34 protein-coding genes and 1 tRNA gene are annotated in these 41,948 nt (G+C 70.7%); 12 read left to right on the top strand and 23 right to left on the bottom strand.

The genetic code is table 11. The annotated features are described in order from the left end of the window. Positions 1-393: 393 nt before the first annotated feature. The 8 genes from dxs to CEK68_RS17820 form a co-directional block, all read right to left on the bottom strand. Positions 394-2,307: a 1-deoxy-D-xylulose-5-phosphate synthase gene (dxs, locus tag CEK68_RS17855; RefSeq protein ID WP_152240185.1), complete on the bottom strand. Its 1,914-nt coding sequence runs from the start codon at positions 2,305-2,307 to the stop codon at positions 394-396. Positions 2,308-2,457: 150 nt separating this feature from the next. After that, a complete protein-coding gene (locus tag CEK68_RS17850; protein WP_026143548.1) occupies positions 2,458-3,117 on the bottom strand; it encodes an HNH endonuclease in 660 nt (219 codons plus the stop codon). A gap of 112 nt (positions 3,118-3,229) precedes the next feature. Further along, entirely contained in the window at positions 3,230-5,014 is a 1,785-nt protein-coding gene (locus tag CEK68_RS17845) for an acyl-CoA dehydrogenase C-terminal domain-containing protein (protein ID WP_152240184.1), read from the bottom strand. A 103-nt stretch (positions 5,015-5,117) separates the two neighbouring features. Beyond that, positions 5,118-5,765 carry a response regulator transcription factor gene (locus CEK68_RS17840; RefSeq protein ID WP_017911263.1) on the bottom strand — a complete coding sequence of 216 codons (648 nt, stop codon included), beginning with the start codon at positions 5,763-5,765 and terminating at the stop codon, positions 5,118-5,120. An 88-nt stretch (positions 5,766-5,853) separates the two neighbouring features. Continuing rightward, complete coding sequence (locus CEK68_RS17835) at positions 5,854-6,573, bottom strand: sensor histidine kinase (RefSeq protein WP_017915806.1); 720 nt, start codon at positions 6,571-6,573, stop codon at positions 5,854-5,856. After that, on the bottom strand, positions 6,570-9,806 hold the full coding sequence (locus tag CEK68_RS17830; RefSeq protein ID WP_152240183.1) for a serine/threonine-protein kinase: 3,237 nt from the start codon (positions 9,804-9,806) through the stop codon (positions 6,570-6,572). The genes CEK68_RS17835 and CEK68_RS17830 overlap by 4 nt, the downstream gene beginning before the upstream one ends. Then, positions 9,803-10,654 carry an FHA domain-containing protein gene (locus CEK68_RS17825; RefSeq protein WP_152240182.1) on the bottom strand — a complete coding sequence of 284 codons (852 nt, stop codon included), beginning with the start codon at positions 10,652-10,654 and terminating at the stop codon, positions 9,803-9,805. Before CEK68_RS17825 ends, CEK68_RS17830 begins: the two co-directional genes overlap by 4 nt. 46 nt (positions 10,655-10,700) lie before the next feature. After that, entirely contained in the window at positions 10,701-11,537 is an 837-nt protein-coding gene (locus CEK68_RS17820; RefSeq protein ID WP_152240181.1) for a DUF6689 family protein, read from the bottom strand. Between the two features lie 234 nt (positions 11,538-11,771). On the opposite strand from CEK68_RS17820, the gene CEK68_RS17815 reads away from it, so the two are divergent. Further along, positions 11,772-13,175, top strand: a complete 1,404-nt coding sequence (locus CEK68_RS17815; protein ID WP_017912698.1) for a S8 family serine peptidase — start codon at positions 11,772-11,774, stop codon at positions 13,173-13,175. 631 nt (positions 13,176-13,806) lie between these two features. Further along, on the top strand, positions 13,807-16,287 hold the full coding sequence (locus CEK68_RS17810) for a S8 family serine peptidase (protein WP_152240180.1): 2,481 nt from the start codon (positions 13,807-13,809) through the stop codon (positions 16,285-16,287). A gap of 302 nt (positions 16,288-16,589) precedes the next feature. Here the strand turns inward: CEK68_RS17810 and CEK68_RS17805 are convergent, their stop codons facing one another. The 5 genes from CEK68_RS17805 to CEK68_RS17785 all read right to left on the bottom strand — a co-directional run bounded on the left by CEK68_RS17805 (position 16,590) and on the right by CEK68_RS17785 (position 21,206). Beyond that, on the bottom strand, positions 16,590-17,588 hold the full coding sequence (locus tag CEK68_RS17805) for an HlyD family secretion protein (RefSeq protein WP_017916032.1): 999 nt from the start codon (positions 17,586-17,588) through the stop codon (positions 16,590-16,592). An 8-nt stretch (positions 17,589-17,596) separates the two neighbouring features. Then, positions 17,597-17,803 (bottom strand): DUF1656 domain-containing protein, encoded by a 207-nt coding sequence (locus CEK68_RS17800; RefSeq protein ID WP_017909051.1) that lies wholly within the window; start codon positions 17,801-17,803, stop codon positions 17,597-17,599. Further along, positions 17,787-19,955, bottom strand: a complete 2,169-nt coding sequence (locus CEK68_RS17795) for an FUSC family protein (protein WP_152240179.1) — start codon at positions 19,953-19,955, stop codon at positions 17,787-17,789. The genes CEK68_RS17800 and CEK68_RS17795 overlap by 17 nt, the downstream gene beginning before the upstream one ends. Then, positions 19,952-20,449 (bottom strand): MarR family transcriptional regulator, encoded by a 498-nt coding sequence (locus CEK68_RS17790; RefSeq protein WP_017909053.1) that lies wholly within the window; start codon positions 20,447-20,449, stop codon positions 19,952-19,954. The genes CEK68_RS17795 and CEK68_RS17790 overlap by 4 nt, the downstream gene beginning before the upstream one ends. A 280-nt stretch (positions 20,450-20,729) precedes the next feature. After that, positions 20,730-21,206 carry an LEA type 2 family protein gene (locus CEK68_RS17785; protein ID WP_152240178.1) on the bottom strand — a complete coding sequence of 159 codons (477 nt, stop codon included), beginning with the start codon at positions 21,204-21,206 and terminating at the stop codon, positions 20,730-20,732. 682 nt (positions 21,207-21,888) lie between these two features. Here CEK68_RS17785 and CEK68_RS17780 point away from each other — a divergent pair. Then, a tRNA-Phe gene (locus CEK68_RS17780) sits at positions 21,889-21,964 on the top strand. Between the two features lie 5 nt (positions 21,965-21,969). Here the strand turns inward: CEK68_RS17780 and CEK68_RS21420 are convergent. Further along, on the bottom strand, positions 21,970-22,092 hold the full coding sequence (locus CEK68_RS21420) for a hypothetical protein (RefSeq protein ID WP_255424787.1): 123 nt from the start codon (positions 22,090-22,092) through the stop codon (positions 21,970-21,972). Between the two features lie 239 nt (positions 22,093-22,331). On the opposite strand from CEK68_RS21420, the gene CEK68_RS17775 reads away from it, so the two are divergent. Continuing rightward, complete coding sequence (locus CEK68_RS17775; RefSeq protein WP_017916036.1) at positions 22,332-22,577, top strand: hypothetical protein; 246 nt, start codon at positions 22,332-22,334, stop codon at positions 22,575-22,577. Between the two features lie 95 nt (positions 22,578-22,672). Then, positions 22,673-23,218, top strand: a complete 546-nt coding sequence (locus CEK68_RS17770; RefSeq protein ID WP_017909057.1) for a lipocalin family protein — start codon at positions 22,673-22,675, stop codon at positions 23,216-23,218. 266 nt (positions 23,219-23,484) lie between these two features. Here the strand turns inward: CEK68_RS17770 and CEK68_RS17765 are convergent, their stop codons facing one another. From CEK68_RS17765 to queG, 3 genes are read right to left on the bottom strand one after another with little or no spacing between them, the layout of a single operon-like run. Next, positions 23,485-23,871: a hypothetical protein gene (locus CEK68_RS17765; protein WP_152240177.1), complete on the bottom strand. Its 387-nt coding sequence runs from the start codon at positions 23,869-23,871 to the stop codon at positions 23,485-23,487. A gap of 28 nt (positions 23,872-23,899) precedes the next feature. After that, on the bottom strand, positions 23,900-25,240 hold the full coding sequence (gene xseA, locus CEK68_RS17760) for an exodeoxyribonuclease VII large subunit (RefSeq protein ID WP_152240176.1): 1,341 nt from the start codon (positions 25,238-25,240) through the stop codon (positions 23,900-23,902). Between the two features lie 26 nt (positions 25,241-25,266). Then, on the bottom strand, positions 25,267-26,373 hold the full coding sequence (queG, locus tag CEK68_RS17755; RefSeq protein WP_152240175.1) for a tRNA epoxyqueuosine(34) reductase QueG: 1,107 nt from the start codon (positions 26,371-26,373) through the stop codon (positions 25,267-25,269). A 23-nt stretch (positions 26,374-26,396) separates the two neighbouring features. On the opposite strand from queG, the gene CEK68_RS17750 reads away from it, so the two are divergent. The 6 genes from CEK68_RS17750 to CEK68_RS17725 all read left to right on the top strand — a co-directional run bounded on the left by CEK68_RS17750 (position 26,397) and on the right by CEK68_RS17725 (position 33,968). Then, a complete protein-coding gene (locus CEK68_RS17750; protein ID WP_152240174.1) occupies positions 26,397-27,884 on the top strand; it encodes an NAD(P)H-hydrate dehydratase in 1,488 nt (495 codons plus the stop codon). Then, on the top strand, positions 27,881-28,363 hold the full coding sequence (gene tsaE, locus CEK68_RS17745; RefSeq protein WP_152181908.1) for a tRNA (adenosine(37)-N6)-threonylcarbamoyltransferase complex ATPase subunit type 1 TsaE: 483 nt from the start codon (positions 27,881-27,883) through the stop codon (positions 28,361-28,363). Before CEK68_RS17750 ends, tsaE begins: the two co-directional genes overlap by 4 nt. A gap of 80 nt (positions 28,364-28,443) precedes the next feature. Next, positions 28,444-30,030 carry an N-acetylmuramoyl-L-alanine amidase gene (locus tag CEK68_RS17740; protein ID WP_152240173.1) on the top strand — a complete coding sequence of 529 codons (1,587 nt, stop codon included), beginning with the start codon at positions 28,444-28,446 and terminating at the stop codon, positions 30,028-30,030. Between the two features lie 134 nt (positions 30,031-30,164). Further along, positions 30,165-32,045, top strand: a complete 1,881-nt coding sequence (mutL, locus tag CEK68_RS17735; RefSeq protein ID WP_152240172.1) for a DNA mismatch repair endonuclease MutL — start codon at positions 30,165-30,167, stop codon at positions 32,043-32,045. Then, positions 32,045-32,974 (top strand): DUF1684 domain-containing protein, encoded by a 930-nt coding sequence (locus CEK68_RS17730; RefSeq protein ID WP_152240171.1) that lies wholly within the window; start codon positions 32,045-32,047, stop codon positions 32,972-32,974. The genes mutL and CEK68_RS17730 overlap by 1 nt, the downstream gene beginning before the upstream one ends. A 13-nt stretch (positions 32,975-32,987) precedes the next feature. Further along, positions 32,988-33,968, top strand: coding sequence for a TraB/GumN family protein (locus tag CEK68_RS17725; protein WP_017911579.1), 981 nt, complete (start codon positions 32,988-32,990; stop codon positions 33,966-33,968). Positions 33,969-34,290: 322 nt separating this feature from the next. On the opposite strand, the gene phaR is transcribed toward CEK68_RS17725, so the two are convergent. The 3 genes from phaR to gluQRS form a co-directional block, all read right to left on the bottom strand. Beyond that, positions 34,291-34,803, bottom strand: coding sequence for a polyhydroxyalkanoate synthesis repressor PhaR (phaR, locus tag CEK68_RS17720; protein WP_010342976.1), 513 nt, complete (start codon positions 34,801-34,803; stop codon positions 34,291-34,293). Between the two features lie 207 nt (positions 34,804-35,010). Continuing rightward, positions 35,011-35,751: a beta-ketoacyl-ACP reductase gene (locus CEK68_RS17715; RefSeq protein ID WP_017909333.1), complete on the bottom strand. Its 741-nt coding sequence runs from the start codon at positions 35,749-35,751 to the stop codon at positions 35,011-35,013. 62 nt (positions 35,752-35,813) lie between these two features. After that, entirely contained in the window at positions 35,814-36,740 is a 927-nt protein-coding gene (gene gluQRS / locus CEK68_RS17710; RefSeq protein WP_152240170.1) for a tRNA glutamyl-Q(34) synthetase GluQRS, read from the bottom strand. A gap of 103 nt (positions 36,741-36,843) precedes the next feature. On the opposite strand from gluQRS, the gene htpX reads away from it, so the two are divergent. Further along, positions 36,844-37,728 carry a protease HtpX gene (gene htpX, locus CEK68_RS17705; protein WP_017909331.1) on the top strand — a complete coding sequence of 295 codons (885 nt, stop codon included), beginning with the start codon at positions 36,844-36,846 and terminating at the stop codon, positions 37,726-37,728. 95 nt (positions 37,729-37,823) lie between these two features. Here the strand turns inward: htpX and CEK68_RS17700 are convergent, their stop codons facing one another. The 3 genes from CEK68_RS17700 to CEK68_RS17690 form a co-directional block, all read right to left on the bottom strand. Continuing rightward, entirely contained in the window at positions 37,824-39,896 is a 2,073-nt protein-coding gene (locus tag CEK68_RS17700) for an EAL domain-containing protein (RefSeq protein ID WP_152240169.1), read from the bottom strand. A 195-nt stretch (positions 39,897-40,091) separates the two neighbouring features. Beyond that, positions 40,092-41,288 carry an NAD(P)/FAD-dependent oxidoreductase gene (locus CEK68_RS17695; protein WP_017909329.1) on the bottom strand — a complete coding sequence of 399 codons (1,197 nt, stop codon included), beginning with the start codon at positions 41,286-41,288 and terminating at the stop codon, positions 40,092-40,094. Next, positions 41,285-41,830, bottom strand: coding sequence for a YaeQ family protein (locus CEK68_RS17690; protein ID WP_017909328.1), 546 nt, complete (start codon positions 41,828-41,830; stop codon positions 41,285-41,287). Before CEK68_RS17690 ends, CEK68_RS17695 begins: the two co-directional genes overlap by 4 nt. Between the last annotated feature and the right edge of the window lie 118 nt (positions 41,831-41,948).

Here is a 41,948-nt window from a genome sequence, read left to right as displayed (position 1 = left end):
GCGTGTCATCATTCCCGAGTATGCGGGGTGGGGTCGGGCGGGCGCGCGGCCGGCGTTGCGTGGCGCAGCGCCTGACTGGCCGTCAGGTCAAGCCGCGCGGCGCCGGCCGCGCGCCTGCCAGGCCCAACCCGAAGGGCCGCGATTGCGCGCGCCCATGGCCGCGTCATCGCTCGGGCGTGGACGGACGTCCACTTCCTCGCTCTTCCTTGCCACAGGCGCGCGCAATCGCGGCGCGGCATGCTCGGGGATTGATGACACGCCCTAGGTCACGCGCTGGAGACGCCGGCGCAATCGGAAGCGGCATGCGGCACATCGAGAACCGTGCGCAATGCCGCAAGCAGGCACGGCATGCGCCAACCGCCGTGCCGTTGCTCTGCTCGCAATCGCGACGGGTCAGCCCGCCGCAGTGCGCGGTGCGCTGGCGTTGGTGCCCAGCTGCGGCCAGCGCTTCAACACCGCGGCACGGATGCCGGCGGCGTCGATGCCGGCTTCGGCCAGCAATTGCTCGCGGCTGGCGTGGTGCTGGAACGCGTCGGGCAGGCCCAGGTGCAGCACCGGGCGCAGCACGCCTTCGGCGTTGAGCAGCTCGGCCACGCCGGAACCGGCACCGCCGGCCACCACGTTGTCCTCGATGGTCACGAAGCCTTCGTGGCTCTGCGCCAGCTCCAGCAGCAGGGCGCGGTCCAGCGGCTTGACAAAGCGCATGTTGACCACGCTCAGGCCGAGCTCGCGGCCGACCTGTTCGGCCGCCGCCAGGGTCGCGCCGAACGCCAGCAGCGCCACCGTGTGGCCCTGCGCGCGCACTTGCGCCTTGCCGATCGGCAGGGGTTCCAGCGTGGTCCCGGGGGCGATCCCGGGGCCGGTGCCGCGCGGGTAGCGCACGGCGGCCGGGCCGGCATGGCGCAGGCCGGTGCTGAGCAGTTGCCGGCACTCGGCTTCGTCGGCCGGCGCCATCACCACCAGGTGCGGCACGCAGCGCAGGAAACTCAGGTCCAGGTTGCCGGCATGGGTGGCGCCGTCCGGGCCGACCACGCCGCCGCGGTCGATCGCGAACAGTACGTCGAGCTGCTGCACCGCCACGTCGTGCACCAACTGGTCGTAGCCGCGCTGCAGGAAGGTGGAATAGATCGCCACCACGGGCTTGGCGCCGTGCACGGCCATGCCCGCGGCCAGGGTCACCGCGTGCTGCTCGGCGATGGCCACGTCGAAATAGCGCTGCGGGTATTCCTTGCTGAAGCGCACCAGGCCCGAGCCTTCGCGCATCGCCGGGGTGATCGCCAGCAGCGCCGGATCGGCCGCGGCCATGTCGCAGATCCAGTCGCCGAACACGTCGGTGTAGGTCGGCGCCTTGGCGCCCGGCTTGGCCACCAGGCCCTTGCTCGGATCGAACGGGCCCACGGCGTGGTAGCCGATCTGGTCGCCCTCGGCCAGCTCGTAGCCCTTGCCCTTGGTGGTGATGACGTGCAGCAGCTGCGGACCCTTGAGGGTCTTGAGCGTCTTCAGCGCGCCGAGCAGCGCCGGCAGGTCGTGGCCGTCGATCGGGCCGGTGTAGTGGAAGCCCATTTCCTCGAACAGCGTGGACGGCACGAACATGCCCTTCCAGTGCTCTTCCCAGCGCCGCACGAAGCGCGCGGTGGGGTTGCTCTTCTTGTCGCCGAGGATCTTCTTGCCGCCCTCGCGGATGGCGTTGAGGGTCTTGCTGCCGCTCATCCGCCCCAGCATCTTGGTGACCCCGCCGACCGCCTCGGAGATCGACATGCGGTTGTCGTTGAGGATCACCAGCAGGTTCGGTTCCGGATCCATGCCGCCGGCGTGGTTCAGCGCCTCGTAGGCCATGCCCGCGGTCATCGCGCCGTCGCCGATCACCGCCACCACCTTGCGCTCGTCGCCCATGCGCTGCAGCGCCACCGCCATGCCCAGCGCGGCCGAGATCGAGGTGGAGGAATGGCCGACGCCGAAGGTGTCGTACTCGCTTTCCTCGCGCTTGGGGAACGGCGCCACGCCATCGGCCTGCTTGACCGTGTGGATGCGGTCGCGGCGTCCGGTGAGGATCTTGTGCGGATAGGTCTGGTGGCCGACGTCCCACACCAGTTGGTCGACCGGTGTGTCGTAGAGGTAGTGCAGGGCGACGGTGAGTTCGATCACGCCCAGCCCGGCGCCGAAATGGCCGCCGCTCTTGCCGACGCACTCGATCAGAAAGGCGCGCAGTTCCTCGGCGATGGCCGGCAGCTCCGATTCATCGAAGCGACGCAGTTCGGCGGGGACCTGGATGCGCGAGAGGCGCGGATAGCGGGTGGGGTCGATCATCGGAATGGAGGTTCAGCGGACCTGTCATTTTCCTCTCCATTCCGGGCACGCGCAATCAACCCGTTCAGTCGCGGGCGCGTGGATGGTCGGTTTCGGCCGGGGTGCGGCAATCCGTCGCAGCGGGCGTGAGGGCGGCGTGAGGCCGCGCAGCTACAACGAGAGCTTGGAACGCTTCGGCAACTGCGCCTTCAGGAACGACATCTGGTCGGCCAGGATGTTGCGGTTGGACAGGATCAGATGCTCGATCCAGCTCGGCCGGTACGGCACTGCCAGCAGCGGCATCGACGCCTGCTGCGGGGTGCGGTTGCCCTTGCGCGAATTGCAGTGGAAGCACGCGGTGACCACGTTCTCCCAGATGTCACGGCCGCCCTTGGACACCGGCAGCACATGATCGCGGGTCAGTTGCGGGCGGCTGAACTGCTGGCCGCAGTACAGGCACAGTTGCGCGTCGCGGGCGAACAGCGCGGTATTGGTCAGGGTCGGGGTGGGGTCGAGCGCACGCGCATGCGCGTGGCCGCGCGCGGCGATGATCGGATGCAGCTCCAGCACGCTGCGCTCGCCGCTGGCGCGACAGATACCGCCGTGGATATGCAGGCACGGCTCGCCGAGAGTCCAGGCGACCGCGCCGCGTGCGTACAGGCAGGCGGCGTCCTGCCAGTTGATCCAGTCCAGCACGCGGCCATGCGCGTCCAGCGACAGCAGCCGGACCGAAGGCAGGTGGGAAGGGGACGCCGCAGGCGACGGGACCGCGGCCGAGGCGCCGCAGGCCCCGGTATCGATCAGACCAAGCGTTGTTGTGTCTGTCTCCATCGGGAAGACAGCTTATACCCGATTGGTGACGGTTTGTGTATCGGTCGCGGCGGGCCGTGCGGCCCCGGCACGGCGTGCATGCCGGGGCTGCGTTCGGACCTGGATGTGCGACTCAGAACTGCGCGTCGGCCAGCGTCATCAGCGGCGCGGCGCCGCTGTCGATGGCCGCGGCGTGGGTCAGCGTGCGCGGCAGCAGGCGGGCGTAGTAGAAGCGCGCGGTCTCGCGCTTGGACTGCTTGAACGCCTCGCCGTGCGCCGAGGCCTCGGCCGCGGCGACGCTGCGCGCCCACCAGTAGGCCAGCACCACGTAGCCGGAATAGAACACGTAGTCGTAGCTGGCCGCGCCCAGTTCCTCGGGATTGCCGGCGGCGCGCTGCAGGATGCGCTTGGTCAGCGCCGCCCACTCGGCGGCCTTCTCGCGCAGCGGCGCGACGAATTCGGCCACCGCCGGGTTGTCGGCGTGCTCGGTCAGGAAGGCCTCGATCTGCGCCAGGAACAGCTTCAGCCCCGCGCCCTGGCTGGACGCGGTCTTGCGCCCGATCAGGTCCAGCGCCTGGATGCCGGTGGTGCCTTCGTACAGGGTGGTGATGCGTGCGTCGCGCGCCAACTGCTCCATGCCGTGTTCGTGGATGTAGCCGTGGCCGCCGAAGCACTGCAGGGCGTGATAGGTGTTCTCCACCGCCCACTCGGTCTGGCAGGCCTTGGAGATCGGGGTGAGGAAGCTGACCAGCACGTCGGCCTGCTCGCGCTCGGCCGGGTCCTGCGCGCTGTGCGCGATGTCGATCAGGGTGGCGGCATGCAGCGCCAGCAGGCGGCTGCCTTCGGTCAGCGCCTTCACCGTCAGCAGCATGCGGCGCACGTCCGGGTGCACCAGGATCGGGTCGGCCGGCTTCTCCGGCAGCTTGGCGCCGCTCAGCGAACGCGACTGCAGGCGCTCGCGGGCGTAATGCAGCGCGTTCTGGTAGGCGCGTTCGGACAGGCCGATGCCCTGCAGGCCGACGCCGAGGCGCGCGGTGTTCATCATGGTGAACATGGCCTGCAGGCCCTTGTGCGGCTGCCCGACCAGGTAGCCCTCGGCGCCGTCGAAGTTCATCACGCAGGTGGCCGAGCCGTGGATGCCCATCTTGTGCTCCAGCGAGCCGCAGCGCAGCGCGTTGCGCTCGCCGACGCTGCCGTCGCGGGCGACCTTGAACTTCGGCACCACCAGCAGGGAGATGCCCTTGGCGCCGGCCGGCGCGTCCGGCAGCCGCGCCAGCACCAGGTGCACGATGTTGTCGGTGAAGTCGTGCTCGCCGGCGGTGATGAAGATCTTGGTGCCGCTGACCGACCAGCTGCCGTCGGCGTTGGGTTCGGCGCGGGTCTTGAGCAGGCCCAGGTCGGTGCCGCAGTGCGGTTCGGTCAGGCACATGGTGCCGGTCCAGCGGCCATCCACCAGCGGTTTCAGGAACACCTCCTGCTGCCAGGCCTCGCCGTGCTGCTTGAGCGCCTCGACCGCGCCGTGCGACAGCAGCGGGAAGTTGCCCCAGGCCAGGTTGGCGGCGTTGACCATTTCGTTGAGCGGCACGCCGAGGGTGTGCGGCAGGCCCTGGCCGCCGAACTCGGCGGCAGCGGTCAGCCCGGTCCAGCCGCCCTCGGCGAACTGCCGGTAGGCCTCGCGGAAGCCTGGCGCGGTGGTCACCGCGCCGGTGGCCTTGTCGAGGGTGCAGCCGTGCTCGTCGCCGACCCGGTTCAGCGGCGCCAGCACGGTGCCGGTGAAGCGCGCCGCTTCCTCCAGCACCGCGTCGATCAGTTCGGCATTGGCGTCGGCGTGGCCGAGGCGGGCGAACAATGCCTCCACCTGCAGCACGTCGTGCAGCGCGAAGCGGAGATCGGTCAACGGGGCTTGATAGGTGCTCATGCGATCGCTCGTGACGAGGGCCGCGGCGCGGCCGAGGTGCCCAGGATACTATGGCGTATGGAGTATGCGCAGCCGCGCCGAGCCCGCCGGTGCGCGGCGCCGTTCAGTCGAGCAGGCCGTGGCGGACCGCGTAGCGCACCAGTTCGGCGGTATTGCGCATGCCCAGCTTGTTGAGCACGCGGAAGCGGTGGTTCTCGGCGGTCTTGACGCTGATCTGCAGCACCCGCGCGATCTCCTTGGTGGTGCGGCCCTCCACGATCAGGTGGAACACCTCGCGTTCGCGCGCGGTCAGGCTGCGGTAGGGATCGGGCGGCAGCGCCTGCGGCTGCTGCATCTGCGCCACCAGTGCCTGCGCGGCCTGCGGCGAGAAGTGGCCGCGGCCGGCGTGCAGGTTGCGTACCGCGGCGATCAGGTCGGCGCTGGCGCTGTCCTTGAGCAGATAGCCGGAGGCGCCGGCGCGCACCGCGTGCAGCACGTATTCGTGTTCCTCGTGCATGGTCAGCACCAGGATCCGCGCCAGCGGCACGGTCTCGCACAGCCGCCGGACCACGTCGATGCCGTTGAGCCGCGGCATCGAGATGTCCACGATCGCCACATCCGGGCTGGTCGCCTCGGCCTTGGCCAGCGCCTCGATGCCGTCGGCGGCCTGCGCCACCACCTGGATGCCGTCGATCGCGTCGAGCACGGCGACCAGGCTTTCGCGCACCAGGGTGTGGTCGTCGGCGATGAGGACCCGGATCGGCGCGCTCATGCCGGTGCGCTCCAAGCGCGCCGACAGGCGGGATGTCGCGGCGTGTGCAGCGTCGCGCGGGTGTCGGGGCGGGGCAGGGCGATCACGTTCAATCGGCCTCCAGCGGGACCCGGATCTGCACGCAGCAGCCCTCGCCCGGGGACGATTGCAGGCGCAGGCTGCCGCCGCTCAGGCGCAGGCGTTCGCGCAGGCCGCTCAGGCCGCTGCCGCCGGCCACCAGCGCCTGCTGCGGGTCGCAGCCGCGGCCGTCGTCGAGCACCTGCAGATGCGCCCAGCCGTCGCGGGCCACCAGCCGCAACAGCACCGACTGCGCAGCCGAGTGCTTCAGCGCATTGGTCAGCGCTTCCTGCGCGCTGCGGAACAGCAGGGTCTGCAGCGCTTCGTCCAGCGTCGGCAGCGGGCCGATCTCGACGCTGACCGGGGTGGCGCCGGCGGCGGACTGGCTGCGGCCGAGCCAGCCCAGCGCGGCTTCCAGTCCCAGGTCGTCGAGGATCGGCGGGCGCAGCAAGCGCGACATCTGCCGGGTGTCTTCCAGTGCCTGCGTACACAACTGGATGGCGTCCTCGAGCGGCGCGCGCAACGCGGCGTCGGCCGCGCCGAGCGCCGCGCCCAGTTGCGCCAGCCGGTGCTTGAGCACGGTGAGGTTCTGGCCGACGCCGTCGTGCAGCTCGCGCGCCAGGCGCCGGCGTTCGTCCTCCTGCACCTTGACCACGGCGCGGCCGAGGCGGCGGAATTCGCGTTCGTTGGCTTCCAGCCGCTGCAGCAGCAGGCGGTAGCGTTCGGCGGCGGTCGTGGCGGCGTCGTTCATGGCGTGGTCTGTGCGCGCGCGACAGCGGAACCGTCGGTGGCCTGCGCCGCGGCGCGGCGGGCGCGTTGCGCGGCGGCGTGGTCGCCGAGCGCGTCCAGGCGCTGCGCGGCCTGCGTGTGCAGGGTGGCGGCGAACAACGGGCTGCCGCGCAGCAGCAGGGCCTGCGCCTGCGCATAGCGCGCCGCGACCTGGTCGGCCGCGCCGTAGCGCAGCGCCTGCTGCAGATAGCGCAGGCGCAGCCCGGCATTGCCCAGGCGGGCGACGTCGCCCTCCAGCGCGGCGAGCGCGGGTTCGTCGTGCGCCGCGTGTACCTGGACCTGCAGTTGCAACAGGCGGGTGCCGCTGGCGCGTGCCAGCGCCTCGGCCTGGCGCAGCGCGGAGGCGGCCGCGGCGTCATCGCCGTCGCGTTCGGCCAGTTGCGCCTGCAGCAGCGCCGCACTCGCGCGCTGTTCGCTGGACACTGAGGCGGGCGCTTGCCGCTGCACCTGCTGCAGCGCCAGCCGCGCCTGCGCCGGGTCGTCCAGCGCCATCCACACCTGCGCGCGCAGCAAGGCGATGTCGGTCTGCCCGCGCTGGTCGCGGCTCTGCTGGAACAGCCGCTGCGCCTGGTCCAGTTCGGTCAGCGCCACCGCGCGCTGGCCTTGCCAGAACGCCAGTTCGGCCAGGTTGCGCCGGCTCACCGCCACTTCCTCGAGCATCTGGTGGCGCTCGGCCTCGCGCAACGCTTGGCTCAGCAGGGTCTGCGCATGGGTCCAGTGGCCGCGAGCGGTGGCCAGCAGGCCGAGATTCTGCGCGGTGCGCACGCGGCCGGTGGCGTCGTTGAGGTCCGCATAGGCGCGCGCGGCCTGTTCCCAGAACGCCTGCGCGCTGTCCAGGTCGCCCAACTGGAAATGCGCGAAGCCGATGTTGTTGAGCGTCTCGGCGACGCCGTGCGCATCGCCGATCGCGCGCCAGGCGGTCAGCGCGCCGCGGAACGCCTGCAGCGCCTGCGGGTAGTCGCCGCGCTCCTCGGCCAGCAGGCCGAGTTCGTTGGCGGCGGCGGCCTGGCCGTCGCGGTCGCCGAGTTCGACGTACAGCGCCTGCGCCTGCTGCAGCTTTTGTTCGGCCTCGGCGAAGGCGCCGCCGATGCTCAGCGTGCCGGCCAGGTTGCGCAGGCTGGTGGCGACGCCACGGCGATTGCCGACCTGCCGGCGCAGCTCCACCGCGCGCAGGTACTGCGCCTGCGCCTGCTGCGCCAGGCCGAGCCGGCCGTAGCCCACGCCCAGTGCGTTCACCGTCTCCGCTTCGCCATACAGGTCGCGGCCGCGGCGGAACAGCAGTTGCGCGCGCAGCAGGTCCTCGTCCACCGCGGTGGCGGCGTTGCCGCTGAGGATCGCCAGCTTGCCCAGCGCCAACCACAGCCGCGGGTCGTCGGGGTCGCGCTGCGCCAGCGCGCGCAGGCGATCGCGTGCCGCGTCCAGGTGGCCGGCCTGTGCCTGGATGCGCGCGACCTGCAACTGCACCTCGCTGTCGTCGGGCCGGGCCGTGGCCAACGCCTGCCAGGCGCTGTCGGCAGCGGCGAGATCGTCTTCGGCTTCCAGGCGCAGCGCCGTCAGCAGGGCCAGGGTGCGCGGCCGCGCCAGCGCCGCGGGCGCGCGCGCATCCAGCGCCTCGCGCGCCTTCTGTTCTTCGCCGATGGCTTGCGCCGCGACCACCTCGGCCAGGCGCAACGGCGCGGACTGCGGCGCCTGCGCGCTGGCCTCGGCGAACTGCTGCAGTGCCTGCGCGCTGTCGTCGTGCTGCTGCGCTGCCAGGCCGCGCGCATACGCCTGCAGTGCGGCGGGTGCGGGCAGGTCGTCGGGCAGGGTGGCGCCTTCGCCGAGCAGCGCCCTGGACGCGATCGGCAACCAGGCGGCGTAGGCCGCGGCCGGATCGGCGGCGGTCGGTCCGTCGATGCGTTGCGGCGCGCCGCTGGCCGGGTGCAGCAGCGCCTGCAGGCGCCAGCCGGCGCCTTGGTGTTGCAGGCTCGGCTGCAGCACGCGCTGCGCCGAAGCGAGCCGGCGCAGCGCCGCCACGTCCAGCGGCGCCTGGCCGGTGGGGTCGTACTGGCGCAACGCCTGCCGGGTGCGCGCGTCATCGACCACGGTCAGCGTTTCGCCGAGGCTGCCGCGCAGCCAACTGCCGAGCGCCAGGCGTTGCTCGGCGCTGCCCGGGTCGCCGGCCAGCGGCAGGACCAGCAGGCGCGGCAGCGGTTGCGCGGCGACCACCGGCGGCGGGGCGCTGGCGCGTTGCGCCTGCCACCGCCAGGCACCGACGCCAAGCAGGGCAACACCGGCGAGCGTCGCGGCCAGGCCCAGGCCGAGCCGGCGCCAGCGCCGGCGATCGCGCGGCAGTTGCCGACGCTCGATCGCCACGATCACCTCGCCGGCGTGCTGCAGGCGGTCGCGCGGCTGCGGGCGCAGCAGCCGCTGCAGCAACCGCACCAGCCAGCCCGGCACGTCCGCGCGCAGCCGGTCCACCGGCGGTGGCTCGCGCAGCATGCGCTGGGCCAGGGTCTCGGACAGGGTGCCGCCGGCGAACGGCACCTGCCCGGCGAGCATTTCGTAGAGGATCAGGCCCAGCGCGTAGAGGTCGCTGCGCGGGTCGAGCGCGTCGCCGCGCGCCTGTTCCGGCGACAGGTAGGCGGGCGTGCCGATGACGTTGCCCAGGGTCGCGCCGAGACCGCTGCTGGCCATCGAGCAGGCCACGCCGAAGTCGCTGATCAGCGCATCGCCGCCACGCTGCAGCAGGATGTTGGCCGGCTTGAGGTCGCGGTGCACGACGCCGCGTGCATGTGCCGCCTGCAGGCCGCGGGCGATGTCGCCGGCGATGCGCAGGGCGGTGTCGACGTCCAGCCGTTCCTCGCGCTGCAGCCGCGCCTCCAGCGACTCGCCGTCCACGTAGTCCATGCTGATCAGCCAGCGCCCGGCGTGTTCGGCCAGGTCGTGGATGCGCACCACGTGCGGGCTGGACACCTGCCGCGCCAGCAGCAGTTCCTGGCGGAAGCGGGCGAAGGCCTGCGGCCGTTGCGCCAGTTCCGGGCGCAGCAGTTTGACCGCGACGTCGATGCCCAACGCCTGGTCGTGGGCCAGGTACACCAGGCCCATGCCGCCGATGCCGAGCAAACGCTCGATGCGGAAGCGACCGGCCAGCACGTCGCCCGGGGTCAGGCTCTCCTGCGCGTAAAGGCCGGTGGCGGTGGCCGCATCGCTCATGCCGGCCCAGGCCCCTGTTCCGCACCGGTGTCGCGCAGCGCCTGGCGTGCGGCGATCCACAGCGCGGCGCGCTCGCAGAAGGCCTCGAGCAACTGCATGTCCAGCGCGCCGATGGCGCTGCCGGCGCGGCGGCTGTCGGCATAGATCGCGCCGAGCACGCGGGTGCCGTCGCGCAGCGGCAGGCACAGCAGGGTGCGCAGGCCGGCGGCGCAGACCGAGGCGCGCTCGGCCAGCCACGGCACGCCACCGACGTCGTGGGCCACGGTGGCCTGGCCGTCGCGCAGGGCGCGGTGCAGGGCGCCCTCGCTGCCGGGGAGGCTGTGCTGCAGCGGCAGCGGCCCGATCCCGCGGCTGGCCGCGACGCGCTGGCCGTGCGCCTCGGCCAGGACCAGCAGGCCGCGTTCGGCCTGGGCCAGTTCGACCACCGCGTCCAGGCTGGCGCCGAGCAGATCGTCGAGTCCGCCGATCTGGGCGAGCCCTTGGGTAAGGGCGGTGGCGCGATCGCAGCGGGCGCGCTGGCGGCGCTCGGCCAGTTCCGCATCGGCCGGGCTGAGCGGGGCGAACTCGGCGTAGATGTCGCCGAAGCGCAGCCAGGTCGCGGTCTCCAGCACGATCGGCGCGGCCACGCGCACGCCATCGCGGAAGCTGCCGTTCTTGCTGCCCAGGTCGTGCAACTGCCAGTGGCCGTCGGCCAGCGGCTGCAGTTGCGCGTGCCAGCGCGACACCGAAGGGTGTTCCAGCGCCAGCGCGTTGTCGGCCGCGCGGCCGATCGCCAGGGTCTGCCCGGCGGCGAGCAGCAGCGTCGGTGCCGGCGCGTCAGGCAGGTAGGCAGTCAGGCGCGCGGGCATCGCGGCGTGTCCTCCGTCGCGGTGGGTGCGACCGGTCCCGCAGCGCTCAAGGCGCGTAGAGACGTTGGTAGTCGATGGAGAAGCGCAGCGTCGCGGCGCCGGCCAGCAGTTCGCCGGCGGGGTTGCCTGCGCTCATGCCGGCGTTCCAGGTTTGCGCGATGCCATGGCCGGCGCGCGACGACACCTGCTCGCGGAACCCGTCCAGCGCGACCGTGGCGGCGGTGTAATCGGCATTGGCCAGGGCGCTCTGTACGCTGTTCAGCATGGCGGCCAGCGGCGCCGCCTCGTTGGCGGGCAACTGCGCCACCAGCGCCTGCAGCCGGTTCAGCTTGGCGGCCAGCACGTTGGCGGTCGGGCGCAGGTCGTGGAGCACGATGAACTGCGAGAAGCCGCCGGTGGTGCCGCGGGCGCGGACGCTGCCCGGAGCGATCTCATCGGTGATGTCGCGGAAATCGCCGCCCTCCGGGGCCTTGAACAGGCGCAGGGTGCTGTCGGCGGTATAGGCCAGCGCATGCGTGTGCAGCTCCACATGCACGACGCGCCGGAACGTCAGGCCGCCGCTCGGTGGCGGTGTCACCGTGATCAGCAGCGGCAACTGCGACGGCACCTGGCCGGTTTGCGTGCTGGGCAGCCGCGGCAGCAAGGCCGTGACCTGGGCCGGGGTCAGCAGTTCTGCGCTCAGACCGAGGTTGGCCGGGCTGAGACCGCTGGCGTTGTCGAACTCCAGCGTCAGTTCCGCGAGCGGGTGCGGGCCGGCGCCGATGGCCGCCGTCGCCACATTGCCGCTCACGTCCACCTGCACCGGCAGCGGTTGCGCGGCGAGCCCGCCGCACGCCGCGACGGCGCAGAACAGCAGGCAAACCCTTGCGAACATCGTGTGCATCTGAAACCCCCTGTTGCATGTGCCGGCACTGCGCACCGCGCCTGCGTTCCGCCCGGCACCGCGGCGCGCGGCAGCGGCCTTCGTCCCGATCATACCGATCCGTACGGGCGATGCACGCGGCCCTGGGTGTTTCCACCCACGTGCAGTAGGGGCGATCCCGGATAGGCGCCACCGCGCGGCCGCGTCAGGCTGCAGTCACCCGCCCGTCCCGGGCCCACCAACCGGAGATTCCAGATGCCCATCCGTCGTCCCGCACTCGCCATCGGCATTTGCGCCGTGCTCGCCAGCGGCGTCTTCGCTGGCGGCAAGGCCGAAGCCGCCGCGCATCTGGACAGCCTGCTGGAGTCCAAGCTGGCCAGCACGCCGCTGACCGACGAGTTGCAGATCGTCATCACCTACAAGCAGTCCAAGCCGGTCTCGGCGGCGCAGCTGACCGTGTTGCACGACCTGGGCATCACCCGCGGCGTCAGCATGCAGACCCTGCCGATCGCCGGTGCGCTGGCCACGCCGGAGGAGATCCTGGCGCTGGCCGAGCGCGACGACGTCGCTTCGATCTACTACAACGCCCCGCTGCGCTACTTCAACCAGGACGCGCGCCAGGCCACCGGGGTCGACCGCGCGCAGAGCAATCCGGGCGACTTCGGCCGCACCGTGCCGTACACCGGCCGCGGCGTCGGCGTGCTGATCAACGACTCGGGCATCGATGCCACCCACCGCGATCTGGCCTATGGCGACCGCGTGGTGCAGAACGTGCTGGCCAACACCAATCTGCACAATCTGAACTCGATGCTGCCGGTCACCTACCTGGAGGGCGTGCCGAACACCGACGCCGGTTCCGGCCATGGCACCCACTGCGCCGGCACGGTCGGCGGCAGCGGCGCGCAGTCCGGCGGCAAGTACCGCGGCGTGGCGACCGGCGCCAGCCTGGTCGGCTACGGTTCCAGCGGTGTGCTGCTGGTGCTGGATGCGGTGGGCGGCCTGGACTACGCGGCCTCGCACCAGAACAGCTTCAAGGATCCGATCCGCGTCGTCAGCAACTCCTGGGGCACCTCCGGCAAGTTCGACCCGGCCGACCCGGTCAACGTCGCCACCTACGAGCTGTACAAGCGCGGCATCGTCAGCGTGTTCGCCGCCGGCAACGACGGTCCCAAGGAAGACACCCACAATCCGTACGCGCAGGCGCCGTGGGTGATCTCGGTCGCCGCCGGCAACGTCGACGGCACGCTGGCCGACTTCTCCTCGCGCGGCAAGGCCGGCGAGCGCGATACCTTCACCACCGCCGACGGCAAGAGCTGGACCCACATCAACCAGCCCAGCATCACCGCGCCGGGCGTGGACATCATCTCCACCCGCGCCTCCACCGGCCTGTTGCCGCCGCTGGCCGCGCAGAAGGACGAAAAGCTGATCGCGCCGGCACAGCTGCCGTTCTACACCACCATGAGCGGCACCTCGATGGCCACGCCGCATGTGGCGGGTGTGGTGGCGCTGGTGCTGGAGGCCAATCCGAACCTGACCCCGGACCAGGTCAAGGACCTGATCGAGCGCACCGCCACACCGATGGCGGGACGCGCGTCCTGGGAAGTCGGCGCCGGTTATCTCAACGCTTACTCGGCGTTGCGCGAAGCCAGCAAGAAGTGACCGGATCGGGCGGACGCCAGCGTCCGCCCGATCCGCTGCAAGCGCAGTCGATCGCCGTGTCGTTGCTTGCGATGCAGTCCGGAGGCCGCCGTTCTTCGACCAAATGAAGCGCCGTCCGATCGACTGCTGTCGTTGACGTTTTCGCGGTTGCCTTCGATCACGCTGTCGCCGTTCGGCGGCGTGGTCGGCAGCCACCGCGATCCCCCGTGCTGGACGTGCGGGGTTCCACCGCTCCCCGGAATGGCGTCCGGGAATCGGAATGGGCCCCGCACGTCCCGCATTCCTTTCGGCCGCACCGCGCGCCGATGCGCCGGATCGGGCACGCCGCTCCCGCCCCCTGTTTTTGCCGCATGTCGGCGCCCTCTGCCTGCAATGCACTCTGTTGCCGTTCCAGCCGCGGTGTTCGCTGGGTCGGGTGGCATGCCCCGGCGTGTGGCTCGCCGTGCAGTGCCGACTGCCGCGAGCGGCGACAGGGGAGCGCACCCTCCAATCCCGTGGTAGTTGCATGCGCCGCGGCTGAGTGTTTCCACCCGGCCGGCCTGGGTGCGATACCGGATTGGCCGCGCATCGGCGCGCCCGGCACGCTGCGGTGGCCGCCCGCTACGGGCTTCGACGATCCGGAGATTCCGCAATGTCCATTCGCCGTCCCGTTCTTGCCGTCGGTATCTGCGCCGTCCTCGCCGGCGGTGTGTTCGCCGGCGGCGACGCCCTGGCCGCCGCCCATCTCGACCAAGTACTGGAAGCCAAGCTCGCTGCTGCGCCGGCCGGCGACGCACTGCAGATCGTGATCACCTACGATCAGTCCGGGCCGGTCTCGGCCTCGCAACTCACCGCGCTGCATGCGCTGGGCATCACCCGTGGGATCACCATGCGCACGCTGCCGATCGCCGGCGCGCTGGCCACGCCTGCCGAGATCCGCGCGCTGGCGCAGCGCGACGACGTCGCCTCGATCTACTACAACGCACCGCTGCGCTATTTCAACAAGGAAGCCCGCGAGCTGACCGGCGTGGACCGCGCGCAGGGCAATCCCGGCGATTTCGGCCGCGCGCTGCCCTACAGTGGCCGCGGCGTCGGGGTGATGATCAACGACTCCGGCATCGATGCCACCCATCGCGATCTCGCCTACGGCACCCGCGTCGTGCAGAACGTGCTGGGCACCACCAACCTGGCCAACGTCGATGCGATGCTGCCGATCACCTATGCAGAGGGCGTGCCCAATACCGACCTCGGCTCCGGCCATGGCACGCACTGCGCCGGCACGGTCGGCGGCACCGGCGCGCAGTCCAACGGCGCCTATCGCGGCGTGGCGACCGGCGCCAGTCTGGTCGGCTACGGATCCGGTGCGGTGCTGCTGATCCTGGACGCGGTCGGCGGTCTGGATTATGCGGCCACGCATCAGTTCAGCTTCAAGGATCCGATCCGCGTCACCAGCAATTCCTGGGGCTCCTCCGGCAAGTTCGATCCGCAGAATCCGGTCAACGTCGCCACCTACGAGCTGTACAAGCGCGGCATCGTCAGCGTGTTCGCCGCCGGCAACGACGGCCCCAACGAGGACACCCACAATCCGTACGCGCAGGCGCCGTGGGTGATCTCGGTGGCCGCGGGCGAGAAGGATGGCACGCTGGCCGACTTCTCCTCGCGCGGCAAGCGCGGCGAGAGCGGCAGCTTCACCATGGCCGACGGCAAGACCTGGACCTATCTCAACGAGCCGACGATCACCGCGCCCGGCGTGGACATCGTCTCCACCCGCGATTCCACCGGCGCGTTGCCGCCGCTGGCCGCGGACAAGGACAGCAAGCTGATCGCCCCGGCGCAACTGCCGTTCTACACCACCATGAGCGGTACCTCGATGGCCACCCCGCACGTGGCCGGCATCGTCGCGCTGCTGCTGGAGGCCAATCCGGACCTGACCCCGGACCAGGTCAAGGACCTGCTCGAACGCACCGCCACCAACATCCCCGGGCGCACGTACTGGGAGGCTGGCGCGGGCTACGTGAATGCCTATGCCGCGCTGTTGGAAGCCAGCAAGCAGCGCAGCGGCTTCGGCAAGACGGTCAATTCCCTGCATCAGTTCTACAGCAATGCGCTGGTGCTGCCCGGCGGCAGCCAGCCGTTCGAGGTGGCGTTCTCGCCGGTGGGCACGCCGCAGACCCAGTCGTTCACCGTCGGCAAGGACGTCGCCTGGGTCAGCGCCAAGGCCACCATCGACGCCAACACCCAGGCATTGGTGCTGACCGATCCAGACGGCGTCAGCCATGGCTCGCCGGTGGCGTTGCCGTTGCTGGGCAGCACGGTCAGTGTCGGTGCGCCGGGCAAGCCGGGCACCTGGACCATCAGTGTGCGCGGCATCGGTTCGATCAGCGGCGTGCCGGTGGCGCCCAAGGGCAGCAACGGCATCGCGGCCCCGGGCACGGTGCGCGGCACCCTGGATTTCCTGCGCAGCGGCGGCTACACCGGCCTCAACGACGTCGCCAGCGGCGACCGCGATCGCGGCGCGGTGGAGTACGCGGTCGGCAACCGCCTGATGGACGGTTACGCCGATGGCTTGTTCCGCCCGCAGAATCCGCTCAAGCGCGCGGAGTTGGCGCGCTATCTGGTGATGGGTGCCGGCGTGCGCCAGGCGCTGCCGGCCACGCCCAGCTTCAGCGGGCTCGGCCGCAACGACCCGGCCTATCCGTTCGCCGAGGCGGCAGTGGGCAAGGGCGGGGTGCTGCGCGACCTGCAGCAGAACCAGGCCGCGGTGATGGGGCTGGTCGCCGGCGATTTCCGTCCCAACGACGCCGTCAGCAAGCTGCAGCTGGCGTATTCGCTGGTGCAGGCGCTGGGCCTGCAGACGCAGGCGCTGGCCTTCGACGGCACGCTGTCGGTGAGCTACAACAACCAGCGGCTGCCGATCGAGGACGTGGCGGCGATCCCGAGCAACCTGCGCGGCTACGTGCAGCTGGCGCTGGATGCCGGCATCCTCAACGCGCGCTTCGCGGTGACCCAGGGGCCGCAGGACCTGCAGCCGACCCTGCATGCCTACTTCGATCCGGGCAGCACGGTGTCGCGCAGCGGCTATGCGGTGATCGCCGGGCGCTTCCTCGGCGTCAACCGGCAGGCCAAGGACTGAGGACTGCGGTGACCGCTGTGACAGCATGCGCGCAGGTGCAAGGCCTGCGCCGTGCTGGTTTCCTGCGGTAGGCGTCTGCTGCCGCTACGAGCGCGCCACTGGCAACCCGTTGTTGCCGCGGCTCGGCGGGATCTGTCCTTGCAATGTGTGGGAGCGGCTTCAGCCGCGACGCGGTTTGCCAGTAATGCCCGTCGCGGCTGAAGCCGCTCCTGCAAATGACGTTTCGTCGTTGTTGGAGCTGCCCCGAAAACCGCTCCTACACCTGAGCCTCCCTGATCGCTAGGAGCCCCATAGGCGCGGCATCAGTTTTCCCGCGGATGCACGCTGACCGTGGCGGTCATGCCCGCAGCGAGCAGGGTGCCCTGCGGCACGCTGGCCGGATCGATGCGGATGCGCACCGGCACGCGCTGCGCCAGGCGGATCCAGTTGAAGGTGGGGCTGACGTTGGCCAGCAGCGAGGTGCCGGTCGGATTGTCGCTGTCGGCGATGCCGCGGGCGATGCCCTCGACCTGGCCGTGCAGCATCAGGCCGCCGCTCATCAGGCGGATGTCGGCGCGGTCGCCGACGTGGACCCGCGGCAGCTTGGTTTCCTCGAAATAGCCGTAGACCCACATCGCATCGTCGCGGACCAGCGCCAGGCGCGCACTGCCGGCCTGGGCGTAGTCGCCGACGCGCACTTCCAGATTGGTGATGTAGCCGTCGGCGGTGGCGCGGACCTGGGTGCGCTGCAGATCCAGCTCGGCCAGGTCGAGCGCGGCCTGCGCCTGTTCCACCGATGCCACCGCCTGCGCCTGTGCCGCGGTGGCCTGGCCGCGCAGCGCCGCGCTGCGGTGCACGTCGGCCTGCGCCGAACGCGCGGTGGCTTCGGCGTCCGAGCGCGCTTCGGCGGAGATCACCGCGGCGGCACGCGCGCGCCGTTCGGCCTGGGCGCGGCGCATCTGGAATTCCGCTTCGCTGGCTGCCTGGGTGGCGGCCGCTGCCGACAGGCTGGCGCCGGCCGCACGCGCCTGCGCCTGCGCGACCGCAAGGTTGGCGCGGGCCTTTTCCAGGGCCAACTCGTAGCGCTTGCGGTCCACGCTGAACAACAGGTCGCCGCGTTTGACATGCTGGTTGTCGCGCACGGCGACCGCATCGACCAGGCCGGACACGTCCGGCGCGATCCGCACCACTTCCGCGCGCACGCGGCCGTCGCGGGTCCAGGGCGAGAGCATGTAATGGCGCCACAGCGCATGCGCCAGCAGGGCGGCGACCAGCACCACGACGGCGGTCAGGGCGAAACGGATCAGGGCAGGGGTCTTCATGGCGGGACTCACGGAAGAAGGAGCAGGCCGAGCGCGGCGAAGGCGCCGACGTAGACGGCCAGACGGAACAGGGAGGGATGCCAGGCGTAGCGGTACAGGCCGGCGCGGCCGGCGACCGCGTCCAGCGCCCAGGCCACCAGCAGCAGGGCCAGGCCCAGCACCAGCAGGCCGGGCACGTATACCCCGGCGATCGAGAGTTCAGCGGGCAGCAGCATCGTCGGCTCCTGGGGTGGCGGTGGTCGGCGCAGGCGTATCGGCCAGCGCGGCGAGAACGGAATCGGCGTCGAGCAGCGCGCCGCGCAGCAGCAACAAGTGCTCGCGGGTAGGCTTCCAGCGCAGCGGGACCGCGCCTTCCACCTGGCTGGCGGCCAGCGCCGCCTCCACCCGCTGCAAGGCGTGTCGGTGCCTTTGCGGGCTGGGATCGAGATACAGGTCGGCCAGCGCCTGCACGGCGGCCTCCACCGCGGTGGCCAGGGCCGGCGGCAGCGTGCCTTCGGCCGCATCGCGGCGCAGTTCGACCAGGGTGCGCCCGGTTTCATGCACCGACAGCGCCCAGCCGAGCAGGTCGCGCAGTTCGTCGCTGCCCGGCGGGGTGTGCGCGACGATCTGCTGGAACAGGTCGCGGTTGACGCTCTCCAGTTGCAGCGCCAGCCCCGGCAGCGGCGCACGCGCGGCCAGCGTGGTCTGCCGCCGCAGCCGCTCCAGCAGGCGCCGGCGCTGCCAGCGGGTGCCGATCACCGGCGGCACGAATACGAACGTCGCGCTCACCGCCAGCGTCCCCAGCAGCAGCGGCACCACGCTGTTGAAGGTGGCCGCGGCGTTGAAGCTTGGCGTCGGCTGGACCGCCAGGATCGAAACGAAGGCCAGGTTGGCGCCGGTGGCGAAGCCGTACAGCGCCGGTTTCGAGGCCAGGTACAGGGTCACCAGCAGGAACGGCAGGGTGCCGGCGACGAACAGCACATAGCCGTCCATCTGCGGCAGCACCAGCAACTGGCACACCACGCCGAGCACGATGCCGAACACGAACCCCTTGAACAGCGAGCGCGCGGCAGCTGGCGCGTTGGCGCTGGACGACAGGATCGCGCTCAGCGCCACCGCCTGGAACACCGCGGTGGCGCCGCTGATCCAGCCGGCCTGGATCCACAGCCAGCACATCGTCGCCACCAGCAGCGCGCTGCGCAGCGCGGTCAGTGCGGCCGCGGCATAGTCGTTGCCGCGCACGAACACCGCGGTGTCGCCGCGGTCCTGCGGCGTGCGCCACTGCTGCGGCGCGACCAGGGTCGCCTCGGTGGCCACGTAGTCGTGCAGGTCGGCGAAGAAGCGCCGCAGCAGCGACACGCCGGTGTCGAATCCCTCGTGCCGTGCCGCCGGCAGGGCCACGCGTGCCTCGGCCGCGCGCGTCGCCAGCGCATCGCGGCACGCCGCCAGCTTGCGCGCGGTCGCGGCCGCGCCCTCGCGTCCGCCGCGGTCGCTGAGCGCGGCCTTCAGCGGCCGATACAGGCCGATCAGCGCCTCGGCCACCTCCGCATCGCCGCTGCGCAGCAGCCGGTTGATGTAGTGGTGCAGCGCCTGGAAGCTGGTCGACACCGCCATGAAGCGCTGGTTGAGCAGGCGCAGGCGGCCGCTGCGCACCCGTGCCTCCGGATCCTCGAACACCACCGAACTGCGCAGGTCCTCGATGGTCACCGCGTCGCGCACGAAGCGCAGGTGCGCCTGCTCCATCGCCTCGCGCGGCAGCTGCCCGCCGGTGGCGTCGCGGACGAAGTCCAGGAAGCCGTCGGACGCGCGGCGCACGGTGTCGCGCAGGGTCTGGCGCAGCCGGCTGGGAAACACCACGTCGCTGACGATGCCGGTCACCAGCAGGCCCAGCACCACCTCGGTCACCCGCGCCACCACCAGGTTGAACACGTTCTGCGGCTGGTTCACCGCCGGCAGCGCGATCAACGCCACCGTGTAGCCGGACAGCACGAAGGCATAGGCCTTGAAGTTGCGGTAGAGCAGCGCGCCGCCGGTGCAGGCGCCGATCCACAGCGACAGCGCCAGCACGAACAGCACCGGCTCCTGCGGGAACAGCGCCACCATCGTCAGCGCCGCGACGCTGCCGATCAGCGTGCCCAGCACCCGGTAGAAGCCCTTGGCGAAGACCATGCCGGTCTGCCGGTGCATCACCACCACCACGGTGATCATCGCGGTCATTGGCGAGGCCAGGTCCAGGCGCAGGGCGATCCAGCCGGCCAGATAGATCGACAGCAGCGTGCGCAGCACGAACAGCCAGGCCTCGCCTTCGCCGCGCAGGGCGTCGGCCAGCAGGGTGCGCAGGCCTGGCGCTGCCTCGGCAGCGGCGGCGTTGGGGTGTTGCGCGCTCATGCGGCGTCCTCGACCCCGCGCAGCAGGGTCTTCAGCAGCGCCTGCAACTGCGCCAGCGCCGCCGGATCCAGATGCTGCACATACGTGTCGAGCTGGGCGGAGAGGTCGGGGATCAGCGCCTCGATCAGGCGCTCGCCGGCCTCGGTCAGCCGCAGCAGCAGCATGCGCCGATCCTCGGCACTGGGCATGCGCTGGATCAGGCCCTTGTCGACCAGCTGACTGGTCAGACGGGTGATGTTGGCCGACTTCTCGCCCGCCGCGTCGCTCAGCTGGGACGGGTTCAAGGTTCCGTCGGGGCTGGCGTCGATCATCATCAGCACGTTGTATTCGGCGTAGCTCAGGCCATAGGGCCGCAACACCTCGTTGCTCTGGTCGAGGCTGAGCTTGTGCAGCAGCTTGATCAGCCGCAGGACCAGCGCGGCTTGCCGCGGGAAGTGCGGATGCTTGCGGGCGGTCACGTCCAGGCGCTGCTCGGTGGCGGCGAAGCGACTCATACGCGGCTCGATGATTTGTACATGTGTAAATAATACATTTATGTATTAATTTTGCGGTAACGTCGGCTGAACGCCGCCCGCTGAAGGGGGCAGTCCAGGAAAAACGCGCGGACATGCCTGCGCCGAGGGCGCAGCGCATTAGCGTGGCGTGCGGCAGGTCGAGGCAGCGCCTGTGTCCGGTGAAGCGCAGGTCGACGCGCAGGGGCGTTCCGCGCGCCGGAAACCGGGACGTCGCGTTCGAGAGAGAGAGCGGGGCAGGTGGCGCCTCAGCACCGCCGGGTCAACGCAGCACGCCGTCCAGGCCGGGCGCGGGCGAGAGCATGTTGCGGGTGTCGATCTCGAAGCTACGCGGCTTCTTGTCTTCCGGCGTCGCGGCGATGCTGCCCTTCAGGGTGTACTCCAGGCTGCGGCGGCCGGCCAGGGCATCGGCGACGGCCATGCGCGCGCTCGAGCTGGGCTTCAGCGCGATGCTCACCACGTCCGCCGTCTCCGGGCCGATCGAAATGCCAGGTGCGGCCTGCAGGCTGCCGGCCGCTTCGCCGCCCACCCCCAGGTCCAGGCGCAGGGTGTCGTAGCGCATCGGAATGCTGCTGTAGTTCTGCAGGCGCAGTTCCACCTTCCAACTGCCGTCCATGTTGACCGTCAGTTGCTGCACGCTGGCGGCCGGGTCGGACACACGCCGCACGATGCCGTCGCTGCAGGCGCCGAGCAACGCGGTGCACAACACGAGCAAGCCGAGGCGGAGCGGGTGACGCATGGGCGGAATCCACGGAAAGGAAGACCGGCGAAGACTACACCACACCCCTGTCTGCCGTGGTGGCGCAGCGATGGCGGAGCCTCCCCCGGACTGCGCGGGCTGCGGAAAGCTGGCGGCATGCCGGCGGTCGCGCGCGACGTGGCGTGACGCAAGGCGGACAGCGGACACGCTCTACTGGCGCCTTCGCTTGGTGTCGAGCGCTTCCGCCACTGGAATGACAGGCCCGCCCAACCTAGCTGCGCGATGGCGTCGTCCGCGTCGTGCCATCTGCCGGCAGCCCTCATCCGGCATGCGGCCGGCCTGTGGGCCGGCCATTACCCCGTTCCGTCATGCCGTCAACCTCCGTTGCTGCTCCTCCGATCGCCCTTGGCGCAGCAACCCACCAGATCATCCAGGCTGACCCGCACGTGCCTGCGGACGTTCAGGTATGGCGGAATGACCGCGGCTGGCCGGGCGTCCGGTCGGTGTCCTCGGCGATCCGGCCGGCGGCCATCACCAAGGCGTCCCTGCCGTGCGCCGGCCGGATGCCGAGGACGTGTCCAGCATCGCGTGCCCTCGGATCGGACGCAGTCGGCGCAGGCCGCGGCGGTAGGTAGGAAAATTCTGCAACATTGCGCTTGCCCAATCCCGATCACCTCGCTATGATGCGCGTCCTCGCACCGGTCCTGCCGCGTTGCGCAGTGGCCGAGTAGCTCAGTTGGTAGAGCAGGGGATTGAAAATCCCCGTGTCGGCGGTTCGATTCCGTCCTCGGCCACCATTCTTTCAGGGCTTGCAGCAATGCAGGCCCTTTTCTTTTGCCGCGAGGGTTTGCGGCATCTGCATGCCTTGGCGGTGTGTTGTGCTGCCTGGGTCGCCGTCGTCGAAGGTGGCGTACGGCGTCGCCATTCGGCGTCCGGGCCGATCTCCCGCGCTGTGCAGATTTCCGCATGCGCGAGGCCTGTGCGACTGTCCTTTGCCCTGATCGGGTGTGAAGAAGGCGTGTCAACGTTCGTAGACAACTGCACCCAGTTCACGGTTTTTCGGGATCTTCCGCTCAATCAACGGCGCTGGCTGTCGTAATCATAGGCACGGGCAATCGGGGGAACCTGCCAATGACCAGCGGATTCGGACGGAGATGTGGCGGCGTGGCCCTGCTGTTGGCCATGGCCGGCAACGCCGTGGCAGCCCCTTCCGACCGGACCGAGCATGCGGGCGAGCAGGGCGGTCACGGTGCCGATGCGCCCTACATCGAGCAGGTCGGTTCCGAGTGCGTGATGGTCAATACCTACCTACAGCGGCGCGACGGGGTGGTCGAGCGCGTGGTGCTGCGCGAGCCGGTGCAGTGCGCCAGCCATCCGGACCAGCACTCCATGGCCGATCTGAGCAACTGACCGCTGCGCCATGACGGCCGGCGCCTTGCGCCGCGCTTTACATCGCTGCGCCGCTCCTGCATAAGCTGCTGCTTCCCGTCCATCGGAACCTGCGCATGCGCCTTTCGCCGATCGCGCTGCTGTTGCTGGCGTGCCTGTTGTGCCTCGCACCGCCGCTGCGCGCCGCGCAGCCGGTGAGCTCGGTCGCCGCGTTCGATCTCGGCCGTTATGCCGGGCAGTGGCACGAGATCGCGCATCTGCCGGTTTCCTTCCAGAAGAAATGCGTCGGCGACGTCACTGCGGCCTATGTGCTGCGCGACGACGGTCAGGTCGGCGTGCGCAACGCCTGCCGCACCGCCAGCGGCGACATGCTGGCGGCCGACGGTGTGGCCCGGCGGGTGGAGGGCCATCCCGGGCGGCTGCAGGTGCGCTTCGCGCCGGATTGGCTGGCCTGGCTGCCGATGGTGTGGGCCGACTACTGGGTGATCGCGCTCGACCCGGATTATCAATGGGCGCTGATCGGCGAACCCGGACGCAAGTACCTGTGGGTGCTGTCGCGCTCGCCGCGCATGCAGCGCAGCGTGTTCGAGGGCATCAAGGCCAAGGCGGTGGCGATGGGGTACGACCTCGACCCGCTGCTGGTGGTCGCGCCGCTGGACTGAGTGGGCGCTGCCGGCGCGTCGTTGCGGGCGGATCGGTGCCACATGGGCGACAGGCGCTGAGGATTGGGCCATCGCTGGGACTTTGCCGCGCGCTGTACGACGCTTGGGGCAGCGACTTGCAGTTCGCTGTGGCCGGCTGCTTCCGCCGGCGGTGGCTGGCGCCCTGGAGGATGTGCCTTGGCGCCTGCTGTCTGGCAGTGCATCGTGCATGCCGGGGTCACGCGTCGCAGGCCACCCTGTGGGACGGATGCTGCAACCGCTCGGCGTCAGCCGGGAAATGCCGTCAGTGCCGCGGCCAGCAGGTCTGCGCTGTCGCCGTCGCGCAGCGCCTGCAGGGCGTTGCGGCCATCGACCAGGCGCACCTCCCGCAACCATTGCGACAGCGTCGCCAGATCGCTGCCGCAGCCGTTCCAGGCCACGCAGATGGTGTCGCCGACATTGTGCAGGTCAGCGTGGTTCAGATGCTCCAGGGTGCCGTCATACGCCAGCCAGGCGAGTGCGCGTTGCGCATCCTCCGGTGCGCCATAGGCGGCGCCGTCGATCAGCGACAGCAGGTCGCTGCTGTCGGCGCGCCGCCCGGCCCGGCGCCGTTCGGCGCGACGCATGCCCTGCAGGATCGCCTTGATCCTTTCTTCGTGAATGCTGTCGGTCATGAGCGGCGAGGCGATGCGGGTGGACGGGTCACTCTGCGCGCTCGGCACGCAGTTGCAGTTCGCCGTCGGCCAGGCGTGCGCGCAGCCGATCGCCGGGGGCGACCTGAGCGGCCGAGCGCACCACGCTGCCGTCGTCGACGCGGGTCAGGATGCTGTAGCCGCGCGCCACGGTCGCCAGCGGGCTGACCGTCTCCAGTGCACGCGCCAGTGCGCGCAGGCGCTGCGCATCGGTCTGCAGTTGCCGAGCCATCGCCGCCTGCGGACGTCGGCCCAGCGCCAGCAGGCGCACCCGCAGCATCGCCAGCCGCCGTTGCGGCTGCGCGGCGCGCAGCACCGCGGCGGCATGGCGCAATTGGGCATGCCGGCGTTCCTGCTGTTGCCGCCACACCGCCGCCAGCCGTCGTCCGATCTCGTGCTGGCGGCGCTGCAGCAACTGCAGGCGCACCTGCGGGCTCTGCGCCTGCAGGCGCAGCAGGGCGCGGTCGGCGCGTTGCTGCGCTTGCCGCAGCCGGTGCTGCTGCCAGCGCAGCAACGCGGCATGCTGGGAGCGCAGGCGCGCGCCGAGATCGCGCTGGTCGGGGACCAGCAATTCGGCGGCGACCGACGGGGTGGGCGCGCGCAGGTCGGCGGCGAAATCCGCCAGGGTCACGTCGGTCTCGTGGCCGACGGCCGACACCACCGGGGTGACTGCCGCGGCGATGGTGCGTGCCAGGTGTTCGTCGTTGAACGCCCACAGGTCCTCCAGCGAGCCGCCGCCGCGGGTCAGCAGGATCGCGTCGTAGCGGCCGCTGGCGTCGGCCTGGCGCAGCAACGTGGCGATCTGCGCCGCGGCGCTGTCGCCCTGGACCAGGCTCGGCAGGATGTCCACCTGCAGCAGCGGCATGCGCCGGCCGAGCACGCTCAGCACATCGCGCACGGCGGCGCCGCTGGGCGAGGTGATGACCGCCAGGCGCCGCACGAAGCCGGGCAGGGCGCGCTTGCGCTCGCTGGCGAACAGGCCTTCGGCGGCGAGCCGGGCCTTGAGCTCCTCGAACGCCCGGCGCAACGCGCCTTCGCCGGCTTCCTCCAGATGATCCAGCACCAACTGGTAGTCGCCGCGCGCTTCGTACAGGGTCAGGCGCCCGCGCGCCAGCACCCGCAGGCCTTCGCGCGGCACGAACCGCAGCCATTGGCTCTTGGGCTTGAACATCGCGCAGCGCACCTGCGCGCGCGCATCCTTCAGGGTGAAGTAGAGGTGGCCGGACGAGGGGCGGGTGACGTTGCCCAGTTCGCCTTCCACCCAGGCCAGCGGGAAGGCGCTCTCCAGCAGGTCGCGGGCCAGCGTGTTGAGCTGGCTGGGGCTGAGGATCTGGTCGGCGCGATCGGACATGCGGGCGGTGCAGGGCGTACGGGCGCCTATCCTCGCACGTCGGCAGCTGCGGCCGGCTGCGTCGACGTGGCTACATGCCGGGCCAGCGCCCACTGCACGTGCTCGCGCACCAGCGGCGAGGGATGCTGCGCGCGCGCGCCTAGCGCGGCCAGTACCTGTGGCGTGGTCGGCGCGTTGCCCAGCGCCACTGCCAGATTGCGCAGCCAGCGCTCGTGACCGCTGCGGCGGATCGCGCTGCCTTCGGTGCGGCGCAGGAACTCGTCTTCCTCCCAGGCGAACAGCTGCGCCAGCGTGGCCTTGTCCAGGTCGTTGCGCGCGCGGAAGTCCGGTTCGTCGCTGCGCTTGGCGAACTTGTTCCAGGGGCAGATCAGCTGGCAATCGTCGCAGCCGAAGATGCGGTTGCCGATCGCCGGGCGCAGTTCCTCGGGAATCGCGCCGTCGTGCTCGATGGTGAGGTAGGCGATGCAGCGGCGCGCATCGAGCCGGTACGGCGCGACGATCGCCTGGGTCGGGCAGACGTCGATGCAGCGCGTGCAGGTGCCGCAGTGGGCGCTGGCCGGCGGGTCGATCGGCAGCGGCAGATCGACGTAGATCTCGCCGAGGAAGAACCAGGAGCCGCCGTTGCGGTCGATCAGGCAGGTGTGCTTGCCGATCCAGCCCAGGCCGGCGTCGCGCGCCAGGGCGCGTTCGAGCACCGGCGCCGAATCGACGAACACGCGGTGGCCGAACGGGCCGATCTCGTCCTGGATGCGTTCGGCCAGCTTCTGCAGGCGGTTGCGCATCAGCTTGTGGTAATCGCGGCCCAGCGCGTAGCGCGCGACGTAGGCGCGCTCGCCGTCGCGCAGCGTGTCCCAGGCCGAGTCGTCGTCGTTGCGGCCATAGTCCAGGCCCACCGAGATCACCCGCAATGTGCCGGGAATGAGTTCGGCCGGGCGGGAACGCTTGTCGCCATGCTGGGCCATCCAGTGCATCGTCCCGTACAGGCCCTGTTCCAGCCAGTCGCGCAGATGCGCCTCGTCCTGCTGCAGCTCGATCCCGGCGATGCCGCAGCGCTGGAAGCCGAACGTGCGCGCCAGCGCGCGGATGCGCGCGGCGGCGGTGTGGGGATCGGCGATGTCGAGGCGGGCGGACATCGCGCAAGTATAGAATCCCGTGCATGTACGACTGCTTCGATCTCTATGCCATCGCGGACGCGCGCCGCATCGATGCGCAGGCCACCGCGCTGCTGGGCGGCGACGGCTACACGCTGATGCAGCGCGCCGGCCAGGCCGCGTGGCAGACACTGCTGCAGCGCTGGCCGCAGGCGCAGCGCATCCTGGTGGCGTGTGGCAGCGGCAACAACGGTGGCGATGGCTACGTGCTGGCGCGGCTGGCGCATCGCGCCGGGCGCCAGGTGCGCGTGCTGCAGTTGCCCGGGCGCGGCCCGCAATCGCCGCTGGCGCAGCGTGCTTGCACCGACTACATCGGCGTCGGCGGTCGCATCGAGGAGTTCGACGCGGCACTGGCGCCGGCCGACGTAGTTGTGGATGCGCTGCTGGGCATCGGCCTCAATCGCGCGCCGGACGCCGAGCTGGCGGCGCTGCTCGGCGCGCTGGGTGGACTTGGCGCGCCGGTACTGGCGCTGGATGTGCCCAGCGGCGTGGACGCCGAAACCGGCAGTGTGCCCGGCGCGGTGTTGCCGGCGACGCTGACCTTGCAGTTCATCGTGGCCCACGCCGGCTTGCATACCGGTGCGGCCTTGAACCATGTCGGCGAGCGCGCACTGGCGACGCTGGAGGTACCGCCGGCCGCGTTCGCCGGTTGCGCGCCGCGCGCGCAGGCCTGGACCGTCGGCGCCTTGCGCAATCGCCTGGCGCCCCGCCGGCAGGACAGCCACAAGGGCGATTCCGGGCATGTGCTGTGCGTCGGCGGCAACCTCGGCAGCGGCGGGGCGGTGATGCTCAGCGCCGAATCGGCCCTGCGCAGCGGGGCCGGCCTGGTCAGCGTGGCGACCCGCAGCGCGCACGTGGCGCCGCTGCTGGCGCGCTGCCCGGAAGCGATGGCGCATGCGGTCGACGAAGCGGCGGCGCTGGCGCCGTTGTTGCGCAAGGCCAGTGTGGTCGCGCTTGGGCCCGGGCTTGGCCAGGACGATTGGGCGCAGGCGCTGTGGCAGACGGTCCTGGCCGATTCGGACCGCGCGCTGATCCTGGACGCCGATGCATTGAACCTGCTTGCGCAGGCGCCGCGGCCCGTCCCGCAGGCGGTGCTGACCCCGCATCCCGGCGAGGCCGGGCGCCTGCTCGGCATCGCCACCGCCGAGGTGCAGCGCGATCGCTTCGCCGCCGCTGCGGCCTTGGCCGAACGCTATCAGGCGACGATTGTGCTGAAGGGGGCCGGCAGCCTGGTCGACGCGCCCGGGCAGACGCCGCGGGTGATCGCCGCCGGCAATCCGGGCATGGCGGTCGGCGGCATGGGCGATCTGTTGACCGGGGTGATCGCGGCGCTGCGCGCGCAAGGGTTGCCGGCGTTCGAGGCGGCCAGCGTCGGCGCGCTGCTGCATGCCGGCGCCGGCGATCGCGCGGCCGCCGACGGCCAGCGCGGCCTGCTGCCCACCGATCTGTTGCCGGCGCTGCGGCGCCTGTCCAATCCGGAATCCGAACCATGAGCCTCAGCTTGTTCCTGCCCGACAGCGAGGCCACCGAGCGCCTCGGCCGCGCGCTGGCCGCGACCCGCCCGGCGCAGGCCGCGGTGCATCTGCACGGGGATCTGGGCGCCGGTAAATCGACTCTGGCGCGGGCGCTGCTGCGCGCGCTCGGGGTGCAGGGCGCGATCCGCAGCCCCACCTACACCCTGGTGGAGCGCTACCTGCTGGCCGATGGCGAGGCCTGGCACCTGGATCTGTACCGCATCGGCGCGGCGGGCGAGCTGGATTTCCTCGGGCTGGACGAGGGCGGGGCCACGCTGTGGCTGGTGGAATGGCCCGAGCGCGGCGGCGACGTGCTGGCGCCCGCCGATCTGGACGTGCGCCTGGCCGTGCACGGCGACGGGCGTCGTGTCGCCCTGCAGGCGCGTACCGAGGTGGGGGCCGCCTGGCTGGCGCAGCTGGCCCAGCAGGCCGACTTGCAGGGACTTTTTGCCGGCTGACGCTAGAAAGTGAAGGCAGGTTATGGATTATTAAGGGAAAACCGCTTGCCTTTGACTCCCGGCGATGTTTGAATCGCGTTATGCGCCCGGGGACCCGTTTTTTCGCCAGTTTCGCCGCTGCCGCAGGCTGGTGCCTGGCGGCGCAGACGGCGTTTGCCGGGCAGGTGCAGTCGGTCTCGCTCGACAACGGCGCCACCGGCACCCGCGCCGAGATCCGTCTGCAGGGCAGCGGTGGCTTCAGCACGCTGTCGCTGGCCAATCCCAATCGCCTGGTCGTCGATCTTCCCGATTCCTCCGCCGCCAAGGGCCTGAAGCTGCCGGCCGGCGGCGGCGTGGTCAGCGCAGTGCGCACCGGCCATCCGGTGCCGGGCACCTTGCGCATCGTGTTCGACCTGAGCAGTTCGGTGGTGGCGTTCAAGCCGCAGATGCAGACCATCGGCGGCAGTTCAGTGCTGGTGATCGAGTGGCCGGGCGAGGCCCCGGCGGGCAAGGCGGTCGCCGCCGACGCGCCGGCAGCCGTGGCCCCGATGCCGCAGGCCACGCCTGTTGCAGCGCCCAAGCCGGTAGTGGATGCGCGCGCCGAAGCCGCACGCGCGACCGCGGCGCTGACCTCGTCGGTGGTGCAGCGTGCCAGCCAGCCAGCGCCGGCTCCGGTGCCGCCGCCTGCCGCGCCCACATCCACGCCCGCGCCGACCGTCGTTGCCTCTGCGCCGAGCGTTGCTGTCGCGGCGGCCGGCCGTCCTGTGCCCGGCGTTGTGCCGACGCCGGCGCCTGCGACAGTCGCGCCGCCGGCGAACGCGCCGTCCGAGCGCGACGACGCGGACGACGATGCGGCGGTGGCTGCTGCCGCCGAAGCACGGCCGGTGATGCCCAGCGCGGCCTCGCGGGTGAAGATGGCGCCCGGCATGCGTCCGCTGATCGTGGCCATCGATCCCGGCCATGGCGGCCAGGATCCGGGCGCCAGCGGTCCGACCGGCAAGCACGAGAAGGACGTGACCCTGGCGATCGGCCGCGAACTGGCGCGCCAGATCAACGCCACGCCGGGCATGAAGGCCTACATGACCCGCACTACCGACGTGTTCATTCCCTTGCCGATGCGCGCGCAGAAGGCGCGTGCGGCCAAGGCCGACATCTTCATCTCGATCCACGCCGACGCGGCCGAGAACCGCAGCGCGACCGGTTCCTCGGTGTACGTGCTGTCGACCAAGGGCGCGTCCTCGCAGCGCGCGCGCTGGCTCGCGGACAAGGAAAACGCCGCCGACCTGATCGGTGGCGTGCGCCTGCAGAAGACCGACAGCACCCTGGCCAACGTGTTGCTGGACCTGGCCCAGAGCGGCCACATGAAGTCCTCCGAAGATGCGGCCGAGCAAGTGCTGGGCGGACTCAAGCGGATCGGCAACAACCACAAGCCCGAGATCGAGCGCGCGAACTTCGCGGTGCTGCGCACCTCGGACATGCCGGCGATGCTGGTCGAGACCGCCTTCATTTCCAACCCGGACGAAGAACGCCGGCTGACCGATCCGGCCTACCAGCGCCGCATCGCTGGTGCCGTGCTCGATGGCGTCAGCACCTTCTTCACGCGGCAGCCGCCGCCGGGCACGCTGTTTGCCGCGCGCGCGCAGGCCGAGGCGGAAGCGGCCAGCACCGTGGCCGGCGGCAGCCGCTGAGGCGCTATCATTAACGGCTGATCCTCGATGACGGCGTCCGCGCCGCGAGCCGTGCCGATGTCCTTTGCCTGCTGTCGTTTTCGTCCTGTCGCCACGACCGGCGCGCGTCTGTGCGCGCATGGAGCGAGGACGGCATGAGCATCCGTCAGCTGCCCGAGATCCTGATCAACCAGATCGCTGCCGGCGAAGTGGTCGAGCGTCCGGCCTCTGTCGTCAAGGAGCTGGTGGAGAACGCGCTGGACGCCGGTGCGCACCGCGTCGACATCGATCTGGAAGAAGGCGGCGTGCGCCTGATCCGCATCCGCGACGACGGTGGCGGCATCGCGCCCGAGGAACTGCCGCTGGCCATCTCGCGGCACGCGACCAGCAAGATCGCGTCGCTGGACGACCTGGAATCGGTGGGCACGCTGGGGTTCCGCGGCGAAGCGTTGCCGTCGATCGCCTCGGTCAGCCGCTTCACCCTGGCCTCGCGCCGTGCCGGCGACGAACACGGCGCTGCCCTGCAGGTCGACGGCGGCAAGGTCGGCGAGGTGCAGCCGCGTGCGTTGCCGCCGGGCACCCTGGTCGAGGTCCGCGAGCTGTTCTACAACGTGCCGGCGCGGCGCAAGTTCCTGCGCGCCGAGCGCACCGAACTGGGCCACATCGAGGAGTGGCTGCGTTCGCTGGCGCTGGCGCGCCCCGACGTGGAGCTGCGCGTCTCGCACAACGGCAAGCCGTCGCGGCGCTACAAGCCGGGCGATCTGTACTCGGACGCGCGCCTGGGCGAGACCCTGGGCGAAGACTTCGCAAGGCAGGCGCTGCGCGTGGACCACAGCGGTGCCGGCCTGCGCCTGCATGGCTGGATTGCGCAGCCGCATTACTCGCGCGCCAGCGCCGACCAGCAATACCTTTACGTCAACGGCCGTTCTGTGCGCGATCGCAGTGTCGCCCATGCGGTGAAGATGGCCTACGGCGATGTGCTGTTCCATGGCCGCCAGCCGGCTTATGTGCTGTTCCTGGAACTGGAACCGGCGCGGGTGGACGTCAACGTGCATCCGGCCAAGCACGAGGTGCGTTTCCGCGATGCGCGGCTGATCCATGATTTCGTCTACCGCACGCTGCAGGATGCGCTGGCGCAGACCCGTGCCGGCAGCCTGCCTGGCGCGATCGGCGCCGACGCCGCGCTGCCGCCGCCAGCCGCGGGTACTGCGGCCTGGGCGGGCACAGGCGCGCCGAACAGTGGCGGCGCCGGTGGTGGTGGCGGACAGGGTTATGGTTACGGCGCGCAGTGGCGCCCGGCGCAATCGCCGCTGGGCTTGCGCGTGGAAGAGGCGCCGGCGGCGTATGCGGCGCTGTACGCGCCTGCAGCGGAAGCGGGCAGTGCCGCCGGCCTGCCGCGGCAGACCCAGGACCCGGCCGGCGGCCTGCCGCCGACTGCCGCCGACAGCGGCGTGCCGCCGCTCGGCTACGCCATCGCGCAATTGCACGGCATCTACATCCTGGCCGAGAACGCCGACGGCCTGATCGTGGTCGACATGCACGCCGCGCACGAGCGCATCGGCTACGAGCGTTTGAAGACCGCGCACGATGGCATCGGCCTGCATGCGCAGCCGTTGCTGGTGCCGATCACCCTGGCAGTCGGCGAACGCGATGCCGACACCGCCGAGCGCGAGGCGGAGACGCTGGCCGCGCTCGGGTTCGAGATCACCCGCAGCGGACCGCAATCGCTGCACGTGCGCAGCATTCCCGCACTGCTGGCGCAGGCCGAGCCGGAGGCCTTGCTGCGCGACGTGCTCACCGACCTGCGCGAACACGGCCATAGCGGTCGCGTCGCCGGCGCGCGCGATGCGCTGCTGTCGACCATGGCCTGCCACGGCGCGGTGCGCGCCAACCGCCGCCTCACCATTCCGGAAATGAACGCACTGCTGCGCGACATGGAAGCCACCGAGCGCTCCGGACAATGCAATCATGGGCGTCCGACCTGGGCGCGGTTCACCCTGGGCGAGATCGATCGTTGGTTCCTGCGGGGGCGGTGATGGACAAGCGGATGTGGACGGCGGCGCTGCTGGCGGCGCTCGTCGCCTTGAGTGGCTGCGGCAAGCAGGCGCCGGCACCGGCCGCGCCGAAGGCGATGGACGCACGGTTCGTGGCCGATGAGCAGGCTTGGCGCGCGCAGCGCCAGCGCGAACTGCAGGCGCCGGACGGCTGGACCAGCCTGGTCGGCCTGCACTGGCTGGAATTGAAGGAGCACTACATCGGCAGCGGCCCGGACAGCGGCATCCGCCTGGCGGTGGGGCCGGCGCGGATGGCGCTGGTGTCGCAGGCGCAGCGCGAGGTGTACCTGACCCCCGAGCGCGGCGCCGCCCTCAGCGTCGCCGGCGCGCCGGTGCAGGGGCGGATCCGTGTGTACAGCGACCACGATCCGCAGCCGACGGTGATCGACTTCGACGACGGCAAGGGCAAGCTCAGCCTGATCGAACGTGGCGGCCGTTATGCGCTGCGGGTCAAGCACGCCGATGCGCCGACCCGGCTGGGTTTCGCAGGCGTGCCGTACTGGCCGCTGGCCGAATCCTGGCGCGTGCGCGGGCGTTTCGTGCCCAATCCACCGGGCACGACCCTGCCCATCGTCGACATCATCGGCGTCACCACGCCATCGCCGAATCCCGGCGCGCTGGAGTTCGAGCGCGGCGGCAAACGCTACCGCCTGCAGGCGATCGGCGAACCCGGCCAGTCGCTGTTCGTGGTGTTCGCCGACCGCACCAGCGGTCACGGCAGCTACCCCGCCGGGCGCTTCCTGGACGTGGACCCGCCCACGGCCGACGGCAGCGTGGTGCTGGATTTCAACCGCGCCTACGACCCGCCGTGCGCGTTCACCCCGTTCGCCACCTGTCCGTTGCCGCCGCCGGAGAACCGCCTCGACCTGGCGGTGGATGCCGGCGAGAAGGCCTACGCCGCCGCCCATTGACCCGAGGATGCCGATGACCCCGTTCCCGCGCCTGTTGCGCCGCCTGCTGCTGGGCCTGTCGCTGTGCCTGGTGCTGCCGGCACTGGCCCGCACGCCGCCGCCGGTGGCCGCGACGCCTGTCGCGCCCGCCGCCGCAGCGCCCACGGTGGTGCCGCCCACGCCGCTGTTGTGGAAGGTCAGCGGGCCGCGCGGCACGCTGTACCTGCTGGGCTCGTTCCACATGCTCAAGGCCGACGACTATCCGCTGGCCCGCGAGGTCGATGCGGCCTACGCGGCGTCGCCGCGGTTGCTGTTCGAACTGGCGCCGAAGGACGTGGACGCGCCGCAACTGGGCGCGCAGATGCTGCAGGCGGCGCAGCGCCACGACGGCAAGCGGCTGCAGGACGACCTGGACCCGGCGACCTGGGAGCGGCTGCGCCGCTATGCCGCCGGCCACGGCCTGCCGCTGGCGCAGATGAGCGGCTTCGAGCCGTGGTTCGTCGGCCTCAGCATCAGCATCGCCGACATGAAGGCGCAGGGCCTGGAGGCCGATGCCGGGCTGGATCGTCATTTCATGACACTGGCCTTGCAGGACGGCAAGAGTGCCGAGGGCCTGGAGACCGCGCAGGCGCAGATCGACCTGCTCGACGGCATGGACCCGGTGGAGCAGAAGCAGATGCTGACCGAAGCGCTGGACGATGCCGAGCAGGGCGCGGCGCAGACGCTGCGCCTGCACGATGCCTGGCGCCGCGGCGACGAGCGCCAGCTGTGGCAGGAGATCGGCGCGCAGATGAAGCGCGACTACCCGCGGCTGTACCAGCGCATCGACGTGGAGCGCAACCAGGCCTGGCTGCCGCGCCTGGAGCAGCGCCTGAAGGACGGTGGCGGCGACACCCTGGTGGTGGTGGGTGCGCTGCACCTGCTCGGGCCGGACGGCGTGGTCGAGGGCCTGCGTGCGCGTGGTTACAAGGTCGAGCGGATCTGCGGGAATTGCAAGCCGGCGAAGTCGCGCTGACACACGCCTGCGAGGCTTCGCCCGTACCCTCATCCGCCCCTTCGGGGTACCTTCCCCCCAAAAGGGGGCCGTGGTCCCAATGGGAGAAGGGAGAGGTTGGAGCCCCTCTCCCGCCGGGAGAGGGGTTGGGGTGAGGGTAAGGGCGCGAAGCGCTCCGTCGAATCAAATCCGCGAGGCTTCGCCCGTACCCTCATCCGCCCCTTCGGGGCACCTTCTCCCAAAGGGAGAAGGGAGAAGCTGGAGCCCCTCTCCCATCGGGAGAGGGGTTGGGGTGAGGGTAGGGGCGCGAAGCGCCCCGCCGAACCTCACCCGGCCGCAATCCTCAGCGCGGACGCGACTTCGGTGCGGCGCCCGCCGGCGGTTCGCCAGGCTTGCCGGTGCCAGCGGCCGGGCGGCCGAAGCCGGCGCCGAGGTTGCGCTGGAATTCCTGCCACAGCTCCAGGTTGCGCTCGGTGAGCTGGTTCATCATGGTCCACGGGGTCTGCCCCAGCAGATTGCCCATCTGCTGGCGGAACTGCTGCTGCTGGTCGAGGAACACCTGCATGCTGCGCTCCAGGTAGTTGCCCATGAAGCCCTGCAGCGAGTCGCCGTAGAAGCGGATGATCTGGCTGAGCAACTGCGTGGACAGCATCGGCTCGCCGTCCTGTTCCTGGTCGGCGATGATCTGCAGCAGCACTGCGCGGCTGAGGTCTTCGCCGGTCTTGGCGTCGCGGACTTCGAATTCCTCGCCGTCGATGATCAGCTGGCGGACGTCTTCGATGGTGATGTAACTGGAGATCTCGGTGTCGTAGAGGCGGCGATTGGGATACTTCTTGATGATGCGAATCTCAGCCATGAAGCGATCGCTCTGTGACGGTAAGCGCGCAGCATGGCGCAGCGCAGCAGGGCTTGCAACCGCCGAAAGTACCTGAGCACGCGGGTGCAGCAAAAAAATCATGCTGCGCAGCATTCGCAGCGCAGCAAAAGTCCACAGGCCGCCGTGGCGGCCAATGCGGGATAGCGTTACCTCGCGCGAAAGCCGCCGCCTGAGCGATTCAGCTGCTCACCACCCCATGTGGTGGCCGCCGTTGATGTCCAGGTTCGAACCGGTGATCCACGCCGCTTCCTCGGCCACAAGGAACGCCACGGCGTAGGCGATCTCCTCCGGCTTGCCGAGACGCCCGGTGGGGATGTCGGCGGCGATCTTGGCGCGGACTTCCTCCGGCACCGCCATCACCATGTCGGTGGCGACATAGCCGGGCGAGACCGTGTTGACGGTGATGCCGTAGCTGGCGTTCTCGCGCGCCAGGGAAATGGTGAAGCCGTGCATGCCGGCCTTGGCCGCAGCGTAGTTGGCCTGGCCGTACTGGCCCTTGAGGCCGTTGATCGAACTGATCTGGATGACCCGCCCCCAACGCTTCTGGCGCATGCCCTCGATCACCGGGCGGGTGACGTTGAACACCGAGTTGAGGTTGGTGTTGATGACTTCGTGCCATTGCTCGGCGGTCATCTTGTGGAAGGTGGTGTCGCGGGTGATGCCGGCGTTGTTGACCAGGATCTCGACCGGGCCGAGTTGGCGTTCGACCTCACGCACCAGGGTCTGCGCGTGTTCGGGCGAGGCGACGTCGCCGGGGACGATGGCGACGTCGTGGCCACGCTCGCGCATGCGCTGCTGCCAGGCCAGGGCCTTGGCCTGGTCGCGGTAGTTGCTGGCCACGCGGTGGCCCTGCGCGGCCAGCCGCTCGCAGATTGCGGTGCCGATGCCGCCGGTGCCGCCGGTGACCAGCGCAACGCGTGATGTCATGGATGTCGCTCCGGATAGAAATGGTGGGAAAGGACGGCCGCGGCGCGGCCCAGGGTCCGATTCTAGTCAGCCTTGATGTCGCTGGGGATAGCCGGCGCGACTGACGCCGCATCGTCCACGCGTCGGTCCTGCGCCGGCAACCGCGTCGGGTCGAAGGCGCGCAGCGCGGCGGTGAGCAGCGCCGGCACCGACCCGGCGCCGGCCAACGCTGCCGGCGGCTGGCCCAGCGTCGCCCAGGCCAGGCGCAGCGCCGGCAGCGGGTCGGCATCGTCCAGCGGCAGCGCCGCGTGCGACTTGGACAGCTTGCGGCCATCGGCGTCGAGCAGCAGCGGCAGGTGCAGGTAGCGCGGCGTGGGCAGGCCCAGCGCACGCTGCAGCAGGATCTGCCGTGGCGTGGAGTCCAGCAGGTCCGCGCCGCGCACCACGTCGGTGATGCCTTGCGCGGCATCGTCGACCACCACGGCCAGTTGGTACGCCCAGCAGCCGTCGGCGCGCAGCAGCACCACATCGCCGACCTCGGCATGGACGTCCTGGGCCAGCCGGCCGCGCACCGCGTCGTCGAAGGCCACCACGCTGGCCGTACCGGGCGGCACGCGCAGACGGATGGCCGGCTGTGCGCGTGGCGCGTCGGTGACGCAAGCGTGGTGCACGCCGCCCTGCGCCGCGAGGGCGCTGCGGCTGCAACTGCAGGGGAAGGCGAGGCCGGCCTGCAGCAGCCGCTGCAGGGCGTCGCGGTAGATCGGATCGCGCTCGCTCTGCCGCAGCACCGGGCCGTCGGCCTCCAGGCCGCAGGCGCGCAGGCTCGCCAGTTGCCGCTCGGCGGCGCCGGGCACGCTGCGCGGGCGGTCCACGTCCTCGATGCGCAGCAGCCACTGTCCGCCGGCGTGGCGGGCGAGCAACCAACTGCCGAAGGCGGCGAGCAGCGAACCCAGGTGCAGCGGGCCGGTGGGCGAGGGCGCGAAGCGGCCGCGGTAGGGAGACGGGAACATGGACAAGCTGAATCCTCGGTCAGGTACGCGCTTGAATTCAAGCGGCCGACACCGCAGATTCGAGCCAATCCTTCCATTTGATCCGTGCGGAGCCCACGCTCACATGTTCAATCGTATCGTCCTGTTCCTCATCACCAACCTGGCGGTGCTGGTGCTGGCCGGCATTGTCATGTCCGTGTTCGGGGTCAACCCCAACCAGATGGGCGGCCTGCTGGTGATGGCCGCGATCTTCGGCTTCGGCGGCTCGCTGGTGTCGCTGCTGCTGTCCAAGTTCATGGCCAAGCGCGCCACCGGCGCTCAGGTGATCACCGAGCCGCGCAACCACACCGAGCGCTGGTTGCTGCAGACCGTGCAGCGCCAGGCGCAGGCCGCCGGCATCGGCATGCCCGAGGTCGCCGTGTACGACGGCCCGGAGATCAACGCCTTCGCCACCGGCGCCAACCGCAACAATGCGCTGGTCGCCGTTTCCACCGGCCTGCTGCAGAACATGACCGAGGACGAGGCCGAGGCGGTGCTGGGCCATGAGATCAGCCACATCGCCAACGGCGACATGGTGACCATGGCATTGCTGCAGGGCGTGCTCAACACCTTCGTGATCGTGCTGGCGCGCGTGGTCGGTGGCGTGGTCGACAGCTACCTGTCCGGCAACCGCGATGGTCGCCGCGGCCTGGCCTACTACGCGATCGTGATGGTGCTGGAGCTGGTGTTCGGCCTGTTCGCGACGATGATCGCGATGTGGTTCTCGCGCTACCGCGAGTTCCGCGCCGACGCCGGCGGTGCCAGCCTGGCCGGCCGCGCCAAGATGATCGCGGCGCTGCAGCGGCTGGAACTCAACCATGGCCAGAGCACCTTGCCGTCGCAGGTGCAGGCCTTCGGCATCGCCGGTGGTCTGGGCCAGGGCCTGCGCAAGCTGTTCATGAGCCACCCGCCGCTGTCCGAGCGCATCGCCACCCTGCGCGCCTCGCACGTCAACGCGACGGTGAGCTGATAGTTCGCGAGATCGACACGCCGGCCGGCGGAGCGCAGGCTCCGCCGGCCGTTGCTTTTGCGAATCCCCAATCCCCAATCCCGAATCGCGGCCCCTCAGGCAAAATCGAACGTCATCCCCGGCGCCGCCAGGCCGACGAACTCGCCCTGCACGTAATCGACGCCGGCACTGAACAGCAGGCTCATCGAGGTCGCGTCGGAGACGAACTCGGCGATGGTGCGGATGCCGGCAGACTGCGCGCGCCCAGTGATCTCGCGGATCTTGTCCTGGTGTTCGCGGGTCTGGGTCAGGTCCTGGGTGAAGCCGCGGTCCAGCTTCAGGAACGAGGGCTGGAAGTGCGCCAGCAACTGGAACGAGTCCAGGCCGGAGCCGAATTGTTCCAGCCCGACCTTGCAGCCCAGGGCGGTGGCGTCGGCCAGGAACTGCTGCGCGTTGCGCAGGTGGGTGAACACCTTGGCCTCCGGCGTCTGCAGCCACAGGCGGTCGCCGGGCACGCCGTGCGTCGCCAGTTCGCGCCGGATCAGGTCGACCATCTGGGTATCGGCGAAGGCTTCCGGGCTGACCTTGACCAGCAAACTGGTGGCGTGGCCGGCGCGCTGGCGTTCGCCGATGACGGCGATCGCACGCGCGACCACCCAACGGTCGATCTCGGCGGTCAGGCCATGCTCGGCGGCGATGCCGAGGAAGGTCGACGGGCCGATCAGTTCGTCGTTGCGCTCCAGGCGCAGGTAGGCCTCGTACAGCTCGTGCTGGTCGCCCTGCAGGTTCAGCACCGGCTGGTAGTGCAGCAGGAAGCCGTCGCCGGCCAGGGCCTCGCGCAGGTGCTGCACCCAGCGCTGCACGCGCTCTTCCTCGAGTCGGTCGGCCGCGCCCGGGTCGAAGATCTTGCAGGCGTTACCGCCCAGTTCGACGGTCGCCTGCACGTTCTCGCTGGCGCGCGCCAGGACCTGGCCGACGCTGGCGATCTTCTCGCCGATCTGCACGCCGCCGATGCTGACGGTGACCGTGGCCGAGCGCTCGCCGACGCTGAACACCTGGCTGGCGTAGGCCTGCAGCAGGCGCTCGGCCAGCGCCGCGGTGCGTGCGTAGTCGCCTTCCAGCAGCAGCGCGAAGTTGTGCTCGCCGAAGCGCGCCGCCTGCACGTCGCCGTCGATGGCCGCGGCCAGGTGCTGGGCCAATGCGGCGACCAGCGCATCGGCCGAATCCAGGCCGATGTCGGCCAACAGGCGCGCGTAATGATCCGGCTCGACCAGCAGGAAGCCGTACTGGCCCTCGCCGCGGCCGACCTGGGCCACCGCGGTTTCCAGCGCCAGCATGAAGGTCGGGCGGTTGAGCAGACCGGTGACCTGGTCGCGCTGGCGCAGGTCCTCGACCTCGCGCGCCAGTTCCGGGTCGAACTCCTCGCGGCGGCGGAACACCACCTGCACGCAGGCCTCGCCCTCGTAGCTGGCGGTGGCGAATTCCATCGTCGCCGGAAAGCTGTCGCCTTCCAGGGTGCGCGCGTCCACCTGGTACTGCGCCGGCGGCGGCTCGCCCTTGCTCAGCGACTTCAGCAACTGCTTGAAACCTTCCACGTGTTGCGGGGCGACCATGTCCAGCAGCGACACGCCTTCGACGTCGTCGAACGACTCGAACCCGAACATCTCCAGGTAGGCGTCGTTGGCGCGGATGTGCATGCCCTCGTGGATGTAGGCGATCGGATCGCGCGAGGAGGCGATCAGCGCGTCGCAGCGGCGCTCGGTCTCGCGCATCTGCGCCTCGATCCGGCGCAGGCCGCGCCGCGCCTGCAGGTCGGCCCAGGTGGTGCGGACCACGGCCAGCAAGTGCTCGGGCCGCTGCCGCAGCGCGATCGCGCGCGCGCCACCGGCCACCGCCTCCAGCCATTCGTTCTCGTCGATGCGCTCGGCCAGCACGATGACCGGGATGTCCTTGCCGCTGGCGGCGACCCGTTGCAGCACCTGCGGCAGGGGGATCGACTGGGCCTGTGCGCTGAGCACCAGGTCGATCGGCTGCGCGGTCAGCATCGCCGACAACTCCTCGGCGTGCTGCGGCCGCGACGGGCGCACCGCGATGCCGCTGTTGCGCAGGCTGCTGACGATCGCCTCGGCGTCTTCGCCGCTGTCGTCGACGATCATCAGGCGGAGGGTGATGTCTTTGCCTGTGTGCATGAAGCCTCCCGGGGACGGGGTTTAATACACGATGCCCGCGGTCGCGTCCATGTTGTTCGGGAATGGGGAATCGGGAATGGGGAGTCGCAAGAGCGGGCTGTCGTGTCTGAACGTTCGCGCTCGGACCGGGACGCGCGCGCAACAAGCGGCGTTTCGAGTCCCCATTCCCGATTCCCGATTCCCCATTCCCGGCCGCTAGGCCGCCAAACCAGCCGCATGGCCCGAGGCCCAGGCCCACTGGAAGTTGTAGCCGCCCAGCCAGCCGGTGACGTCGAGCACTTCGCCGACGAAGTACAGGCCGGGCACGCGCCGCGATTCCATGGTCGAGGACGACACCTGGTCGGTATCCACGCCGCCCAGGGTGACTTCGGCGGTGCGGTAGCCCTCGGTGCCGCTGGCCACCAGCGGCCAGGCGCCGAGCAGCTCGGCGGCCGCGCGCAGCTGTGGCTCGTCCAGCTGGCGCACCGGCTTGTCCGGCAGCCACACCTCGCACAGGCGTTGTGCGAAGCGGCGCGGCAGTGCCTCGCCGAGTACCGTGCGCAACTCGGCGGCGCCGCGCAGGCGTTTCTGTTCGCGCAGCCAGGTTGCCGCGTCCTGCCCCGGCAACAGGTCCAGGCGCAGGTCGTCGCCCGGTTGCCAGTACGAGGAGATCTGCAGGATCGCCGGGCCGCTGACGCCGCGGTGGGTGATCAGCATGAAGTTGCGGAAGCGCGCACCGTTGCAACTGGCCTCCACCGGCAGCGCCAGGCCGGACAGGTCGTGCAGGCGTTCCTGGTGCTTGCCGCTCAGGGTCAGCGGCACCAGCCCGGCGCGGGTCGGCAGCACGGCGTGGCCGAACTGCCGCGCCAGCTCGTAGCCGAAGCCGCTGGCGCCGAGGCTGGGGATGGACAGGCCGCCGGTCGCCACCACCAGCGAGGCCGCATGCACCGGGCCATCGTCGGTGTCCAGGCGGAACCCTTCGCTGCCGCGTTCCACCGCGCGCACGCTGCAGTCGGTGCGCACCGTCACCCCCGCCGCGGCGCACTCGTCCACCAGCATGCGCACGATCTGCTTGGAGGACACGTCGCAGAACAACTGCCCCAGTTCCTTCTCGTGGTAGGCGATGTGGTGGCGTTCGACCAGGTCGATGAAATCGGCCGGGCGGTAGCGGGCCAGCGCCGATTTGCAGAAGTGCGGGTTGGCCGACAGGAAGTTGCCCGGTCCGGTGCCGGTATTGGTGAAGTTGCAGCGGCCGCCGCCGGACATCAGGATCTTCTTGCCAACCTTGTTGGCATGGTCGATCACCCGCACCCGGCGCCCGCGCTGGCCGGCGGCGATCGCGCACATCAGCCCGGCGGCGCCGGCGCCGAGTACCACGACATCGGTGCGGAGGGGGGCGGTCCCGACGCTCATGCCGCGGCTTTGCGCACCGTGGGGGTGAAGGCGAAGCTGCCGCTGTCGCCCAGCCACTGCACCTCGCCGTCCTGGATCACCACGTCGAAGCGCATGCTGCGCTGGATCAGCTCGGCCGCCGCAGCGACGGCGTCGGCCGGCAGGTCGATCACCTGTACCGGCTTGAGCTTGATCAGCGCGGACGCGTTCTTGTCCCACCAGATGTCCGCGGCGCGGCCGCCATAGTTGGCCACCACCACCGAGCGCGCCCGGCCGCAGGCCTTGCGTACCCGCGACTCGTCGGGCTGGCCGACCTCGATCCATTGCTCGATCGCGCCGGTGTAGTCCATCCGCCACAGGTCGGGTTCGTCGTCGCTGCTCAGGCCCTTGCCGAACAGCAGGCGCTCCTCGGCGTACAGGGCGAAGGTCAGCAGGCGCGCCATCAGCCGTTGATCGGTTTCGGACGGGTGTTGCGCCAGGGTCAGGGAATGGGCGGCGTAGTAGCCGCGGTCCATGTCGGAAATCTGCAGCTCCGCCTTGCGGAGGGTGGCGGTGAGGGCCATGCGGCTACCGGGATCGAGGGCGCACTAGGATACGGTGTGGGGCCGCCGCTGGCCGGGGACTTGTGGGGAAGCGGGAGAATCGAGGCCCGGGGGGCGCGTGTCCGACCCGGGGCCGGGG

The sequence above is a fragment of the Xanthomonas sp. LMG 12461 genome (assembly GCF_009192935.1).
GTDB lineage: Bacteria > Pseudomonadota > Gammaproteobacteria > Xanthomonadales > Xanthomonadaceae > Xanthomonas_A > Xanthomonas_A sontii.
The sequence above is the reverse complement of the archived record's forward strand: the minus strand, read 5'-3'. Positions and strand labels throughout refer to the sequence as shown.

Bases quoted from the DNA above. Each gene is read 5' to 3' on its own strand.
- dxs (WP_152240185.1), bottom strand. From the start codon at position 2,307: ATGATCGACCCCACCCGCTATCCGCGCCTCTCGCGCATCCAGGTCCCC.
- CEK68_RS17850 (WP_026143548.1), bottom strand. From the start codon at position 3,117: ATGGAGACAGACACAACAACGCTTGGTCTGATCGATACCGGGGCCTGC.
- CEK68_RS17845 (WP_152240184.1), bottom strand. From the start codon at position 5,014: ATGAGCACCTATCAAGCCCCGTTGACCGATCTCCGCTTCGCGCTGCAC.
- CEK68_RS17840 (WP_017911263.1), bottom strand. From the start codon at position 5,765: ATGAGCGCGCCGATCCGGGTCCTCATCGCCGACGACCACACCCTGGTG.
- CEK68_RS17835 (WP_017915806.1), bottom strand. From the start codon at position 6,573: ATGAACGACGCCGCCACGACCGCCGCCGAACGCTACCGCCTGCTGCTG.
- CEK68_RS17830 (WP_152240183.1), bottom strand. From the start codon at position 9,806: ATGAGCGATGCGGCCACCGCCACCGGCCTTTACGCGCAGGAGAGCCTG.
- CEK68_RS17825 (WP_152240182.1), bottom strand. From the start codon at position 10,654: ATGCCCGCGCGCCTGACTGCCTACCTGCCTGACGCGCCGGCACCGACG.
- CEK68_RS17820 (WP_152240181.1), bottom strand. From the start codon at position 11,537: ATGCACACGATGTTCGCAAGGGTTTGCCTGCTGTTCTGCGCCGTCGCG.
- CEK68_RS17815 (WP_017912698.1), top strand. From the start codon at position 11,772: ATGCCCATCCGTCGTCCCGCACTCGCCATCGGCATTTGCGCCGTGCTC.
- CEK68_RS17810 (WP_152240180.1), top strand. From the start codon at position 13,807: ATGTCCATTCGCCGTCCCGTTCTTGCCGTCGGTATCTGCGCCGTCCTC.
- CEK68_RS17805 (WP_017916032.1), bottom strand. From the start codon at position 17,588: ATGAAGACCCCTGCCCTGATCCGTTTCGCCCTGACCGCCGTCGTGGTG.
- CEK68_RS17800 (WP_017909051.1), bottom strand. From the start codon at position 17,803: ATGCTGCTGCCCGCTGAACTCTCGATCGCCGGGGTATACGTGCCCGGC.
- CEK68_RS17795 (WP_152240179.1), bottom strand. From the start codon at position 19,955: ATGAGCGCGCAACACCCCAACGCCGCCGCTGCCGAGGCAGCGCCAGGC.
- CEK68_RS17790 (WP_017909053.1), bottom strand. From the start codon at position 20,449: ATGAGTCGCTTCGCCGCCACCGAGCAGCGCCTGGACGTGACCGCCCGC.
- CEK68_RS17785 (WP_152240178.1), bottom strand. From the start codon at position 21,206: ATGCGTCACCCGCTCCGCCTCGGCTTGCTCGTGTTGTGCACCGCGTTG.
- CEK68_RS21420 (WP_255424787.1), bottom strand. From the start codon at position 22,092: ATGGCGACGCCGTACGCCACCTTCGACGACGGCGACCCAGGCAGCACA.
- CEK68_RS17770 (WP_017909057.1), top strand. From the start codon at position 22,673: ATGCGCCTTTCGCCGATCGCGCTGCTGTTGCTGGCGTGCCTGTTGTGC.
- CEK68_RS17765 (WP_152240177.1), bottom strand. From the start codon at position 23,871: ATGACCGACAGCATTCACGAAGAAAGGATCAAGGCGATCCTGCAGGGC.
- xseA (WP_152240176.1), bottom strand. From the start codon at position 25,240: ATGTCCGATCGCGCCGACCAGATCCTCAGCCCCAGCCAGCTCAACACG.
- queG (WP_152240175.1), bottom strand. From the start codon at position 26,373: ATGTCCGCCCGCCTCGACATCGCCGATCCCCACACCGCCGCCGCGCGC.
- CEK68_RS17750 (WP_152240174.1), top strand. From the start codon at position 26,397: ATGTACGACTGCTTCGATCTCTATGCCATCGCGGACGCGCGCCGCATC.
- tsaE (WP_152181908.1), top strand. From the start codon at position 27,881: ATGAGCCTCAGCTTGTTCCTGCCCGACAGCGAGGCCACCGAGCGCCTC.
- CEK68_RS17740 (WP_152240173.1), top strand. From the start codon at position 28,444: ATGCGCCCGGGGACCCGTTTTTTCGCCAGTTTCGCCGCTGCCGCAGGC.
- mutL (WP_152240172.1), top strand. From the start codon at position 30,165: ATGAGCATCCGTCAGCTGCCCGAGATCCTGATCAACCAGATCGCTGCC.
- CEK68_RS17730 (WP_152240171.1), top strand. From the start codon at position 32,045: ATGGACAAGCGGATGTGGACGGCGGCGCTGCTGGCGGCGCTCGTCGCC.
- CEK68_RS17725 (WP_017911579.1), top strand. From the start codon at position 32,988: ATGACCCCGTTCCCGCGCCTGTTGCGCCGCCTGCTGCTGGGCCTGTCG.
- phaR (WP_010342976.1), bottom strand. From the start codon at position 34,803: ATGGCTGAGATTCGCATCATCAAGAAGTATCCCAATCGCCGCCTCTAC.
- CEK68_RS17715 (WP_017909333.1), bottom strand. From the start codon at position 35,751: ATGACATCACGCGTTGCGCTGGTCACCGGCGGCACCGGCGGCATCGGC.
- gluQRS (WP_152240170.1), bottom strand. From the start codon at position 36,740: ATGTTCCCGTCTCCCTACCGCGGCCGCTTCGCGCCCTCGCCCACCGGC.
- htpX (WP_017909331.1), top strand. From the start codon at position 36,844: ATGTTCAATCGTATCGTCCTGTTCCTCATCACCAACCTGGCGGTGCTG.
- CEK68_RS17700 (WP_152240169.1), bottom strand. From the start codon at position 39,896: ATGCACACAGGCAAAGACATCACCCTCCGCCTGATGATCGTCGACGAC.
- CEK68_RS17695 (WP_017909329.1), bottom strand. From the start codon at position 41,288: ATGAGCGTCGGGACCGCCCCCCTCCGCACCGATGTCGTGGTACTCGGC.
- CEK68_RS17690 (WP_017909328.1), bottom strand. From the start codon at position 41,830: ATGGCCCTCACCGCCACCCTCCGCAAGGCGGAGCTGCAGATTTCCGAC.